The sequence below is a fragment of the Streptomyces sp. NPDC046859 genome (assembly GCF_040645135.1).
In the GTDB taxonomy this organism is placed as follows: Bacteria; Actinomycetota; Actinomycetes; order Streptomycetales; family Streptomycetaceae; genus Streptomyces.
Genome location: NZ_JBEYXR010000020.1, coordinates 1 through 55,013, shown reverse-complemented (window position 1 = coordinate 55,013; position 55,013 = coordinate 1). Strand labels below are relative to the sequence as shown.

Genomic DNA, 55,013 nt, shown 5'->3' with positions numbered 1-55,013 from the left:
TCTGACCTGACCGACTCCACGCTGTACGCCATGGAAGAACCGCTCCGTAGAATCCGCGCGCTCCACACGGCGTCCACGATCACCGTCTACCAGGCGTACCGCCCGGAGATCGGCGGACCCGCCGCCCGCAAGGGCCGTTTCCCCGCCGCGTGGAAACCCGACCGCATGACGTGGATCAAGCCCAGTTTCATGTGGATGATGTACCGCTCCAATTGGGGCGCGAAGGAGGGTCAGGAGACCGTCCTCGCCGTCGAGATCACTCGCGACGGCTTCGACTGGGCGCTGCGCAACGCGTGCCTGTCGAGCTACGTTCGCGGATTGCATCCCGATCGCGCTGCTTGGCAGCGTGACCTCAAACGCTCACCCGCCCGCGTCCAGTGGGATCCCGAACGTGATCTGCACCTGCGTCCTCTGCCGTACCGCTCGCTGCAACTGGGCCTCTCGAGCGAGGCATCGTCGCGCTACGCGAACGAATGGATCGTGTCCATCCGCGACGTAACCCCGCTCGCCCACCAGATCCGCACCTTCGTCAGCAGCGGCGAACTGGACACAGCGACCCGACTGCTTCCTCAGGAACAGCACTATCCCGCCGGTGACGAACTACTGGCCCACCTGCGCGGCTGACCGGAGGTCCGGATACGGCGAGACAAGGACCGCTTCTCTCACCGCCCTTCGATCGTGATGTACGTCGTGCGGGCCAGGGCTGTTACGGTGCGCCACCATGGGCACGGACATTTACGGCGGGATCGAGTTCCGTCACCCTTATGCAGGCACCGAAGACTACGACGGTGAGCCATGGGTGACCGCCATGGATCTGTGGCCGCTGTACGACGAGACCGACTACACGGCCTTCGGTCTGCTCTTCGGTGTGCGCAACTCCGCAGGCTTCCCGCCTCTTGCACCTGGTCGTGGGCTTCCCGTCGACCTGTCGAGCGCCATGCGCTCAGAGCTCAGCTCATGGGTTGCCCGGGGTGAGCTGGACGGTGCGAGCTGGGTCAGTTGGGGCGAGCTCGCTTCCATCGATCCCGAAACCCGACCGGAGCGCTTCGTCGGCCGAGTGGCCTGGCACAAGCAGTCGCGCCCGTCGACGCTGCATCGCCAGCTCGTATCCCATCAGTGGCCGGCGGAGGTCCTGTCCGTGGTCGGCGAGCCACCGGCGGACTCGCGCAGCAACTCAGGACCCGTTGCATGGACGAACGGCGATCTGGTCTGTGCCTACGAACCGCTGACCGCGGCTACTGTGCTGGGCTCGGAGACTCACTGACCGCACGTCTTCGCCGTGATGAAGGCCCTGGCCGACCGCTTCGGTGACGACCGTGTGCGCCTGGTCGTAGCGTTCGACAGACGGCACACGACCGGGAGTCCTGCCACACACACGACTGCGGGCGGCCGCCGCTGCGCCTCTAGCCAATCGCCTCTTGAGGTCTGTGAACGCGGCATGATGATCTACGTCAAGCCGCGTTCACAGTCCTTTCTGCGGCCGACGCACCCAGGAATTCCAGCGTTGGGGAAGGTGACCGTTCGGGCACCGCGCCCAGGCACATTCCTGGTTACCCTCCAGTCACGTTGACCTGCAGGGATGCCCAGGGACTTCCTCTGACGGGTGGATGTGCGGGACGGCAGTTGCTGGATAGAGTCGTATCGTCACAACTGGTTGTGGGGACAACCAAAGTGCCTTTCGGCTGTCGACGTTCTGGGGAGGGCCTGCAGCACATGAGTCGTCGCTCTACTGGATATGTCGGTACATGGGCCGAGATGCAACGGCAGCAGCAGCGCCAGCTGGAAACCGAAGCCAGGCGGCGGCGACAGCAGGAACAGCAAGCGCGGGCCTACCAACGGCGAGCTGCCCAGAGCCACCGCGAGTACCGGCAGGCAGAGGCTCTACGGCGCACGGAGGAACTGGACGCGCAGGTCGCGTCGTTGCAGGCGCTTCTCGCGTCGGGCTGCCAGGCTCCGGCCTTCAGGGCTGCCTCTCTCATGCGGCCGGAGGAGGTCCAGCCCTTCGCTCCAGGGCCACTGGCACAGCCAGTGCCTATGCCGGATTTCAATCACTACCAAACGCAGAGCGGCTGGACTGCGAGTAGCCGGGCACGGGCGCAGGCCGAAGCGCGAGCACGCTTCGAGCGGGATTGGCACGCTGCCCAAGCCGCAGAGGCTCACCGACAGCAACAGCTGGCGTCGTACCAGCGGGAGTACCAGCAGTGGGCCGAGGCTCAGCTGGCTGACGTTCGGCGGCACAACGCCGGCGTCGTGTCGATCATTGACGGCGTAAGGCGTCAGGACCCCGATTCCGTGGTCGAGTACTTCTCGGCTGCTCTCTACGCCTCGACTGCGTGGCCGGAAGGTTTCCCACGCCAGGTGGTAGCAGCCTACGACCCGTCCGCCCGGCAACTGGTACTCGATTGGGAGTTGCCCGCATACAGCGTCGTGCCGGAGGTCAAGTCCGTTCGCTACATGTCGGGGACCGACCAGGACAAGGAGACTCCCCGCCCAGTAGGCCAGCGGCGTGCCCTGTACAGGGAGGTTCTCGCGCAGTGCATGCTGCTCGTTCTGCACGAGTTGTTCGCCGCAGATGAGCTGGCTGCGCTGGAGTCAGTGGCCTTGAACGGGTTCGTCGACGGGCACGACCCCACGACAGGCCGACCAGGCCAGATCTTCCTCGCAACCGTCATGGCCTCACGCTCCGCGTTCCATGACTTGCACCTGGCGCAGGTGGACGCGTGTAGTTGCCTGCCTGACGCATTGCGCGGGCAGCTCTCGACTCGACCGGACCAACTCACGCCCGTACGGCCGGGTAGACGACCGCAGGACGTCGGGAACCGCGTCGTCGCCCACGGCGGCGATGAGGATCCGGACCTGTTCACCATGGATCCGATCGCCTTCGAGAATCTCGTTGCCGACCTCTTCCGGGCCATGGGGATGCAGGCCGTGACCACTCAGCGCTCCAACGATGGCGGTGTGGACGTCGACGCGCTGGATCCGACACCGATCCGCGGCGGCAAGATCGTCGTGCAGGTGAAGCGCTACCGCAACACGGTGCCACCCACCGCCGTCCGTGACCTGTACGGAACCGTGCAGGACGCCGGCGCCAACAAGGGTGTGCTCGTGACGACATCAGGGTTCGGTCCTGGCTCACACACCTTCGCCAACGGCAAGCCGCTGGAGCTCATCTCGGGCCCGGAACTCGTCGACCTGCTGCATCGTCATGGCTTGCGTGGGCGACTGAGTGAGGGGAGCCGACAAGCGGCCGCGCAGCCCACGCCCTCGGGGCCAGACACTCGACTGCCGGACAACTACAACGTCTTGGGCATGGCGTGGACCGGCAGCGTCGCCTTGGACGTGTGCGCTCTCGTCTGCAGTGGCAACCGCGTCCTCAGCGACGATCACTTCGTCTTCTACAACAATCCTCAGACGCCGGACGGCTCAGTGCGGGCCCTTCCCGCAGCGGCGCCGGACAAGGCGGCGATCTGCGTGTCCTTCGACGGGTTGCCGGACGCGGCTGACCGGTTGGTGCTCGTGGCCGCCATCGACCCAGAGGTCAATCCGAACGCCGACCTATCCGGCTTCACAGATGCCTGCGTCCGGCTTCTTGATCCAGGGATGACCGAGCTGGGACGTCTGGAGGTCTCTGACGGACGGCCGCACGAAACCGCCTTGGTGCTCGGCTCCTTCCGTCGCAGGTCCAGCGGCGACTGGGACTTCGTCCTCGGCGGCAAGGGCTACACAGGCGGCTTGGAAGAACTCGTGCGGGACTACGGCATCGACGTGGAGTAGACCAGCCGGCGGCCGGATGCTGCTGGCGGGAGGGGAACGGTCTGTGAACGCGGCTTCTTGATCCATGTCATCCGGTCCCGCTGCCACCGATCGGAGAAACGCCCGTCCCGGGCGGCCGGCAGACCGATCTCGCGGGAGGAGGCCTGGTGGACGGTGATCGTTCGATCCGTGTGCAGGGCCCGGATCCGATGTCTGGGTTCTGTCGCCGGACCAGGGTGATCACTCGTCCCCGCGAACGCCGACGAATTACCGCGCTGGAAGGCCGCGGGCCGGCGGCGCCGCCGTGAACTTCCGGCGGTGGCGGCGAAGCCTCGGCAGACCTCCGTGGCCTCTTCGCCGACGCCGGACAGGCCATGAGGTGCGTCACGGGCACGGGTGACGTCGGCGGGGGTGGCTCTAACTCGATGATGTGGAGCCGCGCGGCAGGCCGGCAGTGGCTGCAGCCCTCCAGTCCTGTCGCGAGCAGCCGGCGCGCCTCGTCCCGGCTCACGGCCCGGCGCCGCTGTCCGGCCATGTGACAGTCGCCCGCGTGGACCTGGACGGGGGACCGGTCGGCGCCGATGCCGAGTTCGACGATCCACTCCGGGGGTCGGGGGCGGCGCCGCCGGCCGTTCTCCTCCTCGGCCTCCCGCCGCTGCAGGGCCGCGATCTTGGCGTCGATGCGCTGGACCCACAGGGCGTGCCAGACGCGAAGGGTGCGCAGTCGGTCCAGGTCGGGCGGCAGGTCATCGAACACATTTTTGATTCTATGCTCAAGATCCACGGCGTGCGCCCTCGCGTGTTCGATTTTTTGTTCGATACCGTGGAGGGGTGAGTGCGGGAGGTGGGACATGACGACGGACGGACCGGCGCGCAAGATCTCGACGGTGATGCACGTGCGGTGCCCGGACCGGCTGGGGGAGGAGACCTACCGGCGGGTGCTGGAGGAACTGTCGGAGCTGTCCCCGGTCGTGCAGGCCCTGCCCCCCTCCGCGGCCCTGGTGGAACTGCGGGGCGCCCTGCGCTACCACGGCACCGACACGCGCCGTCTGGGCGAGGTCCTGCGGGTACGCACCCTCTCCCGGCTGGGCGTCGACGTCCGCATCGGCATCGGACCGTCGATCACGGTCGCGGCCACCGCCTCCGCCCAGGTCCCCGCGCCGGGCGGAGTGCTGGCCGTCCACCCCGACGAGGTCGCCGCCTGGCTCGGCCCGCTGCCGGTCGACGCGCTGCACGGCATCGGCCCCCGGCAGGCGGAGGCGCTGCGCGCGTACGGCATCCACAGCGTGGGTCTGCTCGCCGCCGTCCCGCCCGCCACCGTGCAGCGACTGCTCGGGGGCCGCGCGGGCCGTACGGCGGTCGACCGGGCGCACGGCATCGACCCACGACCCGTCGTCCCGCGCGGGCTGCCCCCGACGGCATCCGTCCGGCACACGTTCGACCGGCAGGCCCTGGACGGCGCCGCCGTCCGCGCCGCTCTCCTCGACCTGGTCGTCCGGCTCGGGCTGCTCCTGCGCCGCAGGGGCCAGGCCACCCGCGCGCTCACCCTGAAACTGACGTTCGCCGGAGGGGGCGGCTGGGAGCGGACCCGCCGCCTCCCGGAGATCTCCGCGCACGACGAGGACCTGCGGACGGTGGCCTACCAGCTGATGGACGCCGCCGGTCTCCAGCGCGGCCGCCTCACCGGACTGACCCTCAAGGGCACGGATCTCGTCGCTGCCGACCAGGTCGCCCAGCAGATCAGCCTGGACGACGCCCGCGAGGCGCGGCTGGTCGCGGAGGACGCCGTCGACCGCGTCCGGGACAAGTTCGGCCCCGGCGTCATCGGACCGGCCGCGGTCTTCCGGCGCGCCTCCTGACGCGATGAGGCGTGTTCCGTCGAGCCCGTTGACGCTGAGGAAACGCACGCGGCCTCGTCCGTGGACCGCGCCGGCCGCGACGTGGCCGAGTGACCTGACACGGGCCGCCTCGGCTCGAACGCGCTGGTGACCATGCGCCCGCCGGGGCCGGGCAGGCGCCCGGAAGATCCGTGTCCGGGACCCCGGGACGGCCGTACGCCCACCCCGGCGGCCGTCACGGCGGCGCCGCCGGGGTGGGCGTGGGGATCGCGCTCTATCCGAGCGTCAGCGCGTAGATCTGCACGCGCGGATCGTTCGGCAGGCCCACGGAACGCACCGTCTTGGAGCCGTCCAGCTTCGCGGACGTCCCGAAGAGGCGGACCGGCGGGCCGTCGACGCCCTGGCCGTGCTTGATGCGGTGGGGCATCTCCAGGGCGACGGTGCTGCCCTGCGGGGTCGATCCCGCCCAGTCGCCGACGGTCACCGGCACCTCGGCGGTGCTTCCGTCGGTGTAGCGGACGGTGAGGGCCGTGGACACCGGGCCGTGGTGGGACGCGGCGACCAGGCGCAGGGTGCCGTAGGAACCGGACGGGAGGAGCATGGCCTGGCCGCGGGTCTCCACGAAGTTCGCGGCCGTCCCCGACGGGTCGGGAGCGTCATAGGCGACCCCGTCCCAGACGACCGGGCCGGCCTTCGGCAGCAGGCCGGCGTCGTAGCTCCAGCCCGCTCCGTCGAAGTCGCCCTCGTCGGGGGCGGCGACGGTCGCGGTGCCGTCGTGGTTCGCCTCCTTGCCGAGGTCGACGGCGCACACGTCTCCGGCGCCCGACGCGCAGTTCGCCGCCGCGCGGACCTCGACGGTCGCCGTGCGCTCCACGGCTTTCACCCCCTTCGCGGCCGCCGTGATCCGCACGGAGTACGTGCCCGGCGCGGTACCGGCGGGCACCTCCACGTCCACCGTCGCCGTGCGCTGCACCGGAAGCCGGTGCGAGGCGAGCGAGAAGGACGGGGACGTCTTGACGGTCCAGCCCTTCGGGGCCTTCGCGTCGACGGTCACGCGCAGGGTGCCGGGGGACTGGCCCAGCACGTCCAGCGGGAGGCGGACGCTCTGCGCGCGCTCCGCCGTCGGCACCACGTCGGCGCTGGTGCGCAGTGAGGCGTCGAGGTGCCGACGGGAGTCGGCCGCCGCACGGTTCACGGACGGCGGCTCGGACGCCTTGGCCGTGCCCCACGCCGACGGCTTGCCGGTCATGGCGAAGGACAGGTCGCCGCCCTGGGCGACCGCGTCCCAGTCCAGCCAAGTGGCCCGCAGGTTCTTCCCCTTGAACGTGGCCCGCTCGACGTAGCGCCGGCTGTCGCTCGCGCCCGGCGCCTCGACGGTCAGCGTGCCGCCCTGGCTCCTGCCGTACGCGCCGATGCGGATGACCGCCGACGGGAACTGCGGGCTGGACACCGCGAGGAAGCCGCCGCCGTTCGTCGTCGGGTACAGGCCCAGCGAGGAGAAGACGTACCAGGCGGACATCGTGCCGAGGTCGTCGTTGCCGGTCATGCCGTCGGGCCCGTCGGTGAAGAGCGTCATCGCGGCACGGACGACGGTGGCCGTCTTCGCGGGCGCGCCCGCCCACAGGTACATGTACGGGGAGTGCAGGTCGGGCTCGTTGTTCGGGTTGTAGGTCGGCTTGCCGTAGTAGTCGTACGGCGCCGAGATCCAGTCCTCGCGGGCGGTCCTCGCCGGGTCCGCGAGCAGCTTGTCGTAGGCGAAGAAGGCGTCGAGCCGCTTCTCGGCGGCCTTCCTGCCGCCCATCAGGGACACCAGCCCGGCCGGGTCCTGGGGCACCAGCCACTGATACTGGTAGGCGCCGCCCTCGTGGAACTGGTGGCCCGCCTCGACCGGGTCGTAGGGCGTCAGCCAGGTGCCGTCCTTCGTGCGCGGCCGGAACTGCCCGGTGGAGGAGTCCCACAGGTTGCGGTACCACTGGCCGCGGGCCGCGAACATCCGGGCGTCCGCGGTGTGTCCGAGGCCCTTCGCCATCAGGGCCAGCGACGCGTCCGCCGCCGCGTACTCCAGGGTCGCCGACGCGGGATGGACGCAGTCGTTGTCACCGCCCTTGTCGGCGCAGTCCTTCCCGAGCTCCAGCCCGCTCGGGACGTAGCCGCGCTCCTGGTAGGCGGCCACCCCCGCACGGCCGTTGTAGGGGGAGCCGTCCGGCGGCGTGCTCGTCGCGTTCTTCCGCAGGAGCGCGTACGCCTCCTTCTCGTAGCCCTTCAGCAGGCCCTTGGACCACGCCTCGACCAGGAACGGGGTGACCGGGTCGCCGGTCATGATGTTGGTCTCGCTGTTGGCGAGCGACCAGCGGGGCAGCCAGCCGCCGTCCCGCCCGATCGCGACGACCGACAGGGCCACGTCCCGGGCGACCTTCGGCTGCAGCATCTGCAGCAACTGGTTCTGCGGCCGGTGCGTGTCCCACAGTGACAGGTTCTGGTACGGCGTGAAGTCCGACGCGGTATGCGTCTTGCCGTCGAAGCCGGCGTACCGGCCGTCGACGTCCCCGGCGAGGTTCGGGTGCAGCTGGGCGTGGTAGAGCGCGCTGTAGAAGGCTCGTTGCCGCTCCGCCGGGCCGCCGGCGACCCGGACCGTCTCCAACTGCCGCTCCCAGGTGGCCTGCAGCGCCGCCCGGGTGGCGTCGAAGTCGTAGGAGTCGCCCGTCTCGGCCTTGAGGTTCCTGCGGGCGCCCTCGACACCGGTGTACGACAAACCGACCTTGACGACGACGTCCCGGTCGGTGCCGGCGTCGAAGGTCACCCAGGCGCCGTTGCCGCCCTCACCGGCGGCGTCGCGCTCACCGGGGGCCGGGGTGCCGCCGCGCCAGGTGCCGTGCGAGGCGAACGGCCGGTCGAAGGTCGCGGTGAAGTAGACGGTGTGCCGGTCCTTGCCCGCGCAGAAGTTGCCCGCCTCGACCCGCCCTTCGACGGTGCGGTCGCCGACGACGTGGACCTCCGAGCCGTACACCCGCTGGTTGGCCTTGCCCGTGTTGAACAGGACGTTGGCGCGGCCGGTCGACGGGAAGGTGTACCGCTGCCAGCCCGTGCGGGCCGTGGCGGTCAGCTCGGCGTCGATGCCGTACGTCTTCAACCCGACGCGGTAGTAGCCCGGTTCGGCGTCCTCGTCGTCGTGCGAGTACGTCGAGCGGTAGGCGTCGGCGTCCACGCGGTCGACGGCTCCGGTCGTCGGCATCAGGGGCAGCTCGCCCATGACGGAGCAGCCGACACCGGAGAGATGGGTCTGGCTGAAGCCGTAGATCTTGTCCTGCTGGTAGTCGTAGCCGCCCTGGCCGCCAGTGTCCGGGCTGACCTGGACCATGCCGAAGGGGGCGCTCGCGCCGGGGAAGGTGTTGCCGAAGTTCTGGGTGCCGATGAACGGGTTGACGAGCGAGGTCAGCGGGCCGGTGTCTGCTCCGTCACGCGCGACGGCCGGCGCCGGGCTCAGGGCGGCGCCGGTGACGAGCAGCGCGGCGAGCACCGTCGACGCGCGCTCACGTAGTCGATGGTGCAGAGGTCTGTGCATGGGAGCGGTCTCCTGTTCCTCGGCCACGTCCGTCACGTCGAAGTCACCTCTCGTTGCGCGCGCTTGACCGGCGACCAGTGGCACCCGACTCGATCGGTGGGGACTAGATCACGCTGCTGACATCGTTGTCAATGGTTCTGACAGAGATGATGACGAGCGGGATCGGGGCGCGTGTCCTGTCCGTCAGGCGCCGACCGTGAGGCCGTCCAGGGTGAGGTCGAGCAGGCGCTCCGCCTGCTCCCGGTGGTCCGCGCCCGCCGAGGTGTAGGCGATGCCTTCGAGGGCGGCGGCCACGTCGGACGGCCGGATGTCGCCGCGGATCGCCCCCGCGGCCCTGCAGGCGTCCATGAGGGAGGCGATCGCGGCCTGGATCAACTCCCGGCTGTGGCCGTACGGGTTGGCGCCGGTGGCGGCGATCGAGCGGAGCGCGTCGATCATGCCGTACTTGGCGGTGACGTAGTCGAGGAAGAGGCGCGTCCACGCGTGCAGCGCGTCCATGGGCGCCTTCTCGGCGAGCAACGCGGGCGCGGCGTCGCAGAGTTGTGCCACCTCGTTGCGGTAGACGGCCTCGATCAGGGCCTCGCGGGTGGGGAAGTGGCGGTACAGCGTCGCGCTGCCCACCCCCGCCTCCTTCGCGATGCGTTCCAGGTGGGCGTCCAGTCCTTCCGTGGTGAACGCGCGCACGGCGGCGGTGAGGATCTTCTCCCTGTTGCGCTGTGCGTCCGCCCGCAGCGGCCTCCGCGTTCCGTCGCCCATCAGTGGTCGTCCTCCCTTTCGCGAGCCCTCACTTGTTAAACGGGGGCGCCCCCGCTTAGGCTGGATGAACCGGAGGCGCCCCCGGTTAACTGTAGGTCACATGGCGTGGCCTGCGCACACCCGCGAAAGGACGCTGATCATGTCGGGTATCGAGGGCAAAGTCGTCGCCATCACCGGAGCCAGCAGCGGTATCGGGGAGGCGACCGCGGCCCACCTCGCCGAGCGGGGCGCCCGGCTGGTGCTCGGAGCACGGCGCGAGGACCGGCTGAACGCCGTCGTGGACGGCATCACGGCGAAGGGCGGCACCGCCGTCGGCGTCGTCGTCGACGTCACGCGCCGCGAGGACCTCCACCGCCTCACGGACACGGCTGTCGAGCGCTACGGCCGTCTCGACGTGCTCGTCTCCAACGCCGGGACGATGGCCGTCTCCCCGTTCGACGACCTGCGCCAGGACGACTGGGACTCCATGGTCGCCACCCACATCACCGGCCTGCTCAACGGCGTCGGGGCGGCCCTGCCCGTCTTCCGCCGGCAGCGCGCCGGCCAGTTCGTCAACGTCGGCTCCACCGCGGCGCACGTCGTCACCAGCCCGCTGGCCGTCTACGCGGCCACCAAGACGGCGGTGAAGGTGCTCACCGAGGGCCTGCGCCAGGAGTCGGGACCCGACCTTCGGGTCACCCTCGTCTCGCCCGGCTTCACCCACACCGAGGGCGTCGGCAAGGGGGGCGCCCCGGAGGTCGCGGCCGCCCTGGTCAAGCAGCGCGACGAGATCGCCATGCCCCCGTCGGCCGTCGCCTCGGCCATCGGGTACGCCATCGAGCAGCCCGAGGGCGTCGACGTCGGCGAGATCGTCGTCCGGCCGACCGCGCAGGCCTGATCACGCCTACCGGGGGCTCACCAGGGAAGTTCGCCCGACCGGTCGACGAACCGTCCCGTCGGGCCGTCCGCGCCGATCGTCGCGAGGGCCACGATGGACTCGGCGCCCTCGGCCACCGTGTGCCCGACACCGCCGGTGAAGTCGGTGGCGGTCTGGCCGGGATCGGCCGCGTTGACCCGGATGTCCTTGAGTTCCTTGGCGTACTGCGTGGTGAGCATGGTGACCGCGGCCTTCGACGCGCTGTAGAGCGGCAGGGCGTACCGCGACTCGACGCGGTCCGGGTCCTGGGTGAGGCCGAAGGAGCCCATGCCGCTGGACACGTTGACGATGACGGGGTTCGGCGAAGTGCGCAGCAGCGGCATGAACGCGTGGGTGACCCGGACGATCCCGACGACGTTGACCTCCAGCACCTCCCTCACGTCCGCCGCCGTGTACTCCTCGACGGGCCCCACCCGGCCGAGGACCCCGGCATTGTTGATCAGGACGTCGATCCCGCCCTCGTGCGCGGCGACGTCGGCGACGGCGGCGTCCACCGAGGCGTCGTCCGTGACGTCGATCCGGACGAACCGTGCGCCGACCGACGCGGCGGCGGCCCGGCCGCGCTCCGGGTCCCGGGCGCCGATCAGGACCGTGTGTCCCGCCTCGACGAGACGGCGTGCGGTCTCCAGACCGAGGGACTTGTTGGCTCCGGTGATGAACGTCGTGGGCATGCTGGTTCCTCCGCTTCGGGCCGGCACGGTGGTGCCGGGGTCACGGAGTCGATCCTGCGCTTCCGGGAGTGCAGGCGGGAGCCACGGCTCTTCCTGGTACGGCGCGTCCCACCCTCGCCGCCCGCCGTACGGCAGTCCTCACTTCACGTGGTCCAGCCGGAGCGCGATCCCGGTCAGGCCGCTGAGCACGCGCCGCCCCACCCGCCCTGACGGCGGCGGCGCGGCGCGTGCCGGTGAACGAGCGGGCCTCGTACGTGGAGGACATGCCGAGCCCCTCGCCGCGGAAGGACGCCCCGGTCCAGTCGGCGGCCGTCACGTTCTCCGGCGGCTCGGCCAACTCGGCCCCAGCGACCAGGAACTGCTGGTCGATATGGCTGGGGCTCAGCGTGGCGAGCGGGTCCACAGGTCGTTGCCCGTGGTGACGACGAGGTCCGGGCCCATGTCCCATGGCCCGTGTGAGGGCGGCCCTCGGCCTGCTCCCCCTCGCGGTCGCCGTGAGCCCGATCCTCCTACGCCGGGCAGGCGCGCGGCGCAAGGAACGCGAAGCCGCCCGCGTACGGGAGGCCGTGGAACGGGCGCTGCGGGAGGTGCAGGGCGCCCGGACCTTCACTCCAGAGCGGCGGACATGTTCTGCAGGCCCACCGCGCCGAGCAGGTCGAGCTTGCTCCGGGCGTCGGTGCCCGGCTGCGGGGTGAACACCACGAGACGGAGGTGGTCCTCCAAGGTCAGGACGTTGGACAGCAGGGCGATGTCCCCGACCTCCGGATGGGCCACCCTCTTGTGCGCGCTCTCGTGCCCGCCGACCGCGCCGCGGCTCCACAGCTCGCGGAACCGCGAACTGCGGCCGAGCTTCGCGACCAGCGCCTCGACGTCCGGGTCGTCGGGGTAACGGCTGGTCGTGGCACGCAGGTCGGCGATCAGGGATGCCTCGAACGCCTCCCGTTCGGACGGCGACTGCCGCACCCGCGGCAGCTCCGCCAGGAACTGCGACACCAGCACATTGCTGTCCTCGGCGTCACCCACCGCGCTTTCCCCGAACGTGGCCGCGAACAGCGGGTTCCCGTACAGGAGCTGCCAGATGGCGTCGTAGACCGCCACCGGTTGGGCGGCGAGCTGGTCCATGATCCGGTACACGCCGGCCGGGATGAGCCGCGGGATACGGCCGGGGTCGGCGGTGTGACCGGCCAGGCGCAGCAGATGCGCGTGCTCGTCGTCGGACAGCCGCAGGGCACGGGCCAGCGCCGAGCACACCTGTGCGGAAGGGGTCGCCACCCGTCCCTGTTCGAGCCGGACGACGTACTCGACGGAGATGCCGGCGATCATGGCCAGCTCGGCGCGCCGCAGCCCCGGCACCCGGCGCCGCGCCCCGTTCGGCAGTCCCACCTCCGCCGGGTCGAGCCGGTCCCGCCACGCCCTCAGCGCGTCACCAAGTCGGTTCATGGCCCCATCTTGCGCCAGACGCCGGGGCCGCATGATCGGATCGGACCGCAACGATCGGGCGCGGCCGGAGTGCCCGCTGCCAGGTTTGTCCGTGAAGGGAGACCTCATGATCTCGGCACTCAACCGGCTCGTCGACGAGGTCGAGCGGCGCCTCGGCGAGGAGCTCGACATCGGCGGACTGGCCGGTGAGCTCGGTACGACCGAGTACCACCTGCGCCGGATGTTCTCGTCGCTCGCCGGCATGCCCCTGTCGGAGTACGTGCGGCGGCGCCGCATGACCGTGGCCGCCGCGGACGTCGTCCGGGGCGACGCCGACCTGCTGGACATCGCCGTCCGGCACGGCTACGGCTCCAGCGAGGCGTTCGGACGCGCGTTCCGGGCGGTCCACGGTGCCGGACCCGGCGAGGTACGCCGTGACGGAGGTCCCCTGCGCACACAACCGCAGCTCAGGTTCCGCCTGACCGTCGAAGGGAGCACCCCCATGGACACCCGTCTCGTCGACCGCCCCGCGTTCCGGCTCGCCGGCCATGCCGCCCGCGTCCCGCTCATCCACCAGGGCGTCAACCCGCACATCCAGCGGCACATCGCCGCACTGCCGCAGGAGGAGCACGCTCGGCTGAAGGCCCTCAGCGACACCGAACCGGCCGGCCTCCTGCAGGTCAGCCACGACGTCGACCCGAACGGCACGGAGGGCAGCGAGCTGACCTATCTGCACGGTGTCGCGCTCGCCCGTGACACGACCGTCCCGGACGGACTCGACGTCATCGAGGTGACGGCGGGGCTGTGGGCGGTCTTCCGGACCAGTGGCCCGCATCCGCAGGCGCTGCAGACCACCTGGGCGGCGACCGCGACCGAGTGGTTCCCGTCCAACCCGTGGCGGCTGCGGACGGGACCCTCGATCGTGGCCGTCCTGGACCGCGCGGCCGACTTCAGCACCGCGACCTGCGAGCTGTGGCTGCCCGTCGAGCCCGCCTGACCACCGGCGACGCCCGTGTGAACGGCTGAACGGCTGAACGGCTGAACGGCTGAGGCGCCGGACCGGCGGAATCCGTCGGCCCGGCGCCTCGGACGCGACCTAGGGCCTTTCGTTTGGATCAGCCCGGCTGTGGCCGACGGGACATGGTGACGTGCCCGAGCGGGGTCTGGTGCGTGCGGCTGCAAGGCGGAGGAGGGAGTCGACGCGGAGTGTCGGCGAGTGACGACAACGCCGCAGATGCGCGTGCCAGGCCCCGCGACGCCGGGATGATCCAAACGAAAGGCCCTAGGCCTGCCGCTCGCTCCACTGAGTCAGAGAGGTCGCGCCGATCGACGCGTCCGGGCCGGGCAGCAGGTCGGAGTCCTTGAGGGTGGCGCCCCAGTACTGGCCCTGCGGGTCGGTCACCACCGTGCGCGGGTCGCCGTGCACCGCGAGAGCCCGTCGGATGAAGTCCTCCAGGTCGAAGGTGTCCGGTCCGGCGACCTCGACGATCCCGCCGACCGGCGCACCCACCGCGGTGCGGGCCACGGCCGCCGCCACGTCCCCCGAGAAGATCGGCTGGATCCTGATGGGGGCGACGGACACCGTGTCGCCCTGGGTGGCCGAGTCCGCCAGCCCCTGGGCGAACTCGAAGAACTGCGTGGCCCGCACGATCGAGAACGGCACGCCGGAATCCCGGATCATCTCCTCCTGCGTCTGCTTGGCACGGAAGTAGCCGGCCTCCTGCAGCCGGTCGGTGCCCACGACGGACAGCGCCACGTGATGGGACACCCCGGCCTCGCGCTCGGCCTCCAGTTGGTTGGCGGTGGAGCGGCGGAAGAAGTCCAGCACGGCGTCGTCGGCGAACGACGGGCTGTTCGTGACGTCGACGACGACCGACGCCCCCTTCATGACCTCCGCCAGGCCCTCACCCGTCAGCGTGTCCACTCCGGTGCTGGGCGAGGCGGCCACCGCCTCGTGCCCGCGCCCGGTGAGCTCGGCGACCACCTTGGAGCCGATGAGCCCGGTCCCACCCATCACTACGACCTTCATGGATCTTCCCTTCCGTTCGCGGCGCCGTCCGTCTGGTGCGGCACGGCTCCGGCGACGACTGCTTGCACCCCTACTGACCGGGCGGCCCTCCCGTCTGTGACAGACCCGCGAAGCGGCCGAGGGAGGCGGCTGATTCCAGCGTGACCCAGCTCAGGCATATCGGCGCGCGCAAGGGGCAACGGATAGAAGCCCTGCCGTTGATCACTCCCGTGATCACCGTCCATCGCCCGGCGGCTCTGCCGGCGGCCCGAGGAGCTCACGTGTCCAGCACCGCGTCCCCATCACCCCGGTCAGGAGCCTCCACGGCTCATCCCGAACATCTCGGGCACGTCATCTTCATCGCGGCGGCGGCCGCGATGGGCGGCTTCCTGTTCGGCTACGACAGCTCCGTGATCAACGGTGCCGTGGAGGCCATCCGGGACCGCTACGACATCGGTTCGGCCGCACTGGCCCAGGTCATCGCGATCGCGCTGATCGGCTGCGCCATCGGCGCGGCGACCGCGGGCCGGATCGCCGACCGCATCGGGCGTATCCGCTGCATGCAGATCGCCGCCGTGCTGTTCACGCTCAGCGCCGTCGGCTCGGCGCTGCCGTTCGCGCTGTGGGACCTCGCCTTCTGGCGGATCGTGGGCGGCTTCGCGATCGGCATGGCGTCCGTGATCGGCCCGGCCTACATCGCCGAGGTGGCCCCGCCCGCCTACCGCGGGCGTCTCGGCTCCTTCCAGCAGGCCGCGATCGTCGTCGGCATCGCGATGTCCCAGCTGGTCAACTGGGGTCTGCTCAACGCCGCGGGAGGCGACCAGCGCGGCCGGCTGATGGGGCTGGAGGCCTGGCAGGTCATGCTCGGCGTCATGGTCGTCCCGGCCGTCCTGTACGGCCTGCTGTCCTTCGCGATCCCCGAGTCGCCCCGCTTCCTGATCTCGGTCGGCAAGCGGGAGCGCGCCCGGCGCATCCTGGCGGAGGTCGAGGGAGAGGACGTCGACTTCGACGCCCGGATCTCCGAGATCGAGGCGGCGATGAGGTCCGAGCACAAGTCGTCGTTCAAGGACCTGCTGGGCGGCTCGTTCCTCTTCAAGCCGATCGTGTGGATCGGCATCGGCCTGTCGGCCTTCCAGCAGTTCGTCGGCATCAACGTGGCCTTCTACTACTCGTCCACGCTGTGGCAGTCGGTCGGCGTCGACCCGGCGGACTCGTTCTTCTACTCGTTCACGACGTCGATCATCAACATCGTCGGCACGGTCATCGCGATCATCTTCGTCGACCGGATCGGCCGCAAACCGCTCGCGCTGATCGGCTCCGTCGGCATGGTCGTCGGCCTCGGCCTGGAGGCGTGGGCGTTCTCCTACGACCTGGTCGACGGCAAGCTGCCCGCCACCCAGGGCTGGGTCGCGCTGATCGCCGCCCATGTGTTCGTGCTCTTCTTCGCCCTGTCGTGGGGTGTGGTCGTGTGGGTCCTCCTGGGCGAGATGTTCCCCAACCGGCTGCGCGCCGCCGCCCTGGGCGTGGCCGCGGCCGCGCAGTGGATCGCCAACTGGGCCATCACCGCGAGCTTCCCGTCCCTGGCCGACTGGAACCTGTCGGCCACGTACCTGATCTACACGGCCTTCGCCGCGCTCTCGATCCCCTTCGTCTTGAAGTTCGTCAAGGAGACCAAGGGCAAGAAACTGGAGGAGATGGGCTGACGGCCCGCGCTCCCCGGCGCCGTCAGGGCACCCGGGCCGTCCACTCGGGCGAGGAGAACCTGTCGCGTGCGAGCTCCTGCGCCAGGGCGAGTTCGGCGTCCGTCACCTCGCCGTCGGTGAGGCCGTAGCGGTGCCGGAAGGAGTCGACCATCCCGGCGATGACCTCGTGCCGGGGCAGACCGGTCTGCCGGCGCAGCGGGTCCACCCGCTTCTTCGCGCTCGTGCCCTTGTCCGACATCTTCTCCCGGCCGGTGCGCAGCACTTCGAGCATCTCGTTGGCGTCGATGTCGTAGGCCGTGGTCACGTGGTGCAGGACGGCCCCGGGCCCGCCGTCGGGCCCACGAGCCGCTTCTGCGCGGCCCGGCGATCTTCCCCTGCTCGGTGGCGATGTCGTTCAACTGGGGCAGCATTTCGTCGGCGGATTCCCGTGGAGGGCTGCCTTTTCCCGTCCTTGGGCAGCACGGGCCGGTGTCGGCGCCCACGATGGGCGGACACGAACGGAACGGGACATGGGCCGCCCGGTGTCCGGGACAACCGCCCGATCCGGTGCCGGGCAGGAGGCGGGCGAGGAGCTGCCGGGTGTCGGGGTCGGTGGTGTGGACCCGTCGGCCGCCCCGGGACAGAGCGGGGCGGCCGACGAGTTGTCGGACCTCAGAGCGACGTCATGACGTGCTTGATCCGGGTGTAGTCCTCGAAGCCGTATGCGGAGAGGTCTTTGCCATAGCCGGACTTCTTGAACCCGCCGTGCGGCATCTCGGCGACGAGGGCCATGTGGGTGTTGATCCACACACAGCCGAAGTCGAGGTTCTTCGACATCCGCATCGCCCGCGCGTGGTCCTTGGTCCACACCGAGGAGGCCAGCGCGTAGTCGACGCCGTTGGCGTACCGCACGGCCTGGGCCTCGTCCGTGAAGGACTGGACGGTGATGACCGGGCCGAACACCTCGTTCTGGATGATCTCGTCGTCCTGCCGGAGGCCGGAGACCACGGTCGGGGCGTAGAAGTAGCCCTGCTCGCCGACCCGGTGGCCGCCCGCCTCGATCCTGGCATGTTCGGGAAGGCGCTCGATGAAGCCGCTGACCTGGGCCAGCTGGCCCGCGTTGTTCAGCGGCCCGTACAGCACGTCCTCGTCGTCCGGCAGCCCGGTCCTGGTGTCGGCCGCGGCTTTGGCGAGGGCGGCGACGAATTCGTCGTGGACCGTCTCGTGGACCAGGACGCGGGTGGCGGCCGTGCAGTCCTGTCCGGCGTTGAAGAAGCCGCCGATCACCAGGTCCTCGACCGCCTTCGCCAGATCGGCGTCCTCGAAGATCACGGCCGGGGCCTTGCCTCCGAGTTCCAGGTGGACCCGCTTGACGTCTTTCGAGGCGCTCTGGGCGACCTGGATGCCGGCGCGTACCGAACCGGTGATGGACGCCATCGCGGGGGTCGGGTGCTCCACCATCAGACGGCCGGTCTCACGGTCGCCGCAGACCACGTTGAAGATTCCGCGGGGCAGTGCCAGCTCCTCCAGGACACCGCCGATGATCTCGGCGATCAGAACGGTGGAGGCCGGGGTGGTGTCCGAGGGCTTGAGGACCACGGCGTTGCCCGCCGCGAGCGCCGGGGCGAACTTCCACACCGCCATCAGCAGAGGGTAGTTCCATGGCGCGACCTGGGCGCACACACCGACCGGCTCGCGGCGGACGACAGAGGTCATTCCCTCCATGTACTCGCCGGCCGAGCGGCCCTCCAGCATGCGCGCCGCGCCCGCGAAGAAGCGGACCTGGTCGATCGCGGGGGCGAGCTCCTCACTGCGGGTGAGGTGGAGCGGCTTGCCGGTGTCCCGGCTCTCCGCGGCGACCAGTTCGTCGGCCCGTGCCTCCATCGCGTCGGCGATCTTCAGCAGTACCCGCTGCCGTACGGACGGTGTGGTGTCACGCCAGAGGGGGAACGCCGAGGCCGCGGCCGCCATCGCGGCATCCACGTCCGCGGGCCCCGAGAGCGGGGACGTCGCGTAGACCTCACCGGTGGTGGGGTCCACCACATCGAGCGTGCGGCCGTCCGAGGCGTCCGCGAACGCACCGTCGACGTAGTTGCGGAAGGTGGTGCTCATGGAACGTATCCCCTGCTCAGGTGGCGGTACGGGCGGACAGGTGCTCGTGGACGGCGACCCAGCGGCCGTCGTCGTCGCGGGTGAAGACGATGGTTTCGCGTTCGTGGACCGTCTCCTCGCCGGTGTGGGTGGCGACCCGGGTCTCGACGTCATGACTGAAGACGGCTGTGTCGCCGAAGTGCTGGATCAGTTGTGCGGACGAAGTGCAGCCCAGGATCCGGAAGCCGTCCTGTTCCACCCACTGCTGCCACAGCGCCCGGTACTCGGCCGTGGAGCCGAGCCTCTGCGGGGTGGTGTGGAAGACGAAGGTCGCGTCCGGGGCGAATGCGCCGAAGTAGTCGTCGAGACGGCCTTCGGCGAAGGCGGCGACAAGCGCGTCCGCAGCGGTCCGGACCTCCTGGACGGTGGTGGTGCTCATGCACGGCTCCTGGTCACGGGCGTTCGGCGGTCGAGGCCGGAACGCGAGGCGTTCGGTCACGTAGGTGACGGCGGGGCCTCACTGGGCCACGGCGGGCTCGGTGACGGTCTCTCCGCTGTCACCGGTGATCGGCGGCACCGGGGCATCCGACGCCCGCACGAATCGGGGCCCGGCCGGTCCGTACACGGCGCGCGGTTCGGGGAACACAGCGAGCAGGGCGAGGTAGAGCACGACCGCGAGGGCGAGGCCGACCGGCAGCGAGATGTCGGTGCCGCCCGCGAGATCGCCGAGCGGGCCGACGAACTGGCCGGGCAGGTTGGTGAAGAGAAGCGCCACGACGGCGGAGACCAGCCAGGTCGACATGCCGCGCCAGTTCCAGCCGTGCGTGAACCAGTAGCGGCCGCCGCGCTGACGGCGGTTGAAGACCTGCAGAGCCTCCGCGTCGTACCAGCCGCGCCGGGTGACATAGCCGAGCGTCATGACGATCATCCACGGCGCGGTGCAGGTGATGATCAGCGTGGCGAAGGTGGAGATGGACTGCGCGAGGTTGAGCGCGAAGCGGCCGGCGAAGATGAACGCGATGGACAGGGCACCGATGAAGAAGGTGGCCTGGACGCGGCTGAAGCGCGTGAAGACGCTGGAGAAGTCGAGCCCCGTGCCGTACAGGGACGTCGTGCCGGTGGAGAGGCCGCCGATCAGGGCGATCAGGCAGAGCGGCAGGAAGTACCAGCCGGGTGAGATCGCGAGCAGTCCGCCCACGTAGTTGGGGGCGGCAGGGTCGACGTACTTCTCGGCCTTCGCCGCGATGATCGACGCGGTGGCCAGGCCGAAGAGGAACGGCAGCAGGGTGGCGATCTGGGCGAGGAACGCGGCCCCCATCACCCGGCGGCGCGGCGCCCCGGCCGGGATGTAGCGGGACCAGTCACCGAGGAACGCGCCGAAGGAGACCGGGTTGGAGAGCACGATCAGCGCGGAGCCGATGAACGAAGGCCAGAACAGCGGGTCGGCCGTGGAGGCGAAAGTTCCTGCGTAACCGGGGTCGAAGTCGCCCACGAAGGCGAACGCGCCGAGCACGAAGAGGGCCGACGCCGCCAGCACCGCGATCTTGTTGACCAGCAGCATGAACCGGAATCCGTAGATGCAGACGACCAGGACGAGCCCGGCGAAGATCGCGTACGCGATGCCGTAGGTCAGGTCCGACTCCGGGACGTGGACGAGCCGGTGCGCGCCGCCGACGAGCGCGTCCCCCGAGGACCACACCGAGATCGAGAAGAAGGCGATGGCGGTGAGCAGGGAGAGGAACGAGCCGACGACCCGGCCGTGCACGCCCAGGTGCGCGGAGGAGGAGACCGCGTTGTTCGTGCCGTTGGCGGGGCCGAACAGCGCCATCGGGGCCAGCAGGAGCGCACCTGCCACGAGACCGAGGACGGTCGCCGCGAGACCCTGCCAGAAGGAGAGGCCGAACAGGATCGGGAAGGCGCCCAGCACACAGGTCGCGAAAGTGTTGGCACCGCCGAAGGCGAGCCGGAATAGATCGATCGGACGGGCTGAGCGGTCCTTGTCCGGGATCCGCTCGACACCATAGGTCTCTATCTCGGTTATCGAGGCCGTCATGGGTGCTCCATCTTCCGGTCATGCACAGGCGACGGTGCACAGTGTGCGGCCCGCGATTGACCAGCGACAATTGTGTCTGCCACAGAGCCGTACGCTGTTTTGTGTGGCAAGCGACAAACTCACCGTCGGCGATCTGCTCTCCTTCCCGGCGCTTCAGCTCTCCGTGAAGGCCGGCAGCGCCGGTCTGGACCGGTCCGTCTCCTGGGCGCACGCAAGCGAGCTTGCCGATCCCACGCCCTGGCTCCTGGGCGCCGAGGTGATCATGACGGCGGGCCTGGCGGTCCCCCGTACCGCGGCCGGACAGCGCGCCTACGTGGAGCGGCTGGACGACGCCGGAGTGTCCGCTCTCGCCCTCTCCGCGCAGCTGCACATGCCCCCGCTGCACTATGCGTTCTTCCAGGCGGCGGAGGAGCGGGGCTTCCCGGTTCTCGAAGTACCGCTCGCCGTCCCGTTCATCGCGGTCGCCCAGGAAGTCGCGGCCGCGGCCCAGGAGGACGCCCGGTACCGGCTGGGCGCGCAGCTCCAGGTCTTCGGCGCGCTGCGCTGGCTGGTCGCCGAGGATCTCGACACGCCCACACTTCTGCGCCGTCTCGAAGCCCTGTCGGGTTACGACGTCTATCTCTGCACACCGCAGGGCCACCCGCTCCTGCCCGGTATTCCCGTGCCGGATCCCGCCGTCCTGCCCGCTTCCACCGACGCCCCGCCGACGATCCCCGGGGGCTTCGTCCTCCCGGTGCCCGCGCCCGGCGGCCCGGCGGGCTTTCTGGTCGCATACGAGCGTCAGGGCGCCCAGCCCGCGGGACTCGCCGTCGTCCAGCACATCGCCACGGTGGCGGCGCTGCGGCTGGCGATGATACGCAACGAGCGCGAGACGCTGCGCCGCGAGGGCGCGGAGACACTGGCCGAACTACTGCAGGAGGCGCTCGACCCGGAGGTGGCGCGCCGCCGGCTCGCCCGGCACGCCATCGAGGGCGACACCGTACTCCTCGTAGTGCGCCACACCACCGACGAGGCGCTGCTGTCCTGCCTGCAGGACCGACCCCATCTGCTGCTCACCCGAGGCGAGGACCGCTACGTCCTGGGGCCGTCGGAGCTGGCGGTGGCCGTCGGTGAGCTTCAGGCCGGGGCAGCCGGGGTCAGCCGCACCTTCCTGCCGGGCGCCGCGCTGAAGGTCGCCCAGCGCGAGGCGCTCTGGGCGGTCGCCAAGGCCGTGGAGTCGGGTCGCCCCGTCGTCCGGTACGGCGACGACTCGACGGGCCGGTGGCTGCCCGACGACCCCGCTGCCCTGACCGCGCTGGTCGAGTACGTGCTTGGTGCGGTCCTGCGCTACGACGAAACCCATGACTCGCAGCTGCTGGTCTCCGCCCGCACCTGGATGGAGCGCGACCGCCGCACCGAGACGGCCGCGGCGGCGCTCCACATCCACCCCAACACCCTCGCCTACCGGCTGCGCCGTTTCGGTGCTCTCGCCGACCGTGATCTGACATCGACGGGGGCTCTGGCCGAGGTCTGGCTGGCGATTCAGGCAGCGGGGGCGCTGGGCCTGACCGACTGAGCACGTTCGGGGCAGGACCCGGTCGATGCGGCTCGCCGAACCGGCTGCGTCGGTGTCGGCGGGCGCGCCGTCGAGAGCCCGGTCGACCGCGTGGAGCGCCTCGTCCGGCTCCAGGAAGACATCACCGGCGACCTGCGGGTGCCGCCGCAGCCGTCCGCCACGGGGTGGCCCGGGGTGTTCCCGCGGCGGAACCGGCAGGCGACGCCCCGCGACACGGACCACGCCGGTGATGAGTTTTCGTGCCCGCGCCCGTCACACGTACGACGGGACACGACGAGGCGGAAGGACGACGCGATGAGTGCCGACACCCGGCTGGAGAAGGACCTGACCCCCCACGGGCTGGGCGAGATCGGGGAGCCGGCGTTCGCGGGCCTGGCGGAGCGGCACCGGCGGGAGCTGCACGTGCACTGCTACCGGATGCTCGGTTCGTTCGAGGACGCCGAGGACACCGTGCAGGAGACGTTCCTCCGTGCCTGGCGCCGCCGGGAGACCTACGAGGGACGGTCGACGTTCCGGGCCTGGCTGTACCGCATCGCCACCAACGCCTGCCTCGACCTGCTCGCCAAGTGCCGCCCGGAACCGGCGACCCGCGGTGAGGTGCCCTGGCTGCAGCCCTACCCGGACCGCCTCCTCGACGAACTGTCCGCGGACGGCGCCGACGAGCCGGAATCGGTGGCCGTCGCCCGCGAGACGATCGAGCTGGCCTACCTGGTCGCCGTCCAGCATCTCGCGCCGCGCCCCCGGGCCGTGCTGATCCTGCGGGACGTGCTGGGCTGGCCGGCCAAGGAGGTCGCGGAGTTCCTGGGCGACTCGGTGAACTCCGTCAACAGCGCCCTGCAGCGGGCCCGCGCCGGTCTGCGGGAGCACCTGCCCGCCGAGCGCCAGGACTGGACCGGCGGCGAGGAGGACGCCGGGACCCGCGACCTGGTGCGCCGCTTCACCGAGGCCAGCGTGGCCACGGACATCCCGGCGCTCACCGCGATGCTCCGGGACGACGTCCGATGCTCGATGCCGCCCACGCCCGGCCTGTCCGTCGGCCGCGACACGGTCGTGAACAGCTGGATCGACGACGGCTACGACGGCATGAAGGGCCTGCGCCCCATCCCCACGGCCGTCAACCGCCAGCCCGCCGTCGCCTACTACCTCTGGCGGGAGCGGGAGAACGCGTACCTGCCGCTGACGCTCGACGTCCTGCGCATCACGGGCGGGGCGATCACGGAGATCACCATCTTCGACGGCGACCAGTTCCCGCACCTCGGACTGCCGGACCGCCTTCCGGCGGACGGTACGGAACAGTCCCGGTGACCGGCAGGCAGAGGGAGTCCGCGGTCTCGGCCGCGGCGGTCGCGCAGACGGATCCGCTGCGCCGCCCGGGCTTCGACGCGAAGGACGTGGTCCTCCTGGCCCACTGCCTGGAGGACGCCGGCCTGGTCGTCCGCGCCCCCGACCCGCGCGACCGGGGGTCGTGGGCGGGCGGGGAGACCGTGGAGCGGTGCGCGACGCCGGCCGGGCGAGCCGACGCGGAGCCGCCGGCACCGCTCAGTGAGGCGGAGGGCCGGCGCCGGACGGAGCTGCTGACCCGGGTCCACGAGGGGTGGCCGTCCCGCCCTCGCGAGCGGTGATCCCTCAGGCGCGCAGGCCCTCGAGTTCGGCCGCGCGACGCAGATCCTTGGGGCGGCCGAGGGAACGCCGCATGGCGATCAGGTCGTCCAGGCCGGCGTAGGCGATGGCGAAGCCCGCGGGGTCGTACGTGACGGCCGCCCGGTCGAGGCAGGGTGCCACGTCCATGGCGCCCCACGGCAGGGCGGGCGTGCAGAGGTCGCCGCTCGCGCCGGTCACCCGGTAGAGCACCTGCGGGCGGCCCAGTTCGGGCAGGTCCGTGCAGCCCGAGGCGGACAGCGCCCGGCGCAGGGCGTCCGCCTGCCCGGGTGTGCCGTCCCACAGCAGGTCCAGGTCGCCCGTCAGCTCCGTCGAGCCGTGCAGGATGCCGGCCACCTGGCCGACGACCACCGCCCGGGAACCGGCCTCGTGCAGCGCCCGCAGGAAGGGGAACGGGTCGAAGCCGAGCGCGCCGTCCGTGCCGAACGTGCCGGCCACCTCATCGGCCTCCTCCGGGCCCACCCCGGTGGCGGCACGGTCGCGGGTGCGGTCCGCGGTCCGCCGAACGGCCTGACGGAGTCGCAGTGCGGCGGTCTCATCCATCCGCTCATTCAACCGTGGCCCGGTGCCGTCCGAGGGTCCGCCCCCTCCGCCGTCCGCCGTGAGGGACCATCGGCCCCGCCCCGGGACCACGGACCCCTGTCCCGCGTCGCGGCCTGAGGACAGGGTGGAAGCAGGACAGCGGACCGAGGAGGAGACCGGTATGGCCCGCACGATCACCGTGGGACTCGACGGTTCGGTAGAGAGCCGGGCAGCCGCCGAGTGGGCGGCCCGCGAAGCGACGCTCCGCAGGGCGCCGGTACGGCTCCTCCACGTGTGGCAGCCGATTCCGGACCCCCTGGCACAGGCCCCGCTCCTCAGTACCGAGACGCAGCGGCACTGGACCGAGCGGATCCCCCGGAGCGCCGCCGAGGGGCTGCGGCTACGGCACCCCGGGGTCGAGGTGACCACCGAACAGTGGCCCGGAGCACCCGCGGACGTGCTGCTCGAATCCGCTCGGGACGCGGAACTGCTGGTCCTGGGCTCGCGGGCGCTGAGCGGCCTCGCGGGCTTCCTGGTCGGGTCCGTCGGCCAGTCGGTGGTGGCCCGCGCCGAGGTGCCGGTGGTGCTCGTCCGGGCGGGCGAACAGGCCGCCGACGAACACGTCAAGGACCCCGCCGGCATACCGTCCGCCGCCACCGCCTTCCGGCCCGTGGTCCTGGGCCTGGACACCGGCAGCCCCGACGGGACGGTGATCTCGTTCGCGTTCGAGGAGGCCCGGCGCCGCGAGGCCACCCTGACCGTCGTCGCGGGCTGGAACCTGCCGCCGTCCTACGTCTACAGCCTGGCCGCCGGCGTCGACCCCCGCGAGGGGATGATCCGCGAGCGGGCCGCCGCGCTCACCGAGGTGCTGCTGCCGTGGCGGGAGAAGTACCCGGACGTCGAGGTGACCGAGGCGTCCCGGCTCGGCAGCCCCGCGAACCACCTCATCGACGCGGCCCTCGACGCCTCCCTCGTCGTCGTGGGGCGCCGGGTGCGCCGCAATCCGTTCGGCGTCCACATCGGAGCGGTCACCCACGCGGTCATGCATCACGCCATCGCCCCCGTCGCCGTCGTCGCCCACGACTGACTCGGCCGGCATCGACGGACAGGACACCACGAAAGCAGCGGCGGCCGTCCCGGAGTTCGGGACACCCCTGGTCATCGAGGACCGGCCCGAGCCCGAGCCCGAGCCGGGGCAGGTCCGGGTACGCGTCGAGGCGCCGGGGCCGGGCCCGCCCGGCTCGTGGCGGTCCCGGGTGGGGGAGGACCGGGCCGTCTCGCCCTGCGGCACGCGAAGATCGCCCGCGAAGCCCTGACTAGTGGACGGTGAGGCGTCCCCGGCCCGCGAGCCGGAACAGCAGGACGAGGGAGGGGAGGACCGTGACCCCGGCGACACAGGCCACGACGATCAGCACCTGCAACGTGGCCCGGGGGGAGGCGCCTTCGTCGATCGTGAGGTGGGTGCCCAGCAGATACGGGTACTGGGCGACACCCCACCCACACACCACCAGCGCCACCGCCGCGGCCGCCGTCTGCCGCAGCAGGAGCGTGCGGTGGGTGAGCAGCAGGAGGATGCAGGCCACGCCGCACACCGCGGCCCCGATGACGAGCGGCAGCGCGACATGGCTGAGGTCGTGGAACAGCCGCTCGGCGTCGGCGTGCAGGACGAAGATGCCGGCCACGGACACCACCCCGGCCGCGGCGGCCGCGGCGAGACCCCGGTCGCGGAAGTACCGGACCAGCGCGGGATCGTTGGCGCGCCGCGCCTCCACGTGCAGGTACACGGCGGCCAGGTAGGCGCACACCACGACGGCCAGGACGCCGCCCAGGTGGGAGGTCGGGTGGTTCCAGCTCGTCAGCGCGTTGCCGTTGCCACCGGTCGGCACCCGGCCCGAGGCGATGGCACCGGCGATCGCGCCGAAGCTGTACGGCGTGAGGACGCTGGACAGCGCGAACACCGCCCCGTACAGCCGCTGCTCGGGTGTACGCAGGGCGTTGTGACGGAACGCGAAACCGGCTCCGCGCAGCACGATGCCGAGGGCGGCGAACACCAGGGGCAGATACAGCGTCGTGGTGATGGCGGTGAACGCGGTGGGGAAGCCGGACCACAGGATGACCAGGCAGTAGATGAGCCAGGTGTGGTTCGCCTCCCACACGGGCCCGATGGAGGCGTCGATGAGCTGCCGGGGGCGGCGGCCGCGGTCGGCGCCCCCGGCGGTGAGGTCCCAGAACCCGGCCCCGAAGTCGGCCCCGCCGAGCAGGGCGTAGGCGATCACGCCGACGAACAGGAGGACGGCGACGGTGTCCTGCATCTACTGCTCCCTCGGTCCCGGTCGGGCGGCCACGGGCTCGGGCGCCGGGCCGTAGGGAACGGTGACGTTGTCGTCCCCTTCCGCGCGCCAGCGCCGCCGCATGGAGCGCAGTACCCAGATCGCCGCCGTGCCGACCGCGCAGTACAGCGCCAGTACGCAGGCGAAAAGCGCCCAGATGTTGCCTTCGGTGGTCACCGCGTCGCGGGTCAGCAGTAGGCCCACGACGGTCCAGGGCTGCCGTCCCACCTCGGTGACGACCCATCCGCTCTCCAGGCAGAGCACGGCGAGGGCGCCGCTGACGGCGGCGGCGCGCAGGAACCAGCGGTTCCGCGGGACGCGCCGGTGCCGGTACCAGAGCCAGGCGAACCACGCCGCCAGCAGGGTCAGCAGGCTGGCCGTGCCGACCATGACGTCGAACGCGAGGTGGACGACGCTCACCGTGCGGTCGTCGGGCCGTACGTCGGCGGGGATCGCGTCGAGCCCCTTGATCGTCGTGGACGGCGAGAAGTCGGCCAGGATCGAGCCGAGGTCGGGGATCTGCCAGCCGTAGCGGACCTCGCCGTCGATCAGGACGCCGCCCAGTGTCTCGGGCACGTGGTCGTCGGTCGTGGGCACCATCTCGATGGCGGCGAACTTGGCGGGTTCGTCGTTGAAGACGTCACGGGCGATCGTGTCGCCCACGAGCAGTTGGACCGGCATGAGGCAGGCTGCCGTCACGAAGCCGATGAGGAACCCGGTGCGGTGGTAGTGGTTGTCGCGCCCCCGCAGCAGACCAGCCGCGTACACGCCGCCGACGGTGAAGCCCGCCACGATGTACGCGGCCAGCAGCATGTGCATCGTCTCGCCCCAGAACGCGCCGTTGAAGAACACCTCGGCCGGTTCGACGTCGACGACCTTCCCGTCGCGCATCGTGATGCCGCCGGGCTGGTTCATCCAGCTGTTCGCGGCGACGACGGAGGCGGTGCCGCCGATCCCGGACAGGGACACGGGGACGCCGGTCCAGAAGTGGGCCCGCGGGGGCAGCCGGTCCCAGCCGTAGATGTAGATCGAGACGAAGATCGCCTCGAGGAAGAAGAACAGGCCCTCGATGGAGAAGGGGAACCCGAACGCGGACCCGTAGGTACCCATCAAGCCGGGCCACAGGACGCCCAGTTCGAAGGTGAGGACGGTGCCGGTGACCGCGCCGACGGCGAACAGGACGGCCGCCGCCTTCGACCAGCGCCGGGCCAGCAGCAGGGCGGTGGAGTCGTCGTGCCGCAGCCCCCGGTGGTGGGCGATGAGCGTGAGGCTGGTCAGGGCGACGCCGAACGGGACCAGGATGATGTGGAAGCCCAGCGTGAAGGCCATCTGCTGCCGGGCGGGGAGCAATTGGGCGGGCTCGTCCGCAGCGGTGGCGAGACCGTGCAGGACCGCGTCGAGTGTGAGCATCGTGTCTTTTCGTCCGGACTCGCGAGTGCGCGGGGGCACCGTGGGGGAGGGCAGAGTGGTGCTCAGGCGTTCTTCTCCGTGGGCTCGCCATCACCCCTATGACCGAAATATCACTTTTGGCACGTCGGTCATGCTAGACCACGGCCCGCGCCTCACCCCGCACGTACGCCCGCGTCACCGCCGGGCGGTGTCGGCCCGCGAGGTCGTGAGGTCGCTGCGCCGCACGAGATGGACCGTCACCGCGGCGGCGACGACGATGACGCACCCCACGAAGACCAGACCGGCGCTCCGCAGCCCGAGGGGAACGGAGAGGGCGCCGATGCCGACCACGGGCAGCGAGATGCCGACGTAGGCGGCCACGAAGAGGGCGGAGATCGTCGCCCCGCGCTGCTCGGCGGGGGCGGCCCGCGCCACCCCGGCGACCGAGGCGCGGAACGACATCCCCTGCCCGATCCCGGCGACGACCGCGCCCGCCACCAGCACCCCCAGGGACTCCGCCAGCAGCGAGCCGCCGATGAGGAGGAGGCCGACGATCAGGATGGCGCAGCCCAGCGGCAGGGCGCGGCCCGGACCGGCGCGGTTCAGCAGCTGCCCGGCCGTGGACGCCAGGAACACCGCCAGGACGATCGCCCCGGCCACCGCAAGGTTGTCGACGCCCAGGTACTGCGCGGCGAACGACGGGGCCACAGCGGTGAACAGGCCCAGTACCGAGAAGCCGGCGAAGGACGCCAGCCCCGCGGGCACGAAGACGGACCGCGTCTGCGGCGGCACCACCATGCCCTCGGGGCGCAGCGGCGGACGCGGAACCGGGCGGTGCACGGACTCGGGCAGCGCCGCCACCAGGACCATGGCGACGGCCAGCATCCCGAGGTGGACCAGGAAGGGCAGCCGCAGGGGGTGGGGGGCGTACTCGGCCAGGACTCCGGCCAGCAGCGGCCCGCACCCCAGCCCGCCCATGTTCGCCGCGGTGGCCGCGAACGCGGCTCGCGCCCGCTCGTCGGGGCGGGCCAGCTCGGTGACGGCCGCGGTGGCGGCGCCGCTGAGCAGCCCCGCGGCGAACCCTGAGAACACCCGGCCCGCGAACAGCAGGGGAAGCCCGCCCTGGAAGAGGAAACAGAGCGCGGACAGGGCCGACAGCACGAGCGAGGCGAAGATCACCGGCCGGCGGCCCAGCACGTCGGAGAAGTTGCCCGCCATCAGCAGGGCGACGATGACCCCGACGGCGTACACGGCGAAGATCACGGTGATCATGAACTGCGAGAAGCCGATCTCCTCGCGGTAGAGCCCGTACAGCGGCGTGGGCAGCGTGGTGCCGGCCATGCCCACGGCGAACACCACGGCCGCGACGACGTACCAAGGGAATTGCCGCTTCCTGGGTTCCGTCATTCCGCCCTTCCCTGGGTCGCCGGGGCGCGGCGGCCTCCCGCGCACGAGCCGGCTCGACGTGATCAGCTCACCACAGGCGGCCGGCACGCGCATTCCGCCGCGCGCCGGAAGAGGGCGACCCGGCCGAGCGGGTGCTTCCGCGTCGCCGTCCGCCGGTACGCCGACAGCGCGGACCGGGAGACGGTACGTCCGGCGCGACGGGTGATCCGCCGGGTCCCGGCGACGACGTGATCCTTCCTGGTGGCTGCGACGCCGCACGCTCCCGGCTCGGTTCCGCCTGCCGCCGTCGGCACCCCTGTGGTGAACAATGCCGTCGACGGGGAGGCGGACGTGCACAACGGCGACGGGCCGCGCGGGAACGGGCGGCGTGCCGAGGCGACGGCCGTTCACGCGCCGCGGCCTCACGACACCCGGCGGGACACCGGCTCCAGTCGTTCGAATGTGACGCAGGTCATGGGAACTCCCCAGCACGGGCCGACAGTTCAAGTCGTGACCACAGAGAGACGAGCGCGGGTGCGCAACGGGGACCCGGATGCCTTCGCGGAACTTTTCGACGAGTGTGCCCGCGCGGTGTACAACCACGCCTTCCGCCTGACCGTCGACTGGTCGACGGCCGAGGACGTCATGGCGACGACGTTCATGGAGGCCTGGCGGCGCAGGGACACGGTCGAGGCCGAAGGGGGCACGCTGCGGCCGTGGTTGCTCGGCATCGCCACCAACGTGGCGCGCTCCCACCACCGCAGCGACCGCCGCTACCGCGCGGCGGCGAACGCCGCGGCGGCCGCGATGGAGGACGTCGAGGACCACGCCGAGGCGATCGCCGGACGGCTGGACGACCGGCGCACGCTCCATGCCACGCTGACCGCCCTGAGCCTGCTCAAGCGTCCCGAGCGCGAAGTGCTGACCCTGTGCCTGCACGAGGGGATGGCGTACGCCGAAGTGGCGCGCGTCCTCAAGATCCCGGTCGGGACGGTCCGCTCCCGCCTGTCCCGCGCCCGCGGCAAGCTGCGCCGGCTCACCGACGCGCAACTGCTTCGCGAAAAACGGGAACCCATCCCCGCAAACCGGCAGATACAGGATGACCGCGGATACGCGGTCCGGTCCGCACAGGAAGGAAACCGATGAACGCCAGCCCCTCCCACCAGCCTCACCCGGCTGAGTGGACGGAGACGCAGAGCCTGCAGCCCTGTGTCGAGCGGGATCTGCCGGCGGGCCGCCACCAGTTCCACAAGGAGCAGTTGATGGCCCGGATCCACGAAGACCTGCGCACCACCACCCGCCCCGAGCCTCCGAGGCGCCGCCCCAACCCGTTCCTGCGCCGTACGGTCCTGCTGCCCGCGGCGGCCCTGGCGCTGGCCGGAGCGGTCGCGGGCGGTTTCGCCCTCCGCGGCGGCGCCCCGGACGGCGGCACGACCGCGCTGGCCACCGGCCCGGCCCTGACCACCACCGTCGGCGCCGCCGACGCCAAGGGAGCCCCCCGGCTCCTCGACCGGATCTCCCTGGCTGCCGCCGACACCTCCACGCCCACGCCGCGCGAGGGCCAGTACATCTACATCGCGTCGAAGGTGGCCAGCACCTACCCCAGGACCGTCGGCGACAAGACCACGGTGGTCAGCGAGGAACTGCACCCCCGGCAGGTCTGGAACTCCCTCGACGGCAAGGACGGCTGGCTGATCGAACGCGGCCGGACGGGCGACGAGGGCATCACCCTCGCCGGCGAGGTGGGGATGCGCGGGGCCTACGACGTCCTCGCCACGCTGCCGACCGACCCCGACGCGCTGCTGCGGCGCATCTACCGCGAGTCGGACGCCACCCGCGACCACGAAGTGCCGCGCGACCAGGCCGCGTTCGTCGCCATCGGCGATCTGCTGACCGAGAGCTACCCGCCCGCCGACGTCAGCGCGGCCCTCTACAAGGCCGCCGCCAAGATCCCCGGAGTGGTCGCGGTGGAGGACGCGGTCGACGCCACGGGCCGGCACGGCGTCGCCATCGCCCGGGAGGACGGCACCGCCGGAGAGCGGACCGAGTGGATCTTCGACAAGAAGACGCTGCGGTTCCTCGGCGAGCGCATCGTCGTGGTCAAGGCCGTGGAGGACAGCCCGTTCGAGGTGGGCACCGTCACCTTCACCAGCGCGATCACCCAGCGTGCCGTCGTCGACGCCAACAAGCAGGTCCCCGGAACGGCGAGCTGAACGCCGGGGAGGGCACCGGCCGCCGCCCCGCTTCGCGGCGCGTCGGCACGCCTCCGACGCTGCCTGAAACGCGTCCGCGGTCGACGCGATGACGACCGTGTCCTGGAGGGCGGCAGGGGGAGGGCGGCGCTCCTCCTCGTGAAGGAAGGAGGGCGCCGCCCCCCCGGGCACGATCGTGGCCCCGAGGGCCCTCGCGAGCCGGGAGAGCAGACCGCTGAACTCCCTCCCCGGGCGAAGGGGGTGGGCGTCACACGCTCACGGCCCCCCTGTGCGACCCGTGACCGGAGGCCCCGGTCACGGGTCGGTGCGTTCAGCGCCAGCCGAGTTCGGGTGCCACGTGCGTGAGGATGCTCTCCAGCACGTGCGTGTTGTAGTCGACGCCCAGCTGGTTCGGGATCGTCAGCAGCAGGGTGTCGGCGGCCTGGATCGCCTCGTCGTCCCGCAGGAGCTTCACCAGTTCGTCCGGTTCCCCGGCGTACGACCGCCCGAAGATGGCCCGGGTCGTGTCGTCGATCATGCCGATCTGGTCGCGGGACCGCCTGTCACGCCCGAAGTACGCCCGGTCGAGGTCGTCGGTGAGGGCGAAGATGCTGCGGCTGACCGACACCCGGGGCTCCCGGGTGTGGCCCGCCTTCCGGTAGGCCTCCCGGTACGCCTCGATCTGCTTGCGCTGCTGGACGTGCAGCGGCTCGCCCGTCTCGTCGTCCTTCAGCGTCGAGCTCTGCAGGTTCATCCCGAGCTCGCCGGCCCAGACCGCGGTCGCGTTCGACCCGGAGCCCCACCAGATCCGGTCGCGCAGGCCCTCCGAGTGCGGCTCGACGCGCAGCAGACCGGGCGGGTTGGGGAACATCGGCCGGGGGTTGGGCTGGGCGAACCCCTCGCCGTCGAGGACCTTGAGGAACTCCTCGGTGCGGCGGCGTGCCATGTCGGTGCCCGTCTCACCGGCAGCCGGCTCGTGCCCGAACAGGCGCCAGCCGTCGATGACCTGTTCCGGTGAACCCCGGCTGATGCCGAGCTGTAGCCGGCCGCCCGCGATGAGGTCGGCGGCGCCCGCGTCCTCCGCCATGTAGAGCGGATTCTCGTAGCGCATGTCGATCACGCCGGTGCCGATCTCGATCGTCGAGGTCCGCGCCCCGATCGCCGCGAGCAGCGGGAACGGGCTGGACGCCTGCCGGGCGAAGTGATGCACCCGGAAGTACGCGCCGTCCACGCCGATCTCCTCGGCGGCGACCGCGAGGTCGATCGACTGGCGCAGCATGTCCGCGGCCGTCCGGGTCTGGGAATACTCCCCGGGCGACCAGTGCCCGAAGGAGAGGAAGCCGATTTTCTTCACACCTCACCCAGCGCCCGGACGCTCCATTCGATTCCCGCCGCTGCTCAGCGGGGCAGCAGGGCGAGCGCTTCGTCCGCGTTGTGCTCCGCGATCTGCCGCATGACGGTGCGGTGCGGGAAGTCGCCGTCGAGGAGACGCAGCGGACCGGCCACCAGGGAGAGGTGCATCGCGAGGGTGTACAGGTCGAGCCGGGCCGGATCGAGTCCGGGACGGGACAGGGCCCGGTACCGCTCACCGAAGCGCAGCTTCAGAAACACGTGCTCCCACTCGACGTCGAAGTACATCAGCCCCTCGATGTCGATGAGGACGGGGTGCCCGGCGGTGTCGACGAGGACATGGTCGGGCCCGAGCTCGCCGTGGATCAGCCCGTGCTCGCTGCGCGGAGCCACCCGCGCGGCCAGCTCGCGCAGACGGTCCTGCAAGGGGGCCGCGGCGGAACCGATCCTCGGGTCCCGGCCGGCCGCCTCCGTGAGATCGCCGAGAGCCCGCTCCAGCACCAAACCCTGGCACGACTCCCCGCTCGCCAGGTCGCCGCGTCCGAGTACGTCCACACGGCCGTACGGCGCACTGCGCTGCCGGTGCATCACGTCGAGCATGGCCGCCAGCTCGCTCATGGCATCCGACGCCCGTACGGGATCCGCCCTCAGCAGCGCTTCCAGCGTGCCCCCGGCGACGTCCTCGACGACCGCCACGTCAGCCGGATACCGGGTTCGGCTGTCGTCGGCGAAGAGGACGGCCGGGGCCCGCACGCCGAGGCCGTCCAGCGTGCGCTGAGCGGCCAGGAAGGGCACGAGGCCGGAGGCCGGTGCGAAGGGGTGGGCCGCGTCCACGCCGTCCGCGCCGGGCCAGAAGTTCTCGGCCTCGGCCCAGCTGTAGACGATCACTCGCTCCGGCCGCGGTCCGTCCGTGTGGACGCGGTACACGCCCTTCTTGCTTCCGCCGCGCAACCGCTCGACCCTGACGACGTGAACCGCGGTTCCCCGTGCTTCCCGCACGACCCTCGACAGGGCTTCCTCCTCCGCGAACTGGCGCATCCGGCGACCCTACCCAGGCGGGGCCCGGGATCAGGCCGCACCCGGGTGGGAGGCGAAGGATCCGGCCGTCCGCAGACGGCCCCGCACGACTGCCGCGTTCGTCACCGAGGCACATGAAGAAGCCACCGCCGACGAGGGCGGCGGCGCGTGGGTGCCGGGTGTCGGCGTCGTACAAGCCGGTCTCGGCGAAGGTGGCCTCGTGGCGGTGTTCGCCCCCTCTTCGGGTCGGCCTGCCGTACGGTGCGTGCGGCAGGCCGACGTCGACGAGGGCGCCCGTCAGCGGTGAAGGTCGTACCGGTCGAGGTTCATCACCTTGTCCCACGCGGACGTGAAGTCACGGACGAACTTCGCGTCGGCGTCCCGGGAGGCGTACACCTCGCAGAGGGCGCGCAGTTGGGAGTGCGAGCCGAACACGAGGTCGGCGGCCGTCGCGGTCCACTTGACGTCGCCCGTCACGCGGTCGCGGCCCTCGTAGACGTTCTCCGCCGAGGTGGACGTGGCCCACTCCGTGCCCATGTCGAGGAGGTTCACGAAGAAGTCGTTGGTCAGCGTCCCGAGCCGTTCCGTGAGGACGCCGTGCCGGGCGCCCTTGAATCCGGTGGTCAGGGCGCGCATGCCGCCGATCAGGACGGTCATTTCCGGGGCGGTGAGGGTGAGCAGGTTCGCGCGGTCCAGAAGAAGAGTCTCCGGGGAGAGCTTCTCCCCGGCTCGCAGGTAGTTGCGGAACCCGTCGGCCGCGGGTTCCAGGACGTCGAAGGCGTTCACGTCCGTCTGTTCCTGTGTGGCGTCCATACGCCCCGGCGCGAAGGGGACGGTGAGGTCGTGCCCGGCGTCGGCCGCGGCCTTCTCGATGGCGGCGGCGCCGCCCAGGACGATGAGATCGGCGAGGGAGATCCGTGTGCCGCCGGTCTGTGAGCTGTTGAAGTCCTGCTGGATCTGCTCGAGCCTGCGGACGGTCTCGGTGATCTCGGGGACGTCGTTGAGCTCCCAGTCCTTCTGCGGCGCGAGCCGGATGCGTGCTCCGTTGGCGCCGCCGCGCTTGTCGGTGCCGCGGAAGCTGGCGGCCGAGGCCCAGGCGGTGGTCACGAGCTGGGAGACGGACAGGCCCGAGTCGAGGACGGTGCGCTTGAGGGCGGCGATGTCCGCCTCCCCGACCAGGTCGTGGTCGACGTCGGGCACCGGGTCCTGCCACAGCTGCGGCTCGGGGATCCAGGGACCGAGGTAGCGCGAGCGGGGACCCATGTCGCGGTGCAGCAGTTTGAACCACGCCTTGGCGAAGGCGAGCGCGAACTCCTCCGGGTTCTCGTGGAAGCGCTTGGAGATCGGCCCGTAGACCGGGTCCAGCTTCAGCGCGAGGTCCGTCGTCAGCATGATGGGCGCGTGCCGCTTCGACGGGTCGTGGGCGTCAGGCACCGTGTCCCGGGCGGCCGGGTCGGTGGGCGTCCACTGGTGGGCGCCGGCCGGGCTCGTCGTCAGCTCCCAGTCATAGCGGAAGAGGTTGTCGAAGAAGCCGTTGTCCCACTTGGTCGGCTCGTACGTCCACGCTCCCTCGAGACCGCTGGTGAGCGCGTCCGAGCCCTTGCCCGTGCCGTAGGTGTTCCGCCATCCCAGGCCCTGCTGCTCGATGGGGGCACCCTCGGGCTCCGGACCGATGTAGCTCGGGTCGACCGCGCCGTGACACTTGCCGAACGTGTGACCGCCCGCGATGAGCGCGACCGTCTCCTCGTCGTTCATCGCCATCCGCCTGAACGTCTCACGGATGTCCCGGGCGGCGGCCATCGGGTCGGGGGTGCCGTTGGGGCCCTCCGGGTTGACGTAGATCAGCCCCATCTGGACGGCGCCGAACGGACCGGTGAGCTCGCGGTCCCCGCTGTAGCGCTCGTCGCCGAGCCAGGTGTCCTCCGGGCCCCAGAAGATCTCCTCCGGCTCCCACACGTCCTCCCGCCCGAAGGCGAACCCGTACGTCCTGAACCCCATGGACTCCATGGCGCAGTTCCCGGCGAACACCAGGAGGTCGGCCCAGGAGATCTTCTTCCCGTACTTCTGCTTGACCGGCCACAGCAGGCGGCGCGCCTTGTCCAGGCTCACGTTGTCCGGCCAGCTGTTCAGCGGGGCGAACCGCTGCGCTCCCATGCCGCCGCCGCCCCGGCCGTCCGCGATCCGGTACGTGCCCGCCGAGTGCCAGCTCATCCGGATGAAGAGCGGACCGTAGTGCCCGTAGTCGGCCGGCCACCAGTCCTGCGACGTCGTCATCACCGCGAACACGTCCCGCTTCAGCTCCTCGACGTCGAGGGAGGCGAACTCCTCGGCGTAGTCGAAGTCGGGGTCCATCGGATTCGAACGCGGCGAGTGCTGATGGAGGACCTGGAGATCGAGCTGGTTCGGCCACCAGTCCTGGTTCGTCCGGGGCCGGGTGGTGGGCTTCGGGGTGGGGGAGGGGATTGCCGGGTTCTCGCTCTCACTGGCGGGCATGTAGGCGTCCTGCTTCCTGTTTTGTGTCCCTTTTTTCCGATTCTGCTCCTGACGTTGGGTGCTTTGGCCGCGCCGGGCAATCCGACACGCGCGCAGGGGGCGCCATGGCGCCCACAGGAGGGAAGCCCGGGTGCGCCGCCGCGCCCGGCGGCCGCGCGCGTGATCCCCGGCGGTGCCGCGCCTACGGCTGGGCGGCGTCGATGCGCCCGAGCAGCGTCGCGGCCTCGACGGTGCGGCGGTGCGCCGGACCGAAGGACGCCAGACAGGCGTCGTGGGCGACCGCGGCCCGGCGGCGGGCGTCGGAGGTGCGCCCCAGCCCCAACAGGGCGTTGCCGATGGCCAGTTCCACGGCGCCAGTGTCCGGGTGACGCTGGTCCGCGGGCAGCACGTGGTACAGCTCGTCGGCGCTCTGGGCCACGGCGAGGGCCTCTTCGTGGCGGGCCTGGCCATTGAGGCTGCGCGCCAGCCCGAGCCGCAGGACCAGGGCCGCCCGGTCCCGTGCGGCGTGGGCGGCCAGGGCCTCGCGGGCGTGCGTCTCGGCCTCCTTGTGGCGACCCTGCGCGTTGAGCGCGAAGACCAGTCCGTTGCGGGCGGCCGAGGCCAGGAGGGCCATGTCGGGGCCGGTGCCGCGCGCCGCCGCCTCGGCGACCGCCGCGCACTCCGCCTCGCACTCGGCGTACCGATCGAGCGAGACCATCTGCTGGGCGCGGTCCGAGCGCAGTTTGAGAGTCAGCCAGTGATCCGCCCCGAACAACCCGCTGAAGACGGGCAGTGCCTCGTCGTAGGTGGCGAGTGCTTCGGCGTGCCGGCCTTGGGCGCCTGTCGCGAGCGCGGCGATGTTCAGCGCCACGGCCGTGTACTCGTCCTCGCGCGGCCGCGACCGGGCCACGGCGCGGGCCTCGGCCTCCGCTTCGGCGTAACGCCCGGCCTCGTAGAGTGCTTTGGCCTCGGAGACCGGAGTCCCCTTCATACGCTCGGCGTCACTTCGGCCGCGTCGGAAGAATCGCATGCCCGGGAGCATACGCATCCCGCACCGGTCGCTCGGCGACGAGGCGGGGAGAGGCGGAGGGTCCCGCACGGTGCTGGGCCGGCGGGGTCCTTGAGTGCCCCGGTCCGGTGCCCTGTCCGGTGAAGGGGACGACGTACCGCACCGCCGCCCGGCCTCCCGCGCCGCACCCTGCTCTCTTCCGAGGTCTGCGGGCGGCCGCGGCCCTGGGTCCCCTGTACCGGGTGGACCTCCCACCGACGACGGGGACCTCGCCCGGCTGCGCCACGTCCCGGCCGCAGGTCACCGGAGCCACCACCGCGGCCCCGAGCCCGGCACGAGGCGATGGACCGAGCAGTGCGTCAGCCGCTGACGGAGGGAAAGCCGACGGCGCTCACGTGCGCCATCGCCTTGCTCGTCACCCGGTAGCGGTCGTTGGGGACGTCGGGGGACGTGGTCACGTGCACGGCCAGAGGGCCCGCCCACTCGTAGCCGCGGCGTGCGCCGTACTGGGCCAGCTTGTCGGTGAGGACCTGCCCCACGCGGGCGCACTGGCCGCCGAGTTCGGCCTGGACGTGCTCGGCGAGCTCCACGTCGTAGGCGTTGGGGACCACGACCCGGCTCTCGCTGCACACGACCGCGTGACGGTCGCACTCGCGCCGCAGCGCCGCCACCAGCTCGACCGGCTCCTTGGGGAACCACCGCTCCCACAGCCGCCCGCCGACCCGCTCCAGCGCCTGTTCCCATCCCGTGAGGTTGCTCATCCGCACGCCACTCCTCTGTCCCGTCGTCACGGCCTTGCGTCACGCCATGGAATGGCGGGTGCCCAGAACGCCGACTTCATTGCCTCGGAGCTCCCGCCTTCTCGCATCTCCTCGTGCGAACGGTCGTGCCCGTTCTAGGAGCCGGCCACCGTGGGGTAGTCCGTGTAGCCCTTCACTCCACCGGCGTAGTACGTGTCGCGGTCGCCGTCGGCAAGGGGGTGGCCGTGGGCGAAGCGGCCGACGAGGTCGGGATTGGCGATGAAGGGCGCGCCGAACGACACCGCGTCAGCGAGCTGCCGTTCGAGCAGTTCGTTCCCGGTGGCCTGCGTGAAGCCGAGGTTGGCGATGACGGCGCCGCGGTAGTGGCTGCGGAAGCGGGTGAACGCCGTGAACGTGTCGTCGGTGCCCGCGTCGGGCGTTGGGCCGACGAGGTGGAGATAGGCCAGGTCGCTGTCGCCGAGGCGCTTCAGCAGCAGGTCGTAGTCGGCCAGCACTTCGGCGTCCGCGGTGAAGGCCGGTCCGCCGTTCCAGTACGGGGAGAGCTTGACCCCGACACGCTCGCCGCCCCACACGTCGCTGACGGCGTCCACGACGTCGAGGAGGAACTGGGCGCGCTTCTCACTGGTGCCGCCGTAGGCGTCGGTGCGCCGGTTGAGCCGGGGGTTGAGGAACTGGGCCACGAGGTGGGAGCCCTGCGCGTGGATCTCCAGGCCGTCGAACCCGGCGCGCAGGGCGTTGGCGGCTGCCTGCCGGTAGCTGAGGATGGTGTCCGCGATCTCGGCGCCGGTCAGGGCCCGGGGTGTGACGGTGTCCTTCGGGCCGTCCGGGGTGAAGGACATCTCCTCGGGGTTGACCGCCGACGGGCCGGCGGGGAGGCGGCCGCCGTGGTGGTCCGGGTGCGAGACGGCACCGAGGTGCCCGACCTGGGAGACGATCCTGCCTCCCGCCGCGTGCACGGACTCGGTGACCCCGGCCCAGCCGGCGGTCTGTTCGTCGGTGTAGATGCCGGGGACGTGGATGAAGCCGATCGCGTCAGGGCTGACCCAGGTCCCCTCACTGATGATCAGACCCGCGCTTGCGCGCTGTGCGTAGTACGTGGCGTGCAGATCGGTGGGGGCCAGTTCGGCGTTGGCGGCGCGGGCGCGGGTCATGGGGGCCATGACGACCCGGTTGGGCAGTTCGAGCGCGCCCAGCCGGACGGGGCGCAGGAGGGGCTGGGTGTCGGGTGCCGTGGTCTGGTCGGACATGAGGGTCTCTTCCGTGAGGTGAGGCGCTCCTCGCGGACGCGAGGAGGGCGCGTGGACGAGCAGGAGGGGTGGGTTCAGTCCTGCTTGAGGACATGGAGGCTGGACAGGGGGCCGCCGAGCTGGATGAGACGTCCTCCCTCGCGCAGGCTTCCGAGGTCGACGGGGGCGAAGCCGAACGCGGACGTCAGGCCGATCACGGTGTTCTTGGCGTCGGCGTCGTCGCCGGCGAGGAACAGCACCTGCCGCCCGGCCTCATGGCGGGGGTCGGGCGCGATGTACTGCGCGAAGAGGGAGTTGAAGGCCTTCACCACGCGGGCGCCCGGGAGCAGGGTGGCCACGTACTCGCTCCCGGTGAGATCGCCCAGGTCGGCGATCCGCGGCTGCGGGGGAGGGGACGCGAACTGGTTGGTGGCGTCGATGACGACGGTCCCGTCCAGACGGGGGAGCCGGGCGGCGACGTCCCGGACCTGCGGCCAGCCGACGGCGAGGACGACGAGATCCGCTGCGGCGGCCTCCGCGGGCGTCGCTGCTGACGCGAGTGGGCCGAGGTCCTCGACCAGGGGCGCCAGAGTGTCGGGCCCCCGGCTGTTGCTGAGCACGACCTCGTGACCGAGCCGGATCGCGTGCCGCGCGATGGCCTGCGCGATCGTTCCGGCTCCGAGCATGCCGATCCTCATCGGACGGCCTCCTGCCCGGTGCCGGCCGATCGCGGCGAGGTGAGCAGGACGGTCCCGCGTTTGCCCGGGCGACGGGCGTGCTCGACGGCCGCCTTGAAGTCGGCGAGGTCGTAGCGGGCCGCCACCTCGAACAGCTCCGGCGTGCTCTGCGCCAGCTCCAGGGCGAAGGCGATGTCCTGGGCGCGCTCCTCCGGGGTGCGATGGGTCCAGTGCCACACCGTCACGCCCCGGATCGTCAGTCCCCGCTGGCCGAGGGGCAGTTGCTCCAGGGTCGTGGTGCCGGGGCCGAGTCGGCCGTAGGTGATCAGGGTGCCGCCGTCGGCGAGCAGTGCGACGAGGTCCTGGGTCATGGCGCCGCCGACGCAGTCGAGGACGACCTGGACGTCCTGGCCGCCGGTCAGGCGACGGACCTGCTCCCGCCAGTCCCCGTCGCTGGTCGTGATCACGGGCAGCGTGGGGTACAGGCTCCGCATCGTCCGGGCGCCGGACGCGCTGCGCACGAGGTTGACCAACGGCAGGTCGTGCCGGACGGCGGCCGCGCTGACGAGCCGGCCGATGGACGAACCGGCTGCCGTCTGGAGGACGGGCCCCTTGCGCTGCCGCAGGGCGTTCTCCACCGCCCGGTACAGCATGAGCAGCGTCAGCGGGTTGACCAGCATCAGGGCGGCGGTCTCGTCACTGACGCCGTCCGGTACCGGAACGGCGCGCTCGGCCGCGACGACGACGAGGTCGGCCCAGGTGCCCGGTGCCGGGAAGACCGCGACCCGTTGACCGGGCCGCAGCGCCCGCACGTCCGGCCCGACGCTCTCGACGACGCCCATGCCCTCCACGCCGGGAGTGCGGACCTCCGGCCGCCGCTGCTCCGGCAGCCCCGGCAGGCCCTCCACGCCGATCAGATCGCCCGGATGGACGGGCCGGACCAGCAGGCGGACGAGGACCTGCCCGGCGCCGGGACGGGGCGGCGGATCGGGGTCCTCCCTCAGCGTGAGTACCTGTGCGGGGTCGCCTTGGCGGGTGTGCACGAGGGTGCGCATGGCTCCTCCAGCCCTTTTGATGACGAGCATCATCAAAACAATGATGAGAGGTAACCTTGAAAAGGTCAAACACAGTCGGCGAGGGAGGGCGGACATGCCGCGGATCACCAAGGAAGAGAAGGCCAGGAATCGGCAGAACATCGTGGAGGCGGCCGGGCGCATGTTCCGCGCGCAGGGCATCGACGCCGTCGGGATCGCCGACCTCATGAAGGAAGCGGGCCTGACGCACGGCGGCTTCTACAACCACTTCGCGTCCAAGGACGAGCTGGCCGCCGAGGTGTGCAACGCCTCGTTCGCGACGTCGCTGGGCGTGTTGGCGCAGGCCGTCGAGGACGGGGACGCTCCCGCCGGCTCAGCGCTGCGACGGATGGTGGACGACTACCTCTCGGCCGGGCACCGGGACGCCCAGGACGGCGGCTGCCCGTCCGCTTCCCTGGTGATCGACGCCGGACGCCACGACGAGGCCATCCAGCGCTCGTACGCCGCAGGCGTGGAGGGCTACCTGACCGGCTTCGCCGCGGAACTCGCCCGCGAGCACGACGGGGACCTCGCTCCGCAGGAGGCCCGCGACCAGGCGGTGCTGCTGCTCAGCCGGCTCGTCGGCGCGATGGTGCTCGCCCGCGCCGTACGCGACGTCGAGCCCGCCCTGTCCGACGAGATCCTGCGGACGTGCCGCGCGCACGCGCTCGACTGAGGGCCGCCGGGCGGAGGACCCGGGGTCAACTCCGGGCGGCCTCAGTGGCGTTGTCCTGCGCAGTCCGCGCGTACGGCACCACCACGATCTGCACGTCGTCCTCGTAGACGACCCGTCCCGGAGCGGCGGACCGCAGAACCTGACAGTCGACGCCGTGCGCGGACAGGATCTCCAGGTAGCCGGGAACGCGAGCGAGGAGATGCGTGGCCGACGGCTTGAACCACGCCGCGGCGCCAGGATTCACGTTGTCGTCGTAGACGCTGGTGTCGACGGTCGAGGGGTCGGTGTACGCGGCGTCGTACCAACGGTTGTTGCGACGCCGGAAGGCATCCTGCTCCTCCGACAGCCTGCCCTCCCGCGCCAGATTGTTCACGAGCCCGAAGACCCCGGTGAACCGACCTCGGTCGTTGCGATGCGGCGATTGGAACCGCAGGTAGTGGACGCCCTCGCTGTCGCTGATCCCCATCGGCACATCCTCGCACCGCCCGAACGGCGGCGGCACGCTCCCGACCGTTGATCCGGCGCCACTCGGCGCGGCCATGCGGGATTTCTGCCTGAGGGCGGCGCAGGGCGGGTCAGTGTCAGGGCAGCGTCGAAAATGACGTGCTCCAGCCCGTTGCGCCTCCATACGCTGCCTGCCATGGACAGCACCTGGGCGGAGGGCCTCGTCAACGTCGTGGACGTCGAAGCGACGTGTTGGGCTGGTTCCCAGCCACGTGGCGAGGTCAGCGAGATCATCGAGATCGGGTTGACCGTCATCGACCCGGACGCCGGTGAGCGCCTCGCCCGGCACCGGATCCTGGTGAGGCCCGCCCGGTCCACGGTCAGCGAGTTCTGCACCGAGCTGACCGGCCTCACTCAGCAGGAGGTCGATCAGGGGGTCACTTTCGCCGAGGCGTGCCGGCTACTGGCGGCCGAGCACCGCGCGGGCGCCCGGCCGTGGGTCAGTTGGGGCGACTACGACCGCCACCAGTTCACACGGCAGTGTCAGGCCACGCGGACGCCCTACCCTTTCGGCCGCCGTCACACCAACGCCAAGGCTGTCTTCACCGAGGCGTATGGTCTGCGCAAACGCCCCGGCATGGCACAGGCCCTGAAGATCGCCGGGCGGCGGCTCGAAGGCCGTCACCACCGGGGCGAGGACGACGCCTGGAACATCGCGGGCCTCGTGCTTCACCTCGCTGAACGGGGGGTCTGGCCAGCCGCGGTGGAACACCCCGCCTGACGCACCCGCCCGGCTTGACGGGCATCCGCAAGGGCCCCGCCACCCCAGGTCAGCGGCGCTCCGTCCTCGATCAGTTGCACGCGTCTCGTGAGTCCCGAAGGGTCCGCCGACTTCGGAGTGAACGCGGTGGTCCGTCCGCTCGGCGGCAGCAGGCGGAGGCCTTCTTCGGCGCGTGCGTCGGCAGCCTCTTCGCCCCCGAGGAGGACGGGGGCGGGGCCGGGGGAGCGGCGCATGCGTTCCTGCGCCTGTGTGAAGGGGCGCACGTGCCCGTCGCTGTGCCGGACGCGGGGGCCTGTGCTGCGGCACGCCCTGGCAGTCCGAGGGATACACCTGCGGGCATCGAACCACGGCGGCGCGCACGCTGGGCGCCCTGTGGATCGCCCAAGAGGTCTTGACGCACCTCCGGGCTGAAAATATGTTTCATGTCATCGGAGCGCAGTGAAAGAAAGTTTCGACCGCTGTCTCTCCTGTCACACAGGGCAGCCGAACCGGTTCCCGTCCCGTGTGACGGAAGTGCGCCGACATCGCCCAAGCCCCTGAAACGCCCGAACCACAGGAGCCGTGAACGCTCATGTCCACCCAAGACGCCGGCGGTGACGCCCTGCTGCGTGACCAACTGGCCACCCTGGCCACGGAGGCGCACCGGCCCGAATTGGCGGACATCGACCGCCGCACCACGCTGGACATCGCCCGCCACATGAACGCGGAGGACGCCACCGTCAGCGCGGCGGTCGCGGACCGGCTCCCCGAGATCGCCGCCGCGATCGACGGCATGGCCGAGCGGATGGCCCGTGGCGGACGGCTCGTCTACGCCGGAGCGGGCACCGCCGGGCGGCTCGGTGTCCTGGACGCCTCCGAGTGCCCGCCCACCTTCAGCACCGACCCCTCCCAGGTGGTCGGCCTCATCGCGGGTGGCCCCTCCGCCATGGTCACCGCTGTCGAGGGCGCCGAGGACTCCGAAGAGGGCGCCCGTCAGGACCTCGATGCGCTGAAGCTGACCGCCGACGACGTGGTGGTGGGCATCTCCGCCTCAGGCCGCACCCCGTACGCCGTCGAGGCCGTCCGCCACGCCCGCTCCCTCGGCGCCCTCACCGTCGGACTGTCCTGCAACGCCGACAGCGCGCTCGCGGCGGCCGCCGACCACGGCATCGAGGTCGTCGTCGGACCGGAGATCCTGACCGGCTCGACCCGGCTCAAGGCGGGCACCGCGCAGAAGCTGGTGCTCAACATGTTCTCCACCATCACCATGATCAGGCTCGGCAAGACCTACGGGAACCTGATGGTCGACCTGCGCGCCTCCAACGAGAAGCTGCGGGCGCGCGCCCACCGGATCGTGGGCCTCGCCACCGACGCCTCCGACGAGGCCGTCTCCGCCGCGCTCGCCGCCACCGGCGGCGACGTCAAGAACGCGATCCTCCTCCTGCTCGGCGGCGTCGACGCGCCGACCGCCGAGCGACTTCTCCGCAACGCCCACGGACACCTGCGCAGCGCCCTGGAAACCGCGGCCGCCTGACGCACCAGCCCTTACTCACAGCAAGGCCGATCTCATGGCGAACGAGAACAAGTACCGCGACACCGCGGCCGCCATCCTGCCCCTCGTCGGAGGAGCACGGAACGTGGCGTCGGTGGCCCACTGCATGACCCGGCTCCGGCTGGGCCTGCACGACCGGACCCTCGTGCAGGAGGAACAGCTCACGGCGCTGCCCTCGGTGATGGGCGTCGTCGAGGACGACACCTACCAGATCGTGCTCGGCCCGGGCACCGTCGCCCGCGTCACCCCCGAGTTCGAGACCCTCGTCGAGGAGGAGCGCGCCGCCGCTCCGCAGGCGGCGGCCCCCGCGGGCGGCCCGGCTCCCGAGGCCGTGACCGCCGAGGACCTCGCCGCCCAGGGCGCCGCCCTGCGGGCCCAGCGCAAAGCCCGCAACGCCACCCCCTTCAAGCTGCTGCTGCGGCGCATCGCGAACATCTTCGTGCCGCTGATCCCCGCGCTCATCGGCTGCGGCATCATCGCCGGACTGAACGGCCTGCTCGTCAACCTCGGCTGGCTGCCCGGCATCACCCCCGCGCTGGCCGCGACGGCCTCCGGGTTCATGGCGCTGATCGCCGTGTTCGTCGGCTACAACACGGCGCAGGAGTTCGGTGGCACACCGATCCTCGGCGGCGCCGTCGCCGCGATCATCGTCTACGCGGGCGTCGCCAACGTGGAGGCGTTCGGCCAGCACCTCTCCCCGGGCCAGGGCGGCGTCCTGGGCGCCCTCGGCGCGGCATGGCTCGCCGTGCGGATCGAGAAGTGGTGCCGCCGCTGGGTCCCCGTCTCCATCGACGTCCTCGTCACGCCCACCATCACCGTGCTGGTGTCCGGTCTCGTCACCCTCTTCGGGCTGATGTTCCTCGCCGGTGAGGTCTCCACGAAGATCGGTGAGGCCGCGAACTGGCTGCTCTCGCACGGCGGCGCCGGAGCCGGTCTGATCCTCGGCGGCCTGTTCCTGCCGCTGGTCATGCTCGGCCTGCACCAGGCGCTCATCCCGATCCACACGACCCTCATCGAGCAGCAGGGCTACACCGTGCTGCTCCCCATCCTCGCGATGGCCGGCGCGGGCCAGGTCGGTGCCGCGATCGCCGTCTACTTCCGCCTGCACCGCAACACCTCCATCCGCCGGACCATCAAGTCGGCCCTGTGGCCGGGCTTCCTCGGGGTGGGCGAGCCGCTGATCTACGGCGTGTCGCTGCCGCTGGGCCGCCCCTTCATCACCGCCTGCACCGGCGGCGCCCTCGGCGGCGCGTTCATCGGGCTGTTCAACCAGCTGGGCACCGACGTCGGCTCCACCGCGATCGGCCCGTCGGGCTGGGCGCTCTTCCCGCTGCTCGACGGCGACCACGGACTTGGCCAGACCGTCGCCGTCTACGCGGGCGGCCTGATCGTCGGCTACCTCGGCGGCTTCCTCGCCACGTACTACTTCGGCTTCACCAAGACGATGCTCGCGGAACTCAACGTGACCCCCGCAGCGTCCGCACCCTCCGCACCGGACACCGCGACAGCGGCGAACCCGGCGACTGCCACCGCCGGGGACCGGGTGGCGGCGGCACCGGGCGAGCCGGCGGCACCGGCCGGCGTCCCGTCCCGCTGACACGCCGGAGCCGGAAGGAACCGACCGTGGGGCGGTCATCGTTCAGCCGAACGATGACCGCCCCACGACGCGTTCCCGCCGGTCCGTCGCCCCGGCGGCGGCCTCCGCCGTGAAGAACTCCCACAGCACGCGTCCGACCGGGACGGGATCGGCCTGTACGGGTACCTCGCCGAACCCGTCACTCGCGGCGAGGGCGCTCCGCGCGCTCTGCCCGAGGGCGAGCCGATCTGAGGCCGGCACGCCGCCGACCCCCGGTCATGCCCGCGGAGCGCCGCCGTCCGCTGCCAGCCGGGTCAGCCACTCGCGCAGCAGTCGCTGCTCGGCGTCGCTCAGGACATCGGCCTCGTCCGGAAGTGCGGCGCGCAGGGCGCGCGCCGCCGCGGCGGGGCCGCTCTCCGCCGCGGGGACCGTCGGCTCGGCGCGGGTGACGGCGGCGACCGTGGCCTCGCGCAGCGCGGTCAGGAGGGCGGGCGTGCGGCGTTCCGCCGGCGTGGAGTGCCAGGTGGTGACCGCTCCCCGGCCGGTGGCCTGGATGATCTGGGCGGCCAGTTCCTCGTCGACCCGCAGCCACCCCGCGGCCGCCAGCCGGCGCACCCGGCCGTAGAGCATGGCCAGGCCGGCGCGGTGCGCCAGGTCCGCCCCGCGCCCGGTCGCCCGGGTCATCACGCCGAACAGTTCCGGACGGGAGATCCCGAACTCCACGACCGTGTCCCACGCCCGGCGCAGATCCTCCACCGCGTCCTCCGGCTCGGGGTCCAGCAGCGCGCGCTTGCTCTCCAGGAACTGCGCGTACCCGTGCTCCGCGACGGCCTCGAGGAGCCCCTCCTTGTCCCCGAAGAGGCGGTAGATCGCCGGCGGCTGCATCCCCGCGGCGGAGGCGACCGCGCGGGTGCTCACCGCGTCCGGCCCGCCGGTCTCCAGGAGCTCGACGGCGGCCTCGACGATGCGGCGGCGCGGGCTGTCGGTGGTGTCGCGGGTAGTCATGAATCGATGATATCGGCAAGTTGCTTCCACTGATATTCCGGTGTTAGCGTCAAAGTGATTCCACTGGAAACACGTCTGGGAGAAGGCCATGATCATCGTCACCGGAGCCACCGGAAAGCTCGGCCGCCGCGTCGTCGAACGCCTCCTGGAGGGCGTCCCCGCCGGCCGCGTGGGCGTCAGTGTGCGCGACCCCCGCAAGGCCCAGGACTTCGCCGACCGTGGGGTCCGCGTCCGGCAGGGCAGCTTCGACGACCCCGCCTCGCTCGTGCACGCCTTCGAGGGCGCCGAGCAACTGCTCCTCGTCTCCCTCGACCGGGCGGGCGAGGAGTGCGTCGCCGGCCACCGCACCGCCATCGACGCCGCCGTGAAGGCCGGCGTCGGCCGCATCCTCTACACCAGCCAGATGGGCGCCGCCCACGACTCCCGCTTCCAGCCCTGCCGCGACCACGCCCGCACCGAGGACCTGCTGCGCGCCACCGGCCTGCCCTGGACGGCTCTGCGCAACGGCTTCTACGCGTCCAGCGCCCTGCAGTTCCTGGAGGCCGCCCGCCACACCGGCGACATCGCCCTCCCCGCCGACGGCCCGGTCACCTGGACCGGCCACGACGACCTCGCCGAGGCCACCGCCGCGATTCTCACCGAGGAGGGCCGCTTCGAAGGGCCCACCCCGCCCCTCACCGGCACGGCGGCGCTCGACTTCGCCGAGGTCGCCGAGATCGCGGCCCGGGTCACCGGACGGCCGTTCACCCGGACCGACGTCCCCGACGACGCCTTCCGCGAGCAGATGCTGGCGCATGGAGCCACGCCCTCCCTCGCCGACCTGCTGCTGAGCATCTTCGCGGCGGCGCGAGGCGGCGAGTTCACCGCCGTGGACCCGACCCTCGCCGAGCTGATCGGACGGGAACCCGCCCCCTTCGGCATCCTGCTGGAGCGCGCCTGGACCGGGGAGGGTACGGCCGGGCAGGCAGAAGGTGCGGCGTCGTAATCGAATCGCGTCCTTGTGTCCTCCGGAGCGGCGAGCGTGTATCTCGCCTTACGGGGGACACGAGGCGGTATGGCAAGAAGAGTCGGAAACAGCACCTCGGCGCGGGCGGGGACGGACACGGCGGCACCCGGAGGAACCCAGGAGGGCACGGCGCTCAAGCGCGCCCTGACCACCCCGCTGCTCTACTTCTTCATCCTGGGCGACGTCCTCGGCGCCGGGGTGTACGTCCTGATCGGGCAGGTCGCCGCCGACGCCGGGGGAGCGGTCTGGGTGCCGCTCGTCGTCGCCCTGCTGCTGGCCCTGCTGACCGCCGCCTCCTACGCCGAGCTCGCGACGAAGTATCCGAGGGCGGGCGGAGCCTCCCACTACACGACCCGCGCCTTCGGGCCGTTCGCCGGATTCGTCGCGGGCTTCTGCATGCTGGCCGCCGGCGTGGTCTCCGTAGCCGCCCTCGCCCGGGGCTTCGGCGGCGAGTACCTCTCGGCCTTCGTGACGCTGCCCGTGGGCCTGGTGGCCGTCCTGTTCCTGGCCCTCCTCGCCCTGATCAACGCACGCGGCATCAAGGAGTCCACCCGCGCCAACGTCGTCGCCACCCTCATCGAGGTGGGCGGACTGATGGTCATCATCGTCCTCGGCGCATGGCTGCTGCTGCGCGGTGACGGCGACGTCGGCCGTCTCACCCAGCTGGGCACGGCCGAGAAGGGCGCCGCGGCGGCCGTACTGAGCGGGTCCGTGCTGGCCTACTACTCCTTCGTCGGGTTCGAGACCTCGGTGAACGTCGCCGAGGAGACCCGCAACCCGCGGCGCTCCTACCCCCGCGCCCTGTTCGGTGCCCTCGCCACCGCCGGTGCCGTCTACGTGCTGGTGGGCCTGGCCGCCTCCGCGGCGGTCCCCACCACACGGCTGGCCGAGTCGAGCGGTCCGCTGCTGGAGGTCGTCAAGGAGGCCGGCGGCGTCCCCGAACGTCTGTTCAGTGCCATCGCGCTCGTCGCCGTCGCCAACGGCGCGCTGCTGACCGGCATCATGTCGTCCCGCCTCACCTACGGCATGGCGAAGGACGGCCTCCTCCCCTCCGCGCTGACCAAGGTGCTGCCCGGCCGCCGGACCCCGTGGGCCGCGATCGCGGTCACCACCGTGCTGGCGATGCTGCTCGCCCTCACCGGAAACGTCGCCACCCTGGCGTCGACCCTGGTCCTGCTCCTGCTGATCGTCTTCCTCATGGTCAACACGGCTGTCCTCGTCCTGCGCCGCGACGAGGGCGAGGCCGACCACTTCCGCACCCCGACGGTCCTGCCGGTGCTGGGCATCGCGTCGTGCGTCCTGCTGGCCACGCAGATCGAGGGCGCGGTGTGGCTGCGCGGACTCGCCATCGTGGCGGTCGGGGCACTGCTCGGTGCGGTGGCCACCGCACGGCGTAAGAGGGGTGCGCAGGGTGACGGCCGGCAGGGGGACCAGGCGTCCGCTGCTGAGGCCGGCCCGAGCGGCGCACCGGACCGGAATCGGCCACATGAGCACACGTGAACCACCGGAGACGACCCCCGACGGGCACTTCGTCGTCATCGACGGAAGAAGATGGCGGGCCACCGACCCGTCCCTCCCCGACGACATCGGCGCACGCCTGCGGCGTCACCTCATGTCCGCCCGCCGCGCCGTGCGCTCGGCGACGACGGCGAGCGATGCGAAGGCAGAAGGGGAGGCACGGGCCCGCGTGCAGCGGGCCAAGGTCGCGCTCGGGGAACGGGGCACCCCGTGGTGGGAACAGTCCGACGACGAGCGTCGACAGCGCTGGGAGGACGGGCTGGCGGACCTCGACGGGGAGACGCGGGACTGAGTCGCTTCGACGGTGCGGGGCCCGCTCGTCGCGGAGGCGCTGTTCGGCTCCCACCGGTGACGGCGAGGCGACGAACTGACCTGTCTCTTGGTCCCTGTGGGGAGGGGCTACTGGGCGGGAACGGCGGGCGCGAGCGGCGACGCGTCCAGCAGGACGGCCGCGGCGGCGCGGGCGGTCGTGGCGGCGGAAGGGTCGCGGTCCATCTTCGCGGACTGCCCGGCACCGTCGTACAGCAGGAGGACCTGCCTGGCGATGGTGTCGGGGTCGGCGTACCCGGCGGCTGCGGCCAGTTCGGTGAAGAGGCTGCGCAGCCAGGCGCGGTAACTGTCGGCGATCTTACGGGCAGCGCTGTCCTCGGCCGCCTCGGAGGTGGCCCGGGCGAAAGAGCAGCCGTTGTATCCCGGCTCGGTGAACGCTTCACCGAGTGCGTCGAAGACGCCGAGCAGTTGCTCGCGCGGAGTGCGGAAACGCGTCAGCGTGCGGGTGATGTGGTCCTTCCGGCGCTCGAACCGGAGCTCCAGGTAGGCGCAGACCAGGCCTTCCTTGCTTCCGAAGGTGTTGTACAGGGACGCCTTGGCCACACCGGCGTGCTCGATCACCCGGTCGATGCCGACGGTCTGCACGCCTTCGCCGTAGAAGAGCTCGTCGGCCGCCGTGAGGAGACGCTCACGCGCGGACTCGCGGGTCGAGGTCCTGGCAGCCATGGCGCCCACCTTTCTCTAGACAGACTTGTCCATTATAGACCCGACTGGGTCGGTCCTGCCTCGGGCATCCGAGCCGACAGCCGCTCCCCCCTTGTCCCGGCGTCCGCGCACGAGCCCGGCAAGGGCGGCGAGCGCCGGGGCAAGGGCGAACCTGTACTCCTTGGACTTCGTGATCAAGTCGCTGTCGTGCACGACCAGCCTCCGGCGATGACGGCTGCGAAACCCAGGCCGACGTGGGGACCAGTGGCCGTCCGGACAGAAGACAGAGCTGTCTGGCCCCTGCGAGGAGGGCTGGCAAGAGTCAGGCATGGTCGCGCGGCATGTCCGGTGCGCGGCGCGTTGTGGGCAGAGTTGCCGCCGACTCGTCGACGGGCACACGAGCGTACCGAGGGCGACCGCCTTGACCTGGGACGGCACGCACCCGCCAGGGGGTTGCCCGGGCAAGGTCACGGGGTGAGGAACCCTGCCTCGCTCAGCACCTTCTGGCCCTCGGGGGACTTCACGAGCTCGATGAACGCCTTCGCCGTCCCGGGGTTCCCGGACTCCCTGAGCAGGGTGATCGGGTAGTCGTTGACGGCGTCTGCGGACTCGGGGAACTCCACGCCCTCCACTTTGTCACCCGCTGCCTTCACGTCGGTCTTGTAGACGACGGCCGCGTCGGCCTCCTTCAGAACGACCTTGTTGAGGGCGGACTTGACGTCCTGCTCCCAGGAGACGGGGGTGAGCTTCAGCTTGCCGGCGTCGAGGGCCTTCTGCGCGGCGGCACCGCACGGCACCGTCTTGTCGCACAGCACGACCTTCATGCCCGAGCCGGTGAGGTCCTTGAGCGAGTCGACCTTGTCGGGGTTGCCCGGCAGTGTGGCGATCTCCAGCTGGTTGCGCACGAAGGTGGTCGGGGCGCCGCTGTTGTCCCCCGCGTCGGTGACGATCTTCATCGTCTTGGGGCTGGCCGAGGCGAACACGTCCGCCGGGGCTCCGCCGGTGATGCTCGCGGCCAAGGCGTCGCTGCCGCCGAAGTTGAACGTGACCTTCGTGCCGGGATGGTCCTTCTCGAACGTCCTGCCCAGTTCCTCGAAGCTCTCCTTGAGCGAGGCGGCCGCGAAGACGGTCACCTCACCGGACGGCTTGCCCGAGGGGGACGCCGACGAGGGGGAATCGTCGGAGGAGCAGGCGCTCAGCACCATCAGGGCGGCGGCGCCCGCGCCGGTCACCCTCAGCGTCCGACGGGTCCGGCGCACGGAACGGGTCATCACGGTCCACTCCTCGGGTCCTCGACGGGCGCAGCCGCGGCCTCGCGGCCCGCTGGATGCGTATGCGTCGATGATAATGCCGCACGTGCCAGCCGAAATCATCAGTGGCATCGCATGAGCCGGGCCAGAGCTTCGGACACCTGGCATGTGCGATCCTACGGTCCACCGCCGGTCGGATATTCGTTGCCCTGCCCGCCGCTGGGGTCACAAGATGATGCGCATGACTCTGCCCACTCCCGTCCTGCACACCGAGCGCCTGAGGCTGCGCCCCTTCACCGGTGCCGACGCGGACTCCCTCTTCGCGCTGCACAGCAGCTCCCACGTGCTGCGCTACTGGGACTCCCCGCCATGGACCGACCCGGCCCGTGCCCAGCGGTTCCTGGCGGTCTGCCGGACGATGGAGGATGAGGGCACCGGGGCGCGGGTGGCCATCGACCGTCTCTCCGACGGGGCGTTCGCCGGCTGGTGCGGCCTGTCCGAATGGAACCCGGAGTACCGCAGCGCCTCGCTGGGCTACGTCCTCGGCGACGCGATGTGGGGTCACGGTTACGCGACGGAGGCCGTACGGGCTCTGCTCCGGTGGGCGTTCGACTCCCTGGACCTGAACCGCGTCCAGGCCGAGGCCGACACCCGTAACGAGGCGTCGGCCCGGGTCCTCGAGAAGCTGGGGTTCGTCCGTGAGGGGACGTTGCGAGAGGACTGCGTCGTGAACGGCGTGGTGTCCGACTCGTGGGTGTATGGGCTCCTCAAGCGGGACTGGCAGCCGTCGGAGGGGTGAGTGGCGCGGGATGACAACTCGCGCCACTCACCCAGCTCGCCGGCCGCCCCGGTCTGGATGAAGTGACGAACGAGGGCCCACGCCCGATCGACAGCGATGACGCAGTCGCCATGGAACACAGCCAGGTCGTCCATGATCGGCACCTGCACGACCGGATCCGCTGCGGCCGTGCCGTCGCCGACGAGTAGGGACGACTTCTCAGCAGCGTCGATCAGGTGGATGACTGCTCGATCGTCTCGGAAGCCCAGGGTCAGCAGGGGGAACTCGCCGCCCGGCAGGCGGACTTCGAGATACCCCTGACCACCCGAGCACAGTGCGGTGAAGTGATCGGTCAGAGCCGCGATGCCGGAGCTTCGCTCAGTCGCGGAGAACTGTCGCGATTCGGGGTCCGTTGCTGTCCACGAGACGAGCATCCTTGCAACCTTTCCCTGCCCAGATCTTGCTGGGCACTCCAAGAACTCCCAACGCCATGATCTTTCGAGTCAGGAGTCGATCTCCCAGTGGAGGGTGCCGGCCTGGGCAAGGGGCTCCAGCACTTCGACGAAGGTCTCCTCCATGGAGCCAGGCGGGAGGTCTACCGCGAGGTAGGTGCCCTGAAGCCACTCATGGGGCAGGCCGGCGTCGGCGGCCTTGCCGTGCAGGAGCTCGTGCACTCGGTCTCGGTCCGCGTGTGCCACGACGAGTGCGACGCGAAGGGTCCGGTGCCCGGACTTGCGCACGACCTTGGTCACCAGATGGCTGCTGTCGATAGTCACCACGTCGCGGTAGCAGATTCCGTAGGTGAAGAACGGCAGACAGGCCACCTCGAACGTGTCCTCAGTGAGCTGGCGGGTCCACAACTGCTCACGCCAGCCGTCCTGACGGCCCGACAGGTCGGCGTGGATCATGTAGTTGGTAGGACCTCGGCCGATCGGATCCTCATGCGTGATGATGGTGATGGCGTGCCTCCTGGAGCTGGGTCCCGACTGCCAGATCTTGCAACAGCTGCCTCGGTCTCGATGAAGCGGGGCATGTTCAGACAGGTCCTGTGGCGGCTCGGCGCCCTCCGCGGAGCTCCGTGGCCTCCTCGCCCGGTACGGCATGGTCCACTGACACCTCCGACAGTAGAAAGCACACTTTTCGATGACCACACCACCCGTACGCATCGAGCGCAACGATCCGCCGACCCCTTCCGTCGTGACCGACCTGCCGTTCAAGTCTCAGCTCGTCAAAGCGGTGTTCAGGGACGTCACCTCGTTGCACGTCTCCCGGTCGGCTGCGTGGGCCGCCGCGTCGGTGACGCGGACTGTGCTGACGGAGATCATCGAGGGAGCGAGAAGCGCGGCGGCCGAGGAGGCCAGGAAGAGGCTGATCCCCAAGGACCTCATCTCGGCGATCGACCGGAACGTCGAGGCGGAAGTGGGATCGGAGTGGTACCTGCACAGCCCGACCTTCCACGGCCTGATGGGCGAGGTGCGCAACGCCGACGGCGCGCCCGTGTCTCTTCGTGAGCGCCGCGGGGCGCGTACACCGAGCGGTGTGGCCGGCGCCCACCGGTTCGAGGCCGGGGTGAGAAGGCTGCTGAGGAGCCGGGGGGTGAGGGCGGTCCCGGCGATGGTCCGCGACCTGGACGGAATCGCGAGCGTGTTCCTGACGGACCTGGCCCGGGATGCGGCCAAGGTCGTCCGCGAGGGCGGGGTCAAGCGGTTCGGGACGGTCAGTCTGGTGGTGCCGGGCGAGCCCGCCCCGGCCCCGCTGCTCAAGGACCCCCTCCTCGCCCTGTCCACCCGTCGCGGGGACGGTCGGACTGTCGGCGGGGACGACGTCCTGGCGGCCGTCACGATGCAGCTCTTCGGCGATCTCAGACAACGCGCCATCACCGAGGCAGTCGAGATGACACGGAACACGTCGGCCAACTGATCGGGCCCGCCCCCTGCGCTCCGCCCCCTGCGCATGGTTCCCACGTGCGCGCGGCTCCCAGAACCCGCCGCCCGCATTCGGCCCCGGTCGGCTAGTGATCTGAGTCGGAGATTCGTCGTTGGTTCGGTATGAGTCGTCCGGGTCCGAAGATTCCGCCGTTGTCGGTCACTGATGCCCAGCGGGCGG

The 55,013-nt window shown here is 71.2% G+C and carries 51 protein-coding genes and 2 pseudogenes; 23 read left to right on the top strand and 30 right to left on the bottom strand.

The window, feature by feature from the left end; all coding sequences use genetic code 11:
- Nucleotides 1–30: 30 nt before the first annotated feature.
- The 3 genes from ABZ899_RS26390 to ABZ899_RS26380 all read left to right on the top strand — a co-directional run bounded on the left by ABZ899_RS26390 (nt 31) and on the right by ABZ899_RS26380 (nt 3,774).
- Nucleotides 31–624, top strand: coding sequence for a DUF4291 domain-containing protein (locus ABZ899_RS26390; RefSeq protein ID WP_361350581.1), 594 nt, complete (start codon nt 31–33; stop codon nt 622–624).
- 97 nt (nt 625–721) lie between these two features.
- Nucleotides 722–1,264, top strand: a complete 543-nt coding sequence (locus ABZ899_RS26385) for a hypothetical protein (RefSeq protein ID WP_361350579.1) — start codon at nt 722–724, stop codon at nt 1,262–1,264.
- Between the two features lie 449 nt (nt 1,265–1,713).
- Nucleotides 1,714–3,774: a restriction endonuclease gene (locus ABZ899_RS26380; RefSeq protein WP_361350577.1), complete on the top strand. Its 2,061-nt coding sequence runs from the start codon at nt 1,714–1,716 to the stop codon at nt 3,772–3,774.
- Here the strand turns inward: ABZ899_RS26380 and ABZ899_RS26375 are convergent.
- Nucleotides 3,753–3,902 (bottom strand): hypothetical protein, encoded by a 150-nt coding sequence (locus ABZ899_RS26375; RefSeq protein WP_361350701.1) that lies wholly within the window; start codon nt 3,900–3,902, stop codon nt 3,753–3,755. The genes ABZ899_RS26380 and ABZ899_RS26375 overlap by 22 nt on opposite strands.
- The gene (locus ABZ899_RS26370) at nt 3,842–4,336 is read right to left on the bottom strand and encodes a DUF6233 domain-containing protein (RefSeq protein ID WP_361350699.1); all 495 of its coding nucleotides are present in this window, start codon (nt 4,334–4,336) and stop codon (nt 3,842–3,844) included. Before ABZ899_RS26370 ends, ABZ899_RS26375 begins: the two co-directional genes overlap by 61 nt.
- Between ABZ899_RS26370 and ABZ899_RS26365 the strand changes: the two genes are divergently transcribed.
- A complete protein-coding gene (locus ABZ899_RS26365; RefSeq protein WP_361350711.1) occupies nt 4,304–4,588 on the top strand; it encodes a hypothetical protein in 285 nt (94 codons plus the stop codon). The two genes, ABZ899_RS26370 and ABZ899_RS26365, sit on opposite strands and share 33 nt — an antisense overlap.
- A gap of 16 nt (nt 4,589–4,604) precedes the next feature.
- Nucleotides 4,605–5,612, top strand: a complete 1,008-nt coding sequence (locus ABZ899_RS26360; protein ID WP_361350576.1) for a hypothetical protein — start codon at nt 4,605–4,607, stop codon at nt 5,610–5,612.
- A gap of 253 nt (nt 5,613–5,865) precedes the next feature.
- Here ABZ899_RS26360 and ABZ899_RS26355 read toward each other — a convergent pair whose 3' ends face one another.
- Complete coding sequence (locus ABZ899_RS26355) at nt 5,866–9,153, bottom strand: GH92 family glycosyl hydrolase (protein ID WP_361350574.1); 3,288 nt, start codon at nt 9,151–9,153, stop codon at nt 5,866–5,868.
- Between the two features lie 183 nt (nt 9,154–9,336).
- Entirely contained in the window at nt 9,337–9,909 is a 573-nt protein-coding gene (locus tag ABZ899_RS26350; protein WP_361350572.1) for a TetR/AcrR family transcriptional regulator, read from the bottom strand.
- A 139-nt stretch (nt 9,910–10,048) separates the two neighbouring features.
- Between ABZ899_RS26350 and ABZ899_RS26345 the strand changes: the two genes are divergently transcribed.
- A complete protein-coding gene (locus ABZ899_RS26345) occupies nt 10,049–10,786 on the top strand; it encodes an SDR family oxidoreductase (RefSeq protein WP_361350570.1) in 738 nt (245 codons plus the stop codon).
- A gap of 17 nt (nt 10,787–10,803) precedes the next feature.
- Here the strand turns inward: ABZ899_RS26345 and ABZ899_RS26340 are convergent, their stop codons facing one another.
- Both ABZ899_RS26340 and ABZ899_RS26335 read right to left on the bottom strand, forming a co-directional pair.
- Nucleotides 10,804–11,496 carry an SDR family NAD(P)-dependent oxidoreductase gene (locus ABZ899_RS26340; RefSeq protein ID WP_361350568.1) on the bottom strand — a complete coding sequence of 231 codons (693 nt, stop codon included), beginning with the start codon at nt 11,494–11,496 and terminating at the stop codon, nt 10,804–10,806.
- 606 nt (nt 11,497–12,102) lie between these two features.
- Nucleotides 12,103–12,936 (bottom strand): helix-turn-helix transcriptional regulator, encoded by an 834-nt coding sequence (locus tag ABZ899_RS26335; protein ID WP_361350566.1) that lies wholly within the window; start codon nt 12,934–12,936, stop codon nt 12,103–12,105.
- A gap of 106 nt (nt 12,937–13,042) precedes the next feature.
- Between ABZ899_RS26335 and ABZ899_RS26330 the strand changes: the two genes are divergently transcribed.
- A complete protein-coding gene (locus ABZ899_RS26330) occupies nt 13,043–13,912 on the top strand; it encodes a GyrI-like domain-containing protein (RefSeq protein WP_361350564.1) in 870 nt (289 codons plus the stop codon).
- 285 nt (nt 13,913–14,197) lie between these two features.
- Here ABZ899_RS26330 and ABZ899_RS26325 read toward each other — a convergent pair whose 3' ends face one another.
- The gene (locus ABZ899_RS26325; RefSeq protein ID WP_361350562.1) at nt 14,198–14,944 is read right to left on the bottom strand and encodes an SDR family oxidoreductase; all 747 of its coding nucleotides are present in this window, start codon (nt 14,942–14,944) and stop codon (nt 14,198–14,200) included.
- Between the two features lie 260 nt (nt 14,945–15,204).
- Between ABZ899_RS26325 and ABZ899_RS26320 the strand changes: the two genes are divergently transcribed.
- Nucleotides 15,205–16,626, top strand: a complete 1,422-nt coding sequence (locus ABZ899_RS26320; RefSeq protein ID WP_361350560.1) for a sugar porter family MFS transporter — start codon at nt 15,205–15,207, stop codon at nt 16,624–16,626.
- Nucleotides 16,627–16,648: 22 nt separating this feature from the next.
- On the opposite strand, the pseudogene ABZ899_RS26315 reads toward ABZ899_RS26320, so the two are convergent.
- From ABZ899_RS26315 to ABZ899_RS26300, 4 genes and pseudogenes are all read right to left on the bottom strand, one after another.
- Nucleotides 16,649–17,024: pseudogene (locus ABZ899_RS26315) on the bottom strand (lipoate--protein ligase family protein); the annotation flags it as partial.
- 253 nt (nt 17,025–17,277) lie between these two features.
- A complete protein-coding gene (locus ABZ899_RS26310) occupies nt 17,278–18,717 on the bottom strand; it encodes a gamma-aminobutyraldehyde dehydrogenase (RefSeq protein ID WP_361350558.1) in 1,440 nt (479 codons plus the stop codon).
- Nucleotides 18,718–18,733: 16 nt separating this feature from the next.
- The gene (locus ABZ899_RS26305; RefSeq protein WP_361350557.1) at nt 18,734–19,135 is read right to left on the bottom strand and encodes a nuclear transport factor 2 family protein; all 402 of its coding nucleotides are present in this window, start codon (nt 19,133–19,135) and stop codon (nt 18,734–18,736) included.
- Nucleotides 19,136–19,213: 78 nt separating this feature from the next.
- Complete coding sequence (locus tag ABZ899_RS26300; RefSeq protein ID WP_361350555.1) at nt 19,214–20,749, bottom strand: cytosine permease; 1,536 nt, start codon at nt 20,747–20,749, stop codon at nt 19,214–19,216.
- Between the two features lie 103 nt (nt 20,750–20,852).
- Here ABZ899_RS26300 and ABZ899_RS26295 point away from each other — a divergent pair, with 103 nt between their 5' ends.
- Entirely contained in the window at nt 20,853–22,304 is a 1,452-nt protein-coding gene (locus tag ABZ899_RS26295; protein ID WP_361350553.1) for a PucR family transcriptional regulator ligand-binding domain-containing protein, read from the top strand.
- Nucleotides 22,305–22,313: 9 nt separating this feature from the next.
- Here the strand turns inward: ABZ899_RS26295 and ABZ899_RS26290 are convergent.
- Nucleotides 22,314–22,502: pseudogene (locus ABZ899_RS26290) on the bottom strand (hypothetical protein); the annotation flags it as partial.
- 96 nt (nt 22,503–22,598) lie between these two features.
- Between ABZ899_RS26290 and ABZ899_RS26285 the strand changes: the two are divergent.
- Together ABZ899_RS26285 and ABZ899_RS26280 are read left to right on the top strand one after the other, a co-directional pair.
- Complete coding sequence (locus tag ABZ899_RS26285; RefSeq protein WP_361350551.1) at nt 22,599–23,609, top strand: RNA polymerase subunit sigma-70; 1,011 nt, start codon at nt 22,599–22,601, stop codon at nt 23,607–23,609.
- Nucleotides 23,606–23,926, top strand: coding sequence for a hypothetical protein (locus tag ABZ899_RS26280; RefSeq protein ID WP_361350549.1), 321 nt, complete (start codon nt 23,606–23,608; stop codon nt 23,924–23,926). The genes ABZ899_RS26285 and ABZ899_RS26280 overlap by 4 nt, the downstream gene beginning before the upstream one ends.
- A gap of 4 nt (nt 23,927–23,930) precedes the next feature.
- On the opposite strand, the gene ABZ899_RS26275 is transcribed toward ABZ899_RS26280, so the two are convergent.
- Nucleotides 23,931–24,506: a hypothetical protein gene (locus tag ABZ899_RS26275; RefSeq protein ID WP_361350547.1), complete on the bottom strand. Its 576-nt coding sequence runs from the start codon at nt 24,504–24,506 to the stop codon at nt 23,931–23,933.
- A 160-nt stretch (nt 24,507–24,666) separates the two neighbouring features.
- On the opposite strand from ABZ899_RS26275, the gene ABZ899_RS26270 reads away from it, so the two are divergent.
- Nucleotides 24,667–25,572, top strand: a complete 906-nt coding sequence (locus tag ABZ899_RS26270) for a universal stress protein (protein ID WP_361350545.1) — start codon at nt 24,667–24,669, stop codon at nt 25,570–25,572.
- 229 nt (nt 25,573–25,801) lie between these two features.
- Here ABZ899_RS26270 and ABZ899_RS26265 read toward each other — a convergent pair whose 3' ends face one another.
- The 3 genes from ABZ899_RS26265 to ABZ899_RS26255 form a co-directional block, all read right to left on the bottom strand.
- Nucleotides 25,802–26,797, bottom strand: coding sequence for a cytochrome d ubiquinol oxidase subunit II (locus ABZ899_RS26265; protein WP_361350543.1), 996 nt, complete (start codon nt 26,795–26,797; stop codon nt 25,802–25,804).
- The gene (locus ABZ899_RS26260; protein ID WP_361350541.1) at nt 26,798–28,225 is read right to left on the bottom strand and encodes a cytochrome ubiquinol oxidase subunit I; all 1,428 of its coding nucleotides are present in this window, start codon (nt 28,223–28,225) and stop codon (nt 26,798–26,800) included.
- Between the two features lie 174 nt (nt 28,226–28,399).
- Entirely contained in the window at nt 28,400–29,611 is a 1,212-nt protein-coding gene (locus ABZ899_RS26255) for an MFS transporter (protein WP_361350539.1), read from the bottom strand.
- Nucleotides 29,612–30,100: 489 nt separating this feature from the next.
- Between ABZ899_RS26255 and ABZ899_RS26250 the strand changes: the two genes are divergently transcribed.
- Nucleotides 30,101–30,736, top strand: coding sequence for an RNA polymerase sigma factor (locus ABZ899_RS26250; protein WP_361350538.1), 636 nt, complete (start codon nt 30,101–30,103; stop codon nt 30,734–30,736).
- Nucleotides 30,733–31,803, top strand: coding sequence for a CU044_5270 family protein (locus tag ABZ899_RS26245; RefSeq protein WP_361350536.1), 1,071 nt, complete (start codon nt 30,733–30,735; stop codon nt 31,801–31,803). Before ABZ899_RS26250 ends, ABZ899_RS26245 begins: the two co-directional genes overlap by 4 nt.
- Nucleotides 31,804–32,113: 310 nt before the next feature.
- On the opposite strand, the gene ABZ899_RS26240 is transcribed toward ABZ899_RS26245, so the two are convergent.
- From ABZ899_RS26240 to ABZ899_RS26205, 8 genes are all read right to left on the bottom strand, one after another.
- Entirely contained in the window at nt 32,114–33,136 is a 1,023-nt protein-coding gene (locus tag ABZ899_RS26240) for an LLM class flavin-dependent oxidoreductase (RefSeq protein WP_361350534.1), read from the bottom strand.
- A 44-nt stretch (nt 33,137–33,180) separates the two neighbouring features.
- Nucleotides 33,181–34,170 (bottom strand): phosphotransferase, encoded by a 990-nt coding sequence (locus tag ABZ899_RS26235; protein ID WP_361350533.1) that lies wholly within the window; start codon nt 34,168–34,170, stop codon nt 33,181–33,183.
- Between the two features lie 276 nt (nt 34,171–34,446).
- Complete coding sequence (katG, locus tag ABZ899_RS26230; protein ID WP_361350531.1) at nt 34,447–36,642, bottom strand: catalase/peroxidase HPI; 2,196 nt, start codon at nt 36,640–36,642, stop codon at nt 34,447–34,449.
- Nucleotides 36,643–36,823: 181 nt separating this feature from the next.
- On the bottom strand, nt 36,824–37,612 hold the full coding sequence (locus tag ABZ899_RS26225) for a tetratricopeptide repeat protein (protein ID WP_361350529.1): 789 nt from the start codon (nt 37,610–37,612) through the stop codon (nt 36,824–36,826).
- 377 nt (nt 37,613–37,989) lie between these two features.
- Entirely contained in the window at nt 37,990–38,391 is a 402-nt protein-coding gene (locus ABZ899_RS26220; RefSeq protein WP_361350528.1) for a DUF3662 domain-containing protein, read from the bottom strand.
- A gap of 134 nt (nt 38,392–38,525) precedes the next feature.
- Nucleotides 38,526–39,638 (bottom strand): alkene reductase, encoded by a 1,113-nt coding sequence (locus ABZ899_RS26215; protein WP_361350526.1) that lies wholly within the window; start codon nt 39,636–39,638, stop codon nt 38,526–38,528.
- A 74-nt stretch (nt 39,639–39,712) separates the two neighbouring features.
- Complete coding sequence (locus ABZ899_RS26210) at nt 39,713–40,315, bottom strand: NAD(P)-binding domain-containing protein (RefSeq protein WP_361350524.1); 603 nt, start codon at nt 40,313–40,315, stop codon at nt 39,713–39,715.
- Complete coding sequence (locus ABZ899_RS26205) at nt 40,312–41,349, bottom strand: zinc-binding dehydrogenase (protein WP_361350522.1); 1,038 nt, start codon at nt 41,347–41,349, stop codon at nt 40,312–40,314. The genes ABZ899_RS26210 and ABZ899_RS26205 overlap by 4 nt, the downstream gene beginning before the upstream one ends.
- A gap of 94 nt (nt 41,350–41,443) precedes the next feature.
- Between ABZ899_RS26205 and ABZ899_RS26200 the strand changes: the two genes are divergently transcribed.
- Nucleotides 41,444–42,043, top strand: coding sequence for a TetR/AcrR family transcriptional regulator (locus ABZ899_RS26200; protein ID WP_361350520.1), 600 nt, complete (start codon nt 41,444–41,446; stop codon nt 42,041–42,043).
- Nucleotides 42,044–42,068: 25 nt separating this feature from the next.
- Here the strand turns inward: ABZ899_RS26200 and ABZ899_RS26195 are convergent, their stop codons facing one another.
- On the bottom strand, nt 42,069–42,509 hold the full coding sequence (locus ABZ899_RS26195; protein WP_361350518.1) for a hypothetical protein: 441 nt from the start codon (nt 42,507–42,509) through the stop codon (nt 42,069–42,071).
- Nucleotides 42,510–42,683: 174 nt separating this feature from the next.
- Between ABZ899_RS26195 and ABZ899_RS26190 the strand changes: the two genes are divergently transcribed.
- The 3 genes from ABZ899_RS26190 (at nt 42,684) to ABZ899_RS26180 (ending at nt 46,396) form a co-directional block, all read left to right on the top strand.
- The gene (locus ABZ899_RS26190) at nt 42,684–43,268 is read left to right on the top strand and encodes a 3'-5' exonuclease (RefSeq protein WP_361350516.1); all 585 of its coding nucleotides are present in this window, start codon (nt 42,684–42,686) and stop codon (nt 43,266–43,268) included.
- A 571-nt stretch (nt 43,269–43,839) separates the two neighbouring features.
- Entirely contained in the window at nt 43,840–44,781 is a 942-nt protein-coding gene (gene murQ, locus ABZ899_RS26185; protein ID WP_361350515.1) for an N-acetylmuramic acid 6-phosphate etherase, read from the top strand.
- Between the two features lie 34 nt (nt 44,782–44,815).
- Nucleotides 44,816–46,396: a PTS transporter subunit EIIC gene (locus tag ABZ899_RS26180; protein WP_361350513.1), complete on the top strand. Its 1,581-nt coding sequence runs from the start codon at nt 44,816–44,818 to the stop codon at nt 46,394–46,396.
- A gap of 42 nt (nt 46,397–46,438) precedes the next feature.
- On the opposite strand, the gene ABZ899_RS26175 is transcribed toward ABZ899_RS26180, so the two are convergent.
- On the bottom strand, nt 46,439–46,636 hold the full coding sequence (locus ABZ899_RS26175) for a hypothetical protein (RefSeq protein ID WP_361350511.1): 198 nt from the start codon (nt 46,634–46,636) through the stop codon (nt 46,439–46,441).
- A 15-nt stretch (nt 46,637–46,651) separates the two neighbouring features.
- Complete coding sequence (locus ABZ899_RS26170) at nt 46,652–47,380, bottom strand: TetR/AcrR family transcriptional regulator (RefSeq protein ID WP_361350510.1); 729 nt, start codon at nt 47,378–47,380, stop codon at nt 46,652–46,654.
- Nucleotides 47,381–47,468: 88 nt separating this feature from the next.
- Between ABZ899_RS26170 and ABZ899_RS26165 the strand changes: the two genes are divergently transcribed.
- From ABZ899_RS26165 to ABZ899_RS26155, 3 genes are all read left to right on the top strand, one after another.
- Entirely contained in the window at nt 47,469–48,365 is an 897-nt protein-coding gene (locus ABZ899_RS26165) for an SDR family oxidoreductase (RefSeq protein WP_361350508.1), read from the top strand.
- Between the two features lie 69 nt (nt 48,366–48,434).
- Nucleotides 48,435–49,886 (top strand): APC family permease, encoded by a 1,452-nt coding sequence (locus tag ABZ899_RS26160; RefSeq protein ID WP_361350506.1) that lies wholly within the window; start codon nt 48,435–48,437, stop codon nt 49,884–49,886.
- On the top strand, nt 49,873–50,196 hold the full coding sequence (locus ABZ899_RS26155; protein WP_361350504.1) for a hypothetical protein: 324 nt from the start codon (nt 49,873–49,875) through the stop codon (nt 50,194–50,196). Before ABZ899_RS26160 ends, ABZ899_RS26155 begins: the two co-directional genes overlap by 14 nt.
- Nucleotides 50,197–50,303: 107 nt before the next feature.
- Here the strand turns inward: ABZ899_RS26155 and ABZ899_RS26150 are convergent, their stop codons facing one another.
- Together ABZ899_RS26150 and modA are read right to left on the bottom strand one after the other, a co-directional pair.
- Complete coding sequence (locus ABZ899_RS26150) at nt 50,304–50,900, bottom strand: TetR/AcrR family transcriptional regulator (protein ID WP_361350502.1); 597 nt, start codon at nt 50,898–50,900, stop codon at nt 50,304–50,306.
- Between the two features lie 446 nt (nt 50,901–51,346).
- Nucleotides 51,347–52,150, bottom strand: coding sequence for a molybdate ABC transporter substrate-binding protein (gene modA, locus ABZ899_RS26145; RefSeq protein ID WP_361350500.1), 804 nt, complete (start codon nt 52,148–52,150; stop codon nt 51,347–51,349).
- Nucleotides 52,151–52,370: 220 nt separating this feature from the next.
- On the opposite strand from modA, the gene ABZ899_RS26140 reads away from it, so the two are divergent.
- The gene (locus ABZ899_RS26140) at nt 52,371–52,928 is read left to right on the top strand and encodes a GNAT family protein (RefSeq protein ID WP_361350498.1); all 558 of its coding nucleotides are present in this window, start codon (nt 52,371–52,373) and stop codon (nt 52,926–52,928) included.
- A 482-nt stretch (nt 52,929–53,410) separates the two neighbouring features.
- Here ABZ899_RS26140 and ABZ899_RS26135 read toward each other — a convergent pair whose 3' ends face one another.
- Nucleotides 53,411–53,815: a DUF4265 domain-containing protein gene (locus tag ABZ899_RS26135; protein WP_361350496.1), complete on the bottom strand. Its 405-nt coding sequence runs from the start codon at nt 53,813–53,815 to the stop codon at nt 53,411–53,413.
- Between the two features lie 235 nt (nt 53,816–54,050).
- Here ABZ899_RS26135 and ABZ899_RS26130 point away from each other — a divergent pair, with 235 nt between their 5' ends.
- Complete coding sequence (locus tag ABZ899_RS26130; protein WP_361350494.1) at nt 54,051–54,827, top strand: hypothetical protein; 777 nt, start codon at nt 54,051–54,053, stop codon at nt 54,825–54,827.
- Nucleotides 54,828–55,013 lie beyond the last annotated feature (186 nt).

Bases quoted from the DNA above. Each gene is read 5' to 3' on its own strand.
- ABZ899_RS26390 (WP_361350581.1), top strand. From the start codon at position 31: ATGGAAGAACCGCTCCGTAGAATCCGCGCGCTCCACACGGCGTCCACG.
- ABZ899_RS26385 (WP_361350579.1), top strand. From the start codon at position 722: ATGGGCACGGACATTTACGGCGGGATCGAGTTCCGTCACCCTTATGCA.
- ABZ899_RS26380 (WP_361350577.1), top strand. From the start codon at position 1,714: ATGAGTCGTCGCTCTACTGGATATGTCGGTACATGGGCCGAGATGCAA.
- ABZ899_RS26360 (WP_361350576.1), top strand. From the start codon at position 4,605: ATGACGACGGACGGACCGGCGCGCAAGATCTCGACGGTGATGCACGTG.
- ABZ899_RS26355 (WP_361350574.1), bottom strand. From the start codon at position 9,153: ATGCACAGACCTCTGCACCATCGACTACGTGAGCGCGCGTCGACGGTG.
- ABZ899_RS26350 (WP_361350572.1), bottom strand. From the start codon at position 9,909: ATGGGCGACGGAACGCGGAGGCCGCTGCGGGCGGACGCACAGCGCAAC.
- ABZ899_RS26345 (WP_361350570.1), top strand. From the start codon at position 10,049: ATGTCGGGTATCGAGGGCAAAGTCGTCGCCATCACCGGAGCCAGCAGC.
- ABZ899_RS26340 (WP_361350568.1), bottom strand. From the start codon at position 11,496: ATGCCCACGACGTTCATCACCGGAGCCAACAAGTCCCTCGGTCTGGAG.
- ABZ899_RS26335 (WP_361350566.1), bottom strand. From the start codon at position 12,936: ATGAACCGACTTGGTGACGCGCTGAGGGCGTGGCGGGACCGGCTCGAC.
- ABZ899_RS26330 (WP_361350564.1), top strand. From the start codon at position 13,043: ATGATCTCGGCACTCAACCGGCTCGTCGACGAGGTCGAGCGGCGCCTC.
- ABZ899_RS26325 (WP_361350562.1), bottom strand. From the start codon at position 14,944: ATGAAGGTCGTAGTGATGGGTGGGACCGGGCTCATCGGCTCCAAGGTG.
- ABZ899_RS26310 (WP_361350558.1), bottom strand. From the start codon at position 18,717: ATGAGCACCACCTTCCGCAACTACGTCGACGGTGCGTTCGCGGACGCC.
- ABZ899_RS26305 (WP_361350557.1), bottom strand. From the start codon at position 19,135: ATGAGCACCACCACCGTCCAGGAGGTCCGGACCGCTGCGGACGCGCTT.
- ABZ899_RS26300 (WP_361350555.1), bottom strand. From the start codon at position 20,749: ATGACGGCCTCGATAACCGAGATAGAGACCTATGGTGTCGAGCGGATC.
- ABZ899_RS26285 (WP_361350551.1), top strand. From the start codon at position 22,599: ATGAGTGCCGACACCCGGCTGGAGAAGGACCTGACCCCCCACGGGCTG.
- ABZ899_RS26275 (WP_361350547.1), bottom strand. From the start codon at position 24,506: ATGGATGAGACCGCCGCACTGCGACTCCGTCAGGCCGTTCGGCGGACC.
- ABZ899_RS26270 (WP_361350545.1), top strand. From the start codon at position 24,667: ATGGCCCGCACGATCACCGTGGGACTCGACGGTTCGGTAGAGAGCCGG.
- ABZ899_RS26265 (WP_361350543.1), bottom strand. From the start codon at position 26,797: ATGCAGGACACCGTCGCCGTCCTCCTGTTCGTCGGCGTGATCGCCTAC.
- ABZ899_RS26260 (WP_361350541.1), bottom strand. From the start codon at position 28,225: ATGCTCACACTCGACGCGGTCCTGCACGGTCTCGCCACCGCTGCGGAC.
- ABZ899_RS26255 (WP_361350539.1), bottom strand. From the start codon at position 29,611: ATGACGGAACCCAGGAAGCGGCAATTCCCTTGGTACGTCGTCGCGGCC.
- ABZ899_RS26245 (WP_361350536.1), top strand. From the start codon at position 30,733: ATGAACGCCAGCCCCTCCCACCAGCCTCACCCGGCTGAGTGGACGGAG.
- ABZ899_RS26235 (WP_361350533.1), bottom strand. From the start codon at position 34,170: ATGCGCCAGTTCGCGGAGGAGGAAGCCCTGTCGAGGGTCGTGCGGGAA.
- katG (WP_361350531.1), bottom strand. From the start codon at position 36,642: ATGCCCGCCAGTGAGAGCGAGAACCCGGCAATCCCCTCCCCCACCCCG.
- ABZ899_RS26225 (WP_361350529.1), bottom strand. From the start codon at position 37,612: ATGAAGGGGACTCCGGTCTCCGAGGCCAAAGCACTCTACGAGGCCGGG.
- ABZ899_RS26220 (WP_361350528.1), bottom strand. From the start codon at position 38,391: ATGAGCAACCTCACGGGATGGGAACAGGCGCTGGAGCGGGTCGGCGGG.
- ABZ899_RS26215 (WP_361350526.1), bottom strand. From the start codon at position 39,638: ATGTCCGACCAGACCACGGCACCCGACACCCAGCCCCTCCTGCGCCCC.
- ABZ899_RS26210 (WP_361350524.1), bottom strand. From the start codon at position 40,315: ATGAGGATCGGCATGCTCGGAGCCGGAACGATCGCGCAGGCCATCGCG.
- ABZ899_RS26205 (WP_361350522.1), bottom strand. From the start codon at position 41,349: ATGCGCACCCTCGTGCACACCCGCCAAGGCGACCCCGCACAGGTACTC.
- ABZ899_RS26200 (WP_361350520.1), top strand. From the start codon at position 41,444: ATGCCGCGGATCACCAAGGAAGAGAAGGCCAGGAATCGGCAGAACATC.
- ABZ899_RS26195 (WP_361350518.1), bottom strand. From the start codon at position 42,509: ATGGGGATCAGCGACAGCGAGGGCGTCCACTACCTGCGGTTCCAATCG.
- ABZ899_RS26190 (WP_361350516.1), top strand. From the start codon at position 42,684: ATGGACAGCACCTGGGCGGAGGGCCTCGTCAACGTCGTGGACGTCGAA.
- murQ (WP_361350515.1), top strand. From the start codon at position 43,840: ATGTCCACCCAAGACGCCGGCGGTGACGCCCTGCTGCGTGACCAACTG.
- ABZ899_RS26180 (WP_361350513.1), top strand. From the start codon at position 44,816: ATGGCGAACGAGAACAAGTACCGCGACACCGCGGCCGCCATCCTGCCC.
- ABZ899_RS26170 (WP_361350510.1), bottom strand. From the start codon at position 47,380: ATGACTACCCGCGACACCACCGACAGCCCGCGCCGCCGCATCGTCGAG.
- ABZ899_RS26165 (WP_361350508.1), top strand. From the start codon at position 47,469: ATGATCATCGTCACCGGAGCCACCGGAAAGCTCGGCCGCCGCGTCGTC.
- ABZ899_RS26160 (WP_361350506.1), top strand. From the start codon at position 48,435: ATGGCAAGAAGAGTCGGAAACAGCACCTCGGCGCGGGCGGGGACGGAC.
- ABZ899_RS26155 (WP_361350504.1), top strand. From the start codon at position 49,873: ATGAGCACACGTGAACCACCGGAGACGACCCCCGACGGGCACTTCGTC.
- ABZ899_RS26150 (WP_361350502.1), bottom strand. From the start codon at position 50,900: ATGGCTGCCAGGACCTCGACCCGCGAGTCCGCGCGTGAGCGTCTCCTC.
- modA (WP_361350500.1), bottom strand. From the start codon at position 52,150: ATGACCCGTTCCGTGCGCCGGACCCGTCGGACGCTGAGGGTGACCGGC.
- ABZ899_RS26140 (WP_361350498.1), top strand. From the start codon at position 52,371: ATGACTCTGCCCACTCCCGTCCTGCACACCGAGCGCCTGAGGCTGCGC.
- ABZ899_RS26135 (WP_361350496.1), bottom strand. From the start codon at position 53,815: ATGATCCACGCCGACCTGTCGGGCCGTCAGGACGGCTGGCGTGAGCAG.
- ABZ899_RS26130 (WP_361350494.1), top strand. From the start codon at position 54,051: ATGACCACACCACCCGTACGCATCGAGCGCAACGATCCGCCGACCCCT.